A 56430-nucleotide genomic window follows, 5' to 3' on the forward strand; every position below is an offset into this window, starting at 1 on the left:
CCAGAATCAGCGGCTCGATCGTCGGAAACGACACGCAGGCGCCGGCGCAGCGGCGTCGCTGACCAAGGAGACTTCGATGACCGCATCGGCTGCCGTACTCGCCATCCTGGCTGCGCTGTTTCTCGGCGCGATGATTCCCGGCCCGAGCTTCGTGCTGGTGGCCCGCAATTCGATCGGGCTGTCGCGTCGCGACGGGCTTGCCACCGCGCTCGGCATGGGCATCGGCGGCATCGTGTTCGGCGGCGTCGCGCTGGCCGGGCTCTACACGCTGCTGCAGGCTGTCGAATGGCTGTACGTGGGCCTCAAGATCGCGGGCGGCGCTTACCTGATCTACATGGCGTCGAAGATCTGGCGCGGCGCCGACCGGCCGATCGCGATGGACGATCCGCAGGCGATGGCCGGCGGCAGCGCGCGCAAGTCGTTCCTGACCGGCCTCACGACCCAGCTCAGCAACCCGAAGACGGCGATCTGGTACGGCAGCATCTTCGCGGCGCTGCTTCCGCAGCATCCGCCGCTGTGGTGCTACCTCGTGCTGCCGCCGCTCGTGTTCGCGGTCGAATTCGGCTGGTACACGCTCGTCGCGCTGTGCTTCTCGACGCGCCGGCCGCGTGAACTCTACCTGCGCGCGAAGAAGTGGGTCGACCGCATCGCGGCCGGCGCGATCACGCTGCTCGGGCTGCGGCTGATCCTGAATGCGCCGAAAGCGGGGATCTGAGCGCTGTCATTCCCGATCCGTATCGGCGCCGGCCGCCGGCACGAACCCGCCGCGCCGCTCGCCCGGGCGCGCGTCGGCGTCTCGCGAACGCATGGCTTCCCGATGGCGCGGCCGCATGCGGGCCGCCTCCGGGCATGTTTCCCACCCCCGCCGGGCATGTTTCCCACCCCTCGTCGTCGCCCGTCGAGCCTTGCGCGACGGGGGTTCGCGTGGGTCGCACGGCGCGCCGGGCGCCGCCGCTTCCCCGATTCTGGCGGCCGACGGCCCGACGACGTGTAAACTGCTGCCTTTTTTGACGGTTTGCAGCATGGTGCACGCATCTCCGCGCCCGGCGTTGAGCGGTCCGACGCTCGTCCGGCTGCTCGCGCGCCTGGCCGATGCCGACGTCGCGGAATCCCGGCAAACGTTGTCCGACCGGCTGAGCCAGTGGCTCGGCTGGACCGACGCGATCACGCTGTCGTCCGCGCTGAATGCGAGCCCGCCGGGCGTCGCGGCCGGCGTGCGCGGCTACGACGCGGAGCGCGACTGCGCCCGCGTGCGCCACGACCTCGCGCAGGCGATCACGGCCACCCGGCCGCGGGCGCGGCGCCGGCCGGGCGACCTGCCGCCGCCGGCTGCCGACACGGCCGATTTCGCGGACTTTCGCCAGCGTTATCTGACCCTGCAGCAGGACATGGAAACGGCGATCGGCCAGTTGCGCGGCCGCCTGCGGGTCGCGCTCGCCGCGCGCTCGTCCGGGATGGCGCGGCTCGCGACGCTCGACACGATCATGGAGCGCGTGCTCGGCGCGCGCGAGCGCAGCCTGCTGTCGGCCGTGCCCGCGCTGCTCGGCACGCGCTTCGCGCGGCTGCGCGACGCGGAGCGGCAGGCGCTGGCCGAGGCCGAATCCGCGGCCGCGACGGCCGCTGCCGCCGATACGCCTGCCGCCGAAGGCACGGTGGCCGACACCCCGACCGTCGCGGCGCTCGTGCCCGGCGCATGGCTCGATACGTTTCGCGACGAGATGCAAAGCATCCTGCTTGCCGAACTCGAAGTCCGGTTTCAAACGGTAGACGGGCTGCTCGCGGCCCTTCGCACCTGCTAATCAACACGCTATGTCCAGAATTCGCCTTGATCTCGTTGTCTTCGTCGCCGGTCTGCTCGCAGTGGGCTGGATCGGTGCCGGCTATGTCGCGTCGAACCCGCTGGCGGCGGCCGTCACGCTGCTGATCGGCGCGTGCTACGTCGCCGGCGCATGGGAGCTGCTGCGCTACCGGCAGGCGACCGCCACGCTGTCGCGCGCGGTTGGCGGCCTGACCGAGCCGCCCGCGAAGCTCGACACGTGGCTCGATACGCTGCATCCGGGCCTGCGCGGCGCGGTGCGCGCACGGGTCGAAGGCGCGCGCGTCGCGCTGCCGGGCCCGGCGCTCACGCCTTACCTCGTCGGCCTGCTGGTGCTGCTCGGCATGCTCGGCACGCTGCTCGGGATGGTCGTCACGCTGAAGGGCACGGGCGCCGCGCTCGAGAGCGCGACCGATCTCGATGCGATCCGCGCGTCGCTGATCGCGCCGGTGAAGGGGCTCGGGTTCGCGTTCGGCACGTCGATCGCCGGTGTCGCGACGTCCGCGATGCTCGGCCTGCTGTCGGCGCTCGTGCGCCGCGAGCGGATCGATGCGGCCCAGCAGCTCGACGCGAAGATCGCGACGACGCTGCGCGTGCATTCTTCCGCGCACCAGCGCGACGAATCGTTCCGGCTGCTGCAGCGCCAGGCCGACGTGATGCCGGCGCTGGTCGACCGGCTGCAGACGATGATGACGACGCTCGAGGCGCGCAGCGTCGCGTTGCACGATCGCCAGCTCGACAGTCAGCAGGCGTTTTTCGATCGGACCGAGCGGGCGTACGCGGGCCTTGCGTCGAACGTCGGCGACGCGCTGAAGGAAAGCGCCGCCGAAAGCGCGCGCGTGGCCGGTGTGGCGCTGCAACCGGTCGTCGCCGCGACGATGACGGGGCTCGCGCAGGAGATGGCCGCGCTGCGCGACACCGTGACGGGCGCGGTGCAGCGTCAGCTCGACGGGCTGACGGACGGCTTCGAGAAGACCACCGCCAACGTGACGGCCGTGTGGAACCGCGCGCTCGACGAACAGCGCCGCGCGGGCGACGCCGTCGCGCAGCAGTTGCAGACGACGCTCGGCCAGTTCACCGAGACGTTCGCGCAGCGTTCGTCGGATCTGCTCGACGGCGTCGCGACGCGCCTCGAATCGACCGAAGGCCGCCTGTCGGACGCGTGGCGCGATGCGCTCTCGCGCCAGGAGCAGGTCGGCGAGACGCTGGCCGGCCAGCATGCGCGCGCGCTGGGCGAAGCCGCCGCGACGTTCGAACGCCATTCGACCGCGACGCTCGCCGCGATGCGCGAATCGCACGCCGGTTTGCAGACGCAACTGGCGGCCCGCGACGAAGAACGCTTGTCGGCGTGGAACGATTCGCTCGCCGCGATGGCTGCGAAGCTCGGCGAAGAATGGCAGCGCGCGGGCGTGCATAGCGCCGGCCGCCAGCAGGAAATCTGCGATGCCCTCGCGCAAACGACGCGCGACCTTACCGCCCAGGCGTCGACGTTCGAACAACGCTCGAACGAATTGCTGTCGACGATTCGCGAATCGCACACCGGCCTGCAATCGCAACTGGCGGCACGCGACGAAGAACGTCTGGCGGCGTGGAACGACTCGCTGGCCGCGATGGCCGCGAAGCTCGGCGAAGAATGGCAGCGTGCAGGCGTGCACAGCGCCGGCCGTCAGCAGGAAATCTGCGATGCATTAGCGCAAACGACGCGCGATCTCGCCGCACAGGCGTCGATGTTCGAACAACGCGCGAACGATCTGCTGTCGACGATTCGCGATTCGCACGTCGGTTTGCAATCGCAGCTGGCTGCGCGCGACGAAGAGCGTCTGTCGGCATGGAACGGTTCGCTGACCGCGATGGCTGCGAAGCTCGGCGAAGAATGGCAGCGCGCGGGCGTGCACAGCGCCGGCCGCCAGCAGGAAATCTGCGACGCATTGGCGCAAACGACGCGCGATCTGGCAGCACAGGCGTCGACGTTCGAACAGCGCTCGAACGATCTGCTGACGACGATCCGCGAGTCGCACGCCGGCCTGCAATCGCAACTGGCCGCACGCGACGAGGCCCGCCTGTCCGCCTGGAACGATTCGCTCGCGGCGATGGCGGCCGCGCTGCGCGACGAATGGGCGCAGACGAGCGCGCAGGCCGCCGCGCGCCAGCAGGACATCTGCGACACGCTGGCCCGCACCGCGAACGACATCACCGCGCAGGCGCAGGTTCACGCGAGCGACACGATCAACGAAATCGCGCGTCTCGTGCAGGCCGCGTCGGAGGCGCCGAAGGCTGCGGCCGACGTCGTCGCCGAGCTGCGCCAGCGCCTGTCCGACAGCATGGTGCGCGACACCGCGACGCTGGAGGAACACAGCCGCCTGCTCGCGACGCTGGAGACGCTGCTCGGCGCGGTCAACCACGCGTCGACCGAACAGCGCGCCGCGATCGACGCGCTCGTCAGCACGTCGGCCGATCTGCTCGACCGCGTCGGCGCCCGCTTCAACGACACCGTCGACACCGAGACGCGCAAGCTCGATTCGGTGGCCGCGCAGGTCACGGCCGGCGCCGTCGAAGTGGCGAGCCTCGGCGACGCGTTCGGGATGGCCGTGCAGGTGTTCGGCGAATCGAACGACAAGTTGCTGATCCATCTGCAGCGCATCGAGGCCGCGCTCGAGAAATCGCTCGCGCGCAGCGACGAACAGCTCGAGTACTACGTCGCGCAGGCGCGCGAAGTGATCGACCTGAGCGTGATGTCGCAGAAGCAGATCGTCGAAGACCTGCAGCAGCTCGCCGGCCGGCGGGCGCCCGTCGGAGCGTAACGCATGCACGACGAAATCGACGGCGGCGCGCAATCGGCGCCGGTGTGGCCCGCGTTCGCCGACCTGATGTCGGTGCTGCTCGGCGCGTTCGTGCTGATCCTCGTCGGCGTGATCGGCATGCAGCTTCAGCTCACGTCGAAGCTCGAGGAAGCGGTGCGTGCGCGCCAGCTCGAGGCGCAGCAGCGCAAGTCGCTCGAACAGGCGCTCGCCGGGCCGCTCGCGGCCGGCCGCGTGACGCTCGTGAACGGGCGCATCGGGATCAGCGGCAGCGTGCTGTTCGCGCTGAACTCCGACCAGTTGCAGCCCGCGGGCCGCGACCTGCTGAAGACGCTGGCCAGCCCGCTGGCCACGTACCTGAAGACGCGCGACGAGATCCTGATGATCAGCGGCTTCGCGGACGACCAGCAGGTGCACGCCGGCAACCGCCTGTTCGCGGACAACTGGGAACTGTCGGCCAAGCGCGCGTTGACGGTCACGCGCGCGCTGATCGATGCCGGCGTGCCTGCGTCGTCGGTGTTCGCGGCCGCGTTCGGTTCCGAACAGCCGGTCAGCTCGAATGCGGACGATGAAGGCCGCGCGAAGAACCGCCGCGTGGAAATCGCGCCGGTGCCGCGCAAATCGGCGTCGAACGGAGGAAAGGCAAAGTGACGGGCGACGCGACGCACGTGCGCGCGACGCTCGACGCATGGCGCGAGCAGGGCGCCGATCGGCTCGATCCCGTGCGCTTTCACCGGATCGACGCGCTCGAACGGCGCGCGGCCGTACTCGACGGCGCCGCACGCGCGCTGCTCGACGCGCGGCTGGCGACGCTGATCGAAGGCTTCGCGGAGGTGGTCGCGCGCGCCGATGACGCCGATACCACGCGCGACACGGTGGAAGTCACGGCGCGCGCGCCCGCGCCCGCGCGCGGCGCGCTTGCCGCGCTCGTCGAAGGGCTCGCGCGCGATGCGCAGGCCGATCGGCGCGGGCTCGATCCCGAACTGGTCGACTACTTCCGCACGATGTGGTCGAAAGTCCGCACGGAACAGCAATACCGCCAGTCGCTCGACCAGGTGCCGCGCAACGCGGGGCCGCTCAATTCGAACAGCCTCGTGCACCGCTCGCTCGCGACGATGCGCGAGCTGTCGCCGGACTATCTGCAGCAGTTCCTGTCGTACGTCGATGCGCTCGCATGGCTGGAGGATCTCGCCGGCGGCGGCGCGCAGCCCGAGAAGGAAGCGCCGCGCGCGAAGGCGGCCCGGCCCGCGAAGAAGGCGACGCGCGCGAAGGCGCGATAACGCCACGCCGTGCGTTCAGGCGTGCGGGTTGCCGAGCGCCGGCGCCGGATCGTCGATCGCCGCGCGCAGCGCGTGCAATGCTTCGACGAGCGCCGACGCGAACGGCGAATGTGCGGCGATGCCCGTCGCGTCGAGCCGGCTCCCGAGGATCGGCAGCGCGATCGATGCGGGCTCGACGATGCGCGCCGACATCACCGACAGCGTTTCGCGCAGCGCGGCGTCCGCATGCGTCGCACGCGGCGACGCGTTCAACACGGCCACGGGCTTGTACACGACGGCTCGCATCCCACGACCCAGTCCAGCGCGTTCTTCATCACGCCGGTTACGCCGTGCGCGTATTCCGGGCTGGCGATCAGCACGCCGCCGGCCGTGTTCAGGCGGTCGATCAGATCGCGCACCGCGGCGGGCGTCGGGTATTCGGCATCGGGATTGAACAGCGGGAATTCGCCGAGACGATCGAAGCGTGCGATGTGCATGTCGCGCGGGGCGACGAGCGCGGCCGCATCGAGGAGTGCCGCGTTGTACGACTGCGCGCGGAGGCTGCCGCACAGCGCGACGATGTCGAGTGGGCGGGTGACATCGGTTCGGGGATCGATGGTCATCGAACGGCGTTTCGATTGGCGGGTTGAGCTGGCGCGTCGCGCGGGTTCGACGGATTATCGCATCGGCGTGCGGGCCGCATCGCTCATCCCGGCCGCACGCGCGAATTCACCGATTCCCCACCCGCTCCCCAGCAACAGCCGCCGCGTATGCAGCGCACCGTGCACGTCGTCGGCAACGGTTTCGCCGAGATAACGCAGCGCACGGCCTTCGACATCGACGAAGCCATGCCGGTAATCCTGCGCGAGCGCCGTCCACAACCGCGCGGCGCCGACCGACTGGCGCGCGCCGCTGATCAGGCACAGGCCAGCGTCGAGTCCCCAGCGGTACAGCGTCGTCGTGAGACCCTGGCGTTGTGCCGAGCCCCGCAGCCGCGTATGCGGTGCGCGCAGGTAGCGGTCGGCGCGACGCGGGAGTTCGGGCAGGCGGTTGAACACCGTATAACCGGCGAGCTGGCGCGCGGCCGGATCCTCGACATACAGGAAGTATTCGCCGTCCGCTTCGCGATGGCGGACGATCAGGCCCGAGCGGCCGAGTGCGACGGCCGGCAGCCCGTGCAGGCGATGGCCCGGCTGGTGGAGGCGTTCATAAAGGGTGTCGAGTTCGTCGTCGATGTCGTGCTGGGAATGCTGTACGTCGATACGCATGGCAAAAGCCGCCCGTCCCGGGCGGTTCGGGAAAGAGGTTCATCGCAAAAGGGAACGGAAGCGGGTGCGGCCCCCGGGCTCGGCGAAGCGAGCCGGGGCCGCGAATCAGCTGGGGATGTGCTGGAAACCGGCGGCGATCGCGGCGAGGCCCGCGATGCAGAGTGCGAACAGGATCAGGACTTTGTGGATCACGCCTCTTTCCTCATGAATGCGCGGCGCCGGCGGGCGGCGTCGCGGAGACGGTGAGCGGCGGGCACGGCCCGCACGGCCGTCGTGCGGGACGACGGTCGGGTGTCCGGCGACGGATCGGACGCGGACGGCCAGCACCATACGCGACGCGTCGGAGGCAGGCAATCGGACTGACGGAGAAAGGCGACGAAAAGCGGAGAATCGCGGTGTTTCGCGACAATTGGCCGCATGGGGCGGGTTGAAACGCCAGGAGGTCCACGCGCAAGCGCATCGTCAAATGCTGGAGGGCGTGCTTGGAAAGGTGTCGTTGCGGGTGCGACGCTCGCGACAGGCAAGTCGACACCCACGTGAGGACTGGAGCGGCATGGATGACCGCTCCGCTCGCTCCGTCACACTACCTTCCGAGCGCCGAACGTCTGCCTGATCCGCGCGAACAAGCCGTGCTGCGCGATCCATTCGGCATACGCGCGATAGTCGGGATCGCGCATCAGGTGACGCTCTTCCGTCTTCGCACGCGTGTAGTAAATCAGGTTGACCGCGACGAGCCCCGCGCAGTGCATGAGCCCGATCTGCCAGCCCAGCGGCTCGACGAACGGCACCGACACCATCCAGTACGACAGGTTCTTCGTGATGTAGGCCGGATGCTTCGTGAGGCGATACGGGCCCGACGTGATGATCCCGCGGTGGGTGAGGTTCGAGAACCGCAGCCCGAACGAGATCGTGCACAGCGCGTAGGTCAGCAGCAGCAGGATGATCGTCGCGCCCCAGATCACGCGCAGCGTCGGCGCCGACAGCAGCCAGTTGTCCCAGAACACCGAGCCTTCGTAGCGGATGTAGTTGTTCGAGATCAGCGACCAGAACGGCTGATAGCAGATCAGCGCGGCCACCCAGCCGAGCGTCGTCGGCTCGACGGTGCGCACGTGGCTGTCGAGGATGCGGAACGTGCACAGGTAGCCGACGGTGCCGAACATCAGGTCCATCGTGAACGACAGGTCGTACATGAACACGAAGGTCGCGATCGTCATCGGCGCATGCATCGCGTTCGCGAGCGACGCGCTCAGATGATCGGCGTCCTTCGACAGGTAGACGGTCATCAGCGGCAGGAAGAACGCCTTCACGCCCCAGCCGGCCAGCATCTCGCGCACCGGCTTCCAGCTCGTGGGCTGCTCGCGGCGGAACAGGAAGCGGCCCCACAGCAGGTACGCGTCGTCCGTCTCGCGCTGGTGGCGGTCCATCCACGCGAAGTAGAACGGCGCGGCGACGATCACGTACGGCGCGAGCGAGCGCAGCAGCGACCAGAACGGCAGGTAGAACGCGCCGTGGTATTCGGGCAGCAGCCAGTAGAGGAGGCCGATGCCCGCATAGATCGACGTCAGCGCGCCGAGCCGTGTCGCCACGCGCGCGATGCCGAGCGACCGGACGGCCTGCCGCGACAGCCCCGCGCTCGGGCGCAGGTAGACACGCGAGATGAAGAGTTCGTGCAGCGCGATCGTGCCGATGATCGCGAGGCTCGCGATGACCGCGCGGGTGGCCGCGTCGAGGGCCGGGTGGTCGCGCGTGATCCACAGCGCGAAGAGTCCGGCCGTGATGCCGAGCAGGCCGGCGCGCAAGGGCGTGGCGGAGCGGGGTGGGCGGTCCGGGGCAGCGACGACGCCGTCGAGCGTGGAATTCATGATCGGATCCTCGTGGGGATGAGGGCCGGCGCCCCCGCTTGGCGGGTGGCGCCGGCCGTCGGCCGGGCTGTTTATGGATGCGCGCCCGGCCATTGGCCTGTCGTTCTGATACGTGATGCGTTGAAGCTTACTTCTTGGTGCCGCCGCCCAGCAGACCGCCGAGCAGGTTGGTCACCGGCGACAGCAGGTTGCCGGTGCCGCCTGCGGTGGCGCCGCCCGTGCTGCCGGTCAGGCCGGTCACCACGGAGCCGCTGCCGCTCGGCGTCGTCACGGTGCCGGCCGCGCCGCCGGGGCTGACCGTGCCGGTGGCGCCGGCCGAGCCGGCCGGCGTTCCCAGCGCACCCGTGAGCGTGCCGACCGGGCCGCTCGTCAGCAACCCGCCGAGCGTGCCGGACAGGTTGCCGCCCGGCGTCGTGACGGTGCCGGTGAGGCTCGCGCCGAGCGGCGTCAGCGAGTTGACGAGGTTGGTGACCGGCGCCAGCAGGCCGCCGAGGCCCGCGCCACCGGTGCCGCTGGTGCCTCCGGTCCCGCTCGTTCCGCCCGTGCCGCTGGTGCCGCTCGAACCGATGCCGCCGAGTGCGCCCGTCACCGTCCCGAGCAGGCCGGTGATCGGCGCGAGCGGGCCGCCGCTAGTGCCGCTCGTTCCGCTGGTGCCGCCCGAACCGCTCGAGCTGCCGCCGCCGAGGCCACCCGTCAACGTGCCGAGCAGGCCCGTGATCGGGGCGAGCGGATTGCTGCCGCCCGTGCCGCTGCTGGAACTGCCCGCGTTGTTGGCGTTGACGAGGCCGCCCGTCGACGTCACCGTGTTGCCGAGTTGCCCCACGACGCCGCCGAGGCCCGTGCCGACCGGGTTGTCGGTCGCGCCGCCGACCTTCGTGCCCGCGAGCGCGAGGCCGCTGCCGAGCGTGCCCAGCAGGCCGTTCAGCGGCGTGCCGAGCAGCGTCGCGCCACCGAGCGTCTGCGTGACGCCCGGCGTCGTGGCGCCGCCGGTCAGCGTGTTCGTGATCGGGTTGATCACCTTGCCGAGCTGCGTTTCGAGCTGCTGGACCGGCGAGCTGTTCAGCGCCGTGTTCAGCGCCGATGCGGTCGAATTGACCGCGGTGCCGACCGTGTTGACGAGGCTGCCGACCAGGGTCGTCGCCGGCGCGAGCGGCGACAGCGGGCCGGTGCCGAGGCTCGTCACCGCATTGCCGAGGTTGTTGACCGCACCGCCGGCGCCGGTCAGCAGGCCGGTGGTCGACGTCAGCGTCGGTCCGAGCGGGTTCGCCGACACGCCGATCGAACCGAGGCCGGCCGCGACGCCGTTGCCGAGCGATTGCACGCCGCTGCCGAGGCTGCCGACAGCGTTGCCGATGCTGGTGGCCGTGGTCGGGTTCGTGCCGGGAATCTGCACGCCGCCGATCTGAGCGCCGCCGTTCACGACCGTCGTGCCGAGCGCCGTCACGAGGTTGCCGGATTTCTGCAGGACATTGCCCAGGGGGGTGACGCTGGTGCCGGAGGTGCCCGAGGTACCCGACGTGCCCGAAGTACCGGAGGTGCCCGACGTACCCGAGGTGCCGGAAGTACCCGAGGTACCGGAGGTGCCGGAAGTACCCGAGGTACCGGAGGTGCCCGAGGTGCCGGAAGTGCCCGAGGTGCCCGACGTCCCGGAAGTACCCGAGGTGCCGGAAGTACCCGAGGTGCCGGAAGTACCCGAGGTGCCGGAAGTGCCCGAGGTGCCGGAAGTGCCCGAGGTGCCGGAAGTGCCCGAGGTGCCGGAAGTACCGGAAGTACCGGAAGTACCGGAAGTACCGGAAGTACCGGAAGTACCGGAAGTACCGGAAGTACCGGAAGTACCGGAAGTACCGGAAGTACCGGAAGTACCGGAAGTACCGGAAGTACCGGAAGTACCGGAAGTACCGGAAGTACCGGAAGTACCGGAAGTGCCGGAAGTGCCGGAAGTACCGGAAGTACCGGAAGTGCCGGAAGTGCCGGAAGTACCGGAGGTGCCGGAGGTGCCGGAAGTGCCGGAAGTACCGGAGGTGCCGGAGGTGCCCGAGGTGCCGGAAGTGCCCGAGGTACCGGAAGTGCCGGAGGTGCCCGAGGTGCCCGAGGAAGTACCGGAAGTACCCGAAGTACCAGAGGTGCCCGACGTGCCCGAGGTGCCCGACGTACCGGAAGTGCCCGAAGTGCCCGAAGTGCCCGAAGTGCCCGAAGTGCCCGAAGTGCCCGAGGTGCTGCCCGACGTGCTGCCGGACGTACCGGATGTCCCCGACGTCCCCGACGAACCGCTGCCCGACGTACCCGAAGTCCCCGAACTACCGCCCGTCCCCGACGTGCTCGGCTTGATCGTCGGCGGGGTGGTCGGTCCATCGACCGAGCCGCAGCCGTACAGCGCGAGGAGTGACGAGACGGCCATCGTTACCGTCGTCTTCTTGAAGAAAGTGTGCATGTTGGCCTCGACATTGGAAGTGTGTCCCAGCCTTCACTGCAAATTCCGCGCCATGATAGGTTTCACGAAACGGTGTCGCGATTTGTTGCGGAAATCGGGAATATCGATGCGATTTAAACGGAGGAATGGCGGTTTCGCGCGGCAGGCGCGCGCGGTGCGTGAACGTCCCGGCTGCGATGTTCCCGTAAGGCGCCGTAACGCGCGGCCGGATGTTACGTAGCGTTCGGCCGTCCGCGACGCGAACGGCCGCGAACCGAGCGCCGCATCTTTGACGAAACCCCGCCGCGCGCATGAACATGGCAGGACATCTCTCGGCTGCCGGCGACGCCGAAGCGGCCCCGACCCAACCAGGACACGGACATGAGCGAACAGGACAGGGAATACGGCAAGGCGCGGCGGATCGACGTGATGGGCGAGGCGTTCGTCGAGCGCGCGATGCGCGACCTCGACGGATTCTCGCGTCCGCTGCAGGACTGGCTGAACGAACATGCGTGGGGCAGCACGTGGCAACGGGGCGGGATCGACCTGAAGACGCGCAGCCTGTGCACGTGCGCGATGCTGGCGGCGCTCGGCCGCGGCACGGAGCTGAAGGGGCATATTCGCGGCGCGCTCAACAATGGCGCGAGCCTCGTCGAGATCCGCGAGGTCTTGCTGCACAGCGCGCTGTACGCCGGCGCGCCGGCCGCGGTCGAGGCATTCCGCAGCGCGCGCGAGGTGCTCTCGGATCTCGGCTTGTCGATCCCCGACGACGAAGCCTGATTCCGCCGCGGCGCCGGCTGCCCGGCGCGGAATCGGGCCCCGCGTCGTTGCCGCGATCTACGCGATGCGTACTGGCTGCGCGGCGACGTCGACCGGCGCGGCGGCGATTTCGAGCAGCCAGTCGGCCGTCGCTTCGGGAATCGTGACCGGCAGCATGTGACCGCCCTCGACGACCTTCAGCCGCACGCGCGCCGATTTCTTCGCGAGCGCGTCGCCGTGCTCGCGCCAGTTCAGGATCGGATCGGCGCGCCCGTACAGCACGTCGACCGGCAGCGCGAGCTCCGCATAGCGCCGCTCCATCGCGGGCAGGTCGACGGGCGCCGACAGCAGGTCCGTCGCCGTCGCGTAGAACACGTGCGGGCGCATCCCGAGCAGGCCGCCGCCCTTGACCGGGAAGTCGCGCGGCACGTCCTCCGGCGCGAACACCTGACGCACGGCCTTGCGGCCCGTCAGGATCGTCAGCGGGATCGCGAAGGTCCACGACACGAAACGGCGCACGAGCGGCGACGGCAGCATCAGCGGCTTGAACGGCGCGGGCGGTTCGGTCTGCTCGTGCGACAGCGGCGCGATCAGCGCGAGCCGGCTCACGCGGTCCGCATGGTTGAGGCCGACCGCGAGCGCAATCGCGCCGCCGAGCGAGTGGCCGACCAGCACCGGCTTGTCGAGCTTCAGCGCGTCGATGAACGCGGCGACCGTGCGGGCCTGCGCGAACACGTTCGCCTGCGAGGCCGCGCCGCGCAGCGAGCGGCCTGCGCCGGGTCGGTCGAGCAGGATCACGCGATGCCGCTGCGCGAGCCGCGTGAGCGGCAGGTACGCGAAATTGCGCCATTGCCCCGCCAGCCCGTGGACGAACACGATCGGCGGCCCGTTACCGTATTCGACGTAGTGGATGCGGTCGCCGTCGATATCGACGATGCGCCCTTCGGGCGGAAACGCGCGCGTCACGCGACGGGCCACGTAACCGGAAAACAGCGCGAGCGCGGCGAGTACCGCGACGACGCCGAGCAGCACGTTCTGGATCAGATGGAGCACAGGAGTCATGTCGGCCTCAGCGGGTTTCGAGTGCGGGTTCGGCAGCCGGCGCGGTGGCGGCCGGGCCGGTTTTGGCGCGGCGCTCGAAATGCATCGCGGAATCGGCGAGCGCGCTGAACTTCAGCGACGCGAGATCGAGCACGTAGTTCTGGTGGAATTTCCACGGCTTGCGGTGCCCCTGCTTCGGCAGGATGCCGGCCGCGCGCTGGATGTAACCCGAACTCAGGTTGACGGCCGGCACGTCGCCGAGATCGCCGGCGCCGAGCCGCGGCACGCACGTGTCGTACCCGTTTGCGCGCATGTGATTGAGCAGCCGGCACACGTAGCGCGCGATCAGCTCGGCTTTCAGCGTCCACGACGCATTCGTGTAGCCGAACGACGACGCGAGGTTCGGCACGTCGCTGTACATCATCCCCTTGTACGACACCGTCTCCGGCAAATCGACCGCGCGGCCGTCGACCGTGACCCGCGCGCCGCCGAGCATCTTCACCTTCAGCCCGGTCGCGGTGACGATCACGTCCGCGTCGAGCTGCTGGCCGCTCTTCAACTTGAGGCCGGTCGGCGTGAAGCGCTCGATCTCGTCGGTGACGATCGATGCACGGCCCGCGCGAATCGCCTTGAACAGATCGCCGTTCGGCACGAGGCACACGCGCTGGTCCCACGGCATGTAGCGCGGCGTCAGGTGCTTCGCGACGTCGAAGTCTGGGCCGAGCTGCCTGCTGGCCGCGCGGATGATGAATTGCTTCGTCCGGTCGGGCTTGCGGCGCGACACGTTGTACAGGTACATCGTCAGCAGGACGTTCTTCACGCGTACCAGCCGGTGCGCGAGCCGCGACGGCAGCACGCGGCGCAGCGCGTTCGCGATCTTGTCGCGCGCGGGCAGCGACACGATGTAGGTCGGCGAGCGCTGCAGCATCGTCACGTGCCGCGCATCGGCCGCCATCGACGGCACGAGCGTGACGGCCGTCGCGCCGCTGCCGATCACGACCACGCGCCGGTTCGCGTACGACAGATCCTTCGGCCAGTGCTGCGGATGCACGAGCTGGCCCTCGAACGTGTCCATGCCTGCCCAGTCGGGCAGGTAGCCGGCGTCGTAGTCGTAGTAGCCGCTGCACATGAACAGGAAGCGGCAGGTGTAGACCAGCGTGTCGGTCGCGCCGTTTTGCGTGCGTTCGATGCGTACCGTCCAGCGCGCGCGGTTCGAATCCCAGTCGGCCGCGACGACCTTCTGACCGAAGCGGATCGTCTCGTCGATGCCGTAGGTGCGCGCGGTGTCGCGGATGTAGTCGAGGATCGTCTGCCCGTCGGAGATCGCTTTGTCGCTGTGCCACGGCCGGAAGCTGTAGCCGAGCGTGAACATGTCGGAATCCGAACGAACGCCCGGATAGCGGAACAGGTCCCAGGTGCCGCCGATCGCGTCGCGCGCCTCGACGATCGCCACGCTCGCGTGCGGGCAGCGCTGCTTCAGGTGATACGCGGCGCCGATGCCGGACAGGCCGGCGCCGACGATCAGCACGTCGAGGTCGTTGCCATCACCATGGTCGCGGCGAGCGCTGGAGGCGGGCGGCGCGTCGCGCCGGTCGGTCGTCGTCGAGCTCATGCGGGGTCCTTCGTCGGCGTGGTGGGGTGTGCGGCCGGGGCGTGGGCGCGTTCTCCCACGGGGACTTCCTTCGGGCGGAGGTTGCGTGCGCGGGCGCGGCGCACGTGGCGCAGCATCAGCCACTGGTAACTGGCGCCGAGCAGCCGCGCGATCCTGTCGAGCCGGCGCGCGTCGGCGCCGACCAGCACGCGGCGCGCATTGCGCTCGACGCCCGCGAGGATCTGCCGCGCGGCCTCGTCCGCCGTCGTCGCGTTGATCAGGCGGTTGGCCTGGCGGCGATGGGTCGCTTCGTCCTGCCCCGTCAGTGCGTGGATGCTGGTATCGACGCGGCCCGCGTCGACGATGTTCGTCGCGACGCCGCCCGGATGCACGCAGGTCGCGCTCACCGGCGCGCCGTCGAGTTCGAGTTCCATCCGCAGCGCCTCGGTGAAGCCGCGCACCGCGAACTTGGTCGCGTTGTACGCGCTTTGCGTCGGCATCGCGACGAGCCCGAACAGGCTCGACGTGTTGACCACGTGGCCGTCGCCCGACGCGCGCAGGTGCGGCAGGAACGCCTGCGTGCCGTGCACGACGCCCCAGAAGTTGATGCCGACGATCCATTCGAGATCGGCGATGCGCGCGGTTTCGGCGCTGGCGGCCAGCGACACGCCCGCATTGTTGAAGATCAGGTTGACCTTGCCGTGTTCGGCGCGGACGAAATCGGCCCACGCGAACACTGCGTCGCGGTCGGCGACGTCGAGCCGGCGCGTGCTCACGCGTACGCCGTGCCACGTACACGCGGCCGCCGTGCCGGCGAGACCGGCATCGTTGACGTCGGCGAGCGCGACTTCGCAGCCGCGCCGTGCGAGCTCGACCGCGAGGCTGCGGCCCATGCCCGAACCGGCGCCCGTGATCGCGGCGACCTTGCCGGAAAACCCCTTCATCCGTCGTTCCTCCCGTTCCGCTTGCGCTGCATCGGCGGCGCGTCTATTGTGGTGTTTGTCGTCACCACTTTAGTTTTCGGGTGTCCTGATGTCAAATAGCGGAATGGAGAAAGCACTCGAAACGGAAAAAAGAGGCCGGTCGTATGGCGGCGTGGCGCCCGAGGTACGGGCCGCCGAGCGGCGCGACGCGTTGATCCGCGCGGCGACGCGCGTGTTCGGCACGGTGGGTTTTCGCAAGGCGACCGTGCGGTCGATCTGCCAGGAAGCGAAGCTGAACGATCGCTATTTCTATGCGGCGTTCGACAGCACCGAGGATCTGTTGCGCTGCACCTATCTGCATCACGCGCAGCAGTTGCATGACGCCGTCGCGGAGGCGGTCGCCGCGCGCGGCGGCGAGTTGCGCGAACGCATCGACGCGGGGCTCGCCGCGTTCTTCGCGTTTCTGCGCGACCCGTGCGCGGCGCGGGTGTTGCTGCTCGAGGTGATGGGCGTGAGTGCGGATACCGACATGATGTATCAGCGCATGCTGATCGACTTCGGCAAGCTGATCATGGCGATCGGCGTGCCGCGCGAGCCCGTGACGCCGGCGGAGCGCACCGAGCAGCGGCTGATCGGGCTGGCGCTGGTGGGGGCGATGACGAACGTCGGCGCCGCATGGCTGCTCACCGAATATCGCGATCCGGAGGCGCAGGTGGTCGCGAGTTGCAGGAAGGTGCTGTTGGGTACGTTGGGGGAGGCGGGCCGGTAAGGACGTCGGGAGCGGTCGACTATCCCATCTCGGGCGAGACTGAATTCAGACTATAATCAGTCTCATCCGGTGTCTGGCAAAGGACGCGTTCCATGAAATTCTCGACTCAAGTCAAGCCGATCAGCTATCTCAAGAGCCACGCGGCCGAGATCGTCAAGGACATCTCGGAGAGCCGCGAGCCGATGCTCATCACCCAGAACGGCGAGGCGAAGCTCGTGGTCATGGACGTCAAGTCGTATGAGGAGCATGAAGAGACACTCGCGCTGCTGAAGCTGCTTGCGCTGGGCAATCGCGAGATCGACCAGGGGCACTTTCGTCCCGTCGAGGAGGTCTTTGCCGACCTCGACAAGGACGACGATCAATGACGTTACGCGTTGTCGTTCTTCGCTCCGCGGAAGAAGATTTGAAGGCGTTGAAGCGTTATCTTCTGTCGAACTTCGGCTCGGAAACCTGGCAAGTCAGCTATCGCCAGATCAAGGACGCCATCGCGTCGATCCGTGCTTTTCCGGCTCAGGGCAGGATTCCCGACGAGCTGGCGCATATCGACCTCAGTCAGTATCGCGAAGTCGTTGCGGGAATGAATCGCATCATTTACGACGTGCGCGACGACACGATCCATGTGCATATCGTGTGCGATACGCGCCGGGATCTGAAGTCGTTGCTGATGAGACGGCTCATGCAGGCGTATTGAGCGCCGACCTTCGCGTTTCTTCATTTTTCCGCTAGTTCGAACGCGAGCGCCTCGTCGTGGGCGCGACCGGCGTTTGCCCGAGCCGCGCCTTCATCGCATCGATGAACGCCCGCACCTTCGGCGACGGCAGCCGCGTGGACGGATACACCGCATGGATCCCGGCCGGCGCGGTGCGCCAACCCGGCAGCAGCCGCACGAGCCGACCGGCTGCGACGTCGTCCGCGGTCGAGAAATCCGTCAGTAGCCCGAAACCGCCGCCCGCGAGCACGATCGCGCGGCAGGCGGTCGCGGTGTTCGACACCACCGGCGCGACGCAGCGCACCGACGCGTGGCCGCCGCGCGCGTCGTCGAGTTCGAGCGTATGCGGGCGCGGCAGCGACGACAACATCACGAACGGCAGCGCGGCGAGCGCCTCCGGATCGCGGGGCAGCCCGTGTCGCGCGACGAACGCCGGGCTCGCGACCAGCCATTTCTCGTAGGTGCCGAGCTGCACCGCGCGATGGTTCGAATCGGCGAGGCGGCCGATGCGGATCGCGACGTCGAGGTTGTCCGCGACGAGATCGACGACGCGGTCGTTCGCGACGAGTTCGACGGCGAGCGCCGGATGCCGGTCGCGCAGCGCGACGACGGCCGGCGCGACGACCAGCGCGCCATAGTCGATCGGCACGCTCACGCGCAGCGTGCCGCGCAGCGGCCCGGCGTCGGACGACACCGCGTCGAGCGCGGCTTCGGTGGCGCGCACGATGTCGCGGCACGCGTCGTAGAACACGCGCCCGGCATCGGTTACGCTCAGCCGCCGCGTCGTGCGTACCAGCAGGTTCGCGCCGACCTCCGATTCGAGGCGCTGCATGTGCGTGCTGACGACCGTCTTCGCGAGGCCGAGCCGCTCGGCCGCGGCCGTCAGTGAGCCGGCCTCGACCACCGCGACGAAGATCGCCAGCCGGTTCAGGTTCACGTCGCGCAGATCGGCCATCGTCGATTGTCCTATGGAAGCGGATAATGTTTCCTCGATTATCCGTCTTCTGGCGACGAACGGCGAGCGCTACGCTGGAGCCGTTCGTCGCCGATCCCCGGCGGCGCGAGCTTCCGGAGTGTTTCCATGTCTGTCGCCAGCAAGCCTGCTTCGCCGATCCGCGTTTATTCGTTCCTGTTGTCCGGGCACGCGCACCGTGTCCGGCTGTTTCTGTCGCTGCTCGGGCTGCCGTCCAGGACCATCGACGTCGATCTCGCGGCCGGCGCGCAGCGCGAACCGGCGTTTCTCGCGCTCAATCCGCTCGGGCAGGTGCCGGTGATCGACGACGACGGCACCGTGATCGCCGACTCGAACGCGATCCTCGTGTACCTCGCGAAGCGCTACGGCGACGCGCACTGGCTGCCCGACGATCCGGTCGGCGCGGCCGTCGTGCAGCGCTGGCTGTCGTACGCGGCCGGCCCGATCGCATCCGGGCCGGCCGCCGCACGGCTCGTGACCGTGTTCGGTGCACAGCTCGACCCGGAAGCGGCCAAGCGCACGGCCGCGAAGGTGCTCGACGTGATCGATCGCGAGCTGGCCGGCAAGCCGTTCGCGGCCGGCGCGCAGCCGACGATCGCAGACATCGCCGCGTACACGTACATCGCGCACGCACCGGAAGGCGGTGTGTCGCTCGAACCGTATCCGCACGTGCGTGCGTGGCTGGCGCGTATCGAGGCGTTGCCGGGCTTCGTCGCGATGCCGACGACGCGCGCGGGCCTGCTCGCCGCTTGACGCTCACGGCCACCGCGCCTGTTCAGGAGGACGCAATGAATGCGCCGAGCACCGTCGTACCGGGCTGGGAACTCGACACCGCGCCGTTTCACGCGGGCGAGCTTGCCGTGCAGCAGCGCGCAGGCGTGACGGACGCGGCGGGCGCGGCCGGCCGGCGCGGCATCCGGCGTTTCATGCCGGAGCAGCACCGGGCTTTTTTCGCGCAACTGCCGTTCTTCGTGCTCGGCGGCGTGGATGCGCATGGCCGGCCATGGGCGACGCTGCGGGCCGGTGCGCCGGGTTTCGTCACGTCGCCGGACGCCCGCACGCTGCGCATCGCGGCGCGCGCGCTGCCGGGCGACCCGCTGGCCGGCACGTGGCAGGCGGGCGCGCCGTTCGGCGGGCTCGGGATCGAATTCGATACGCGGCGGCGCAATCGCGTGAACGGCGTCGTGCGCGCGGCGGACGGCGATGCGCTGACGATCGCGGTCGAGCAGAGCTTCGGCAATTGCGCGAAGTACATCCAGGGCCGCAAGCCGACCTTCGTCGCGCGGGACGTCGACGCATCCGTCGCGCCCGACGTGTCCGACGCGCTGAGCGACGCGGACCGCGCACTGCTCGCGCAGGCCGATACGTTCTTCGTCGCGAGTGCGAACACGTCGGCCGACGCGGGCGCGGCGCGCGGCGCGGACGTGTCGCATCGCGGCGGAATGCCGGGCTTCGTGCGCGTCGACGATGCCCGCACGCTGACGACGCCCGATTTCAGCGGCAACCGGTTCTTCAATACGCTCGGCAACCTGCAGCACGATCCGCGCGCGGGGCTGCTGTTCGTCGATTTCGACAGCGGCGATGTGCTGTATGTCGCCGCGCACGCGGAGATCGTGTGGGACGGGCCGGTCGTCGCGTCGTTCGACGGCGCGCAGCGCGTCGTGCGTTTCCATGTGCGGGAAGTGCGGCGCGTGCGGACAGTGCTGCCGTTCCGGTGGTCGGCGGTCGAGCGCGCGCCGCAATTCGCGGCGATGGCAGCATCGTCGGGCGGCGCGGCGGCAACGGCCGGACCCGTGCCGTCCGCGGCCGCGCCGGCATCGGCGCCCGCATGGCGGCCGCTGCGCATCGCGAAGATCGTCGACGAAGCGCGTGCGATCCGGTCGTTCCATTTCGAACCGGCGGATGGCGGCGCATTGCCTGCGTACGAAGCCGGTCAACACCTGACGCTGCGCATCGCGCTGCCGGACAGCGACGCGCCGTCGATTCGCAGCTACACGCTGTCCGATGCACCGGGCGGCGCGCATTACCGGATCACCGTGAAGCGCGAGGGGCGTGTATCGGCGTGGCTGCACGACCATGCGCGGGCGGGCATGACACTCGACGCGCAGATGCCGCGCGGCCGCTTCGCGTTCGATCTCGCGAGCCCGCGCCCGGCCGTGCTCGTGTCGGCCGGCATCGGCATCACGCCGATGGTCGCGATGCTGCGCCGGGCGCTGGCCGACGACACGCCGTCGCGTCGTGTCGTGTTCGTGCACGGCGCACGCGAAGCAGCCGAGCGGCCGTTTGCCGCCGAACTGGCGCGCATCGCGGCCGCCGATGCGCGCCTGTCGATTCACTGGTTCGACAGTCGTCCTGAAGAAGGGACGGCAGCGCGGGCAGGCCGCATCGACATCGCGCAACTGAAGCGGATCCTGTCGTTCGACGACTACGACTTCTACCTGTGCGGGCCGTCGGCGTTCATGCGCGACCTGTACGACGGGCTGCGCGCGCTGAACGTGCCGGACGAGCGTATCCGTTTCGAGGCGTTCGGGCCGTCGAGCGTCTCGCGCAGTGCGACCCGCTCGGCTGCCGCGCCCACGGCGGCCAGCGTGCCGGTCGTGTTCCGGCGCACGGGGCGCGAAGCCGCATGGACACCCGCCGACGGCACGCTGCTCGAATTCGCGGAAGGGCAGCGCGTGGCCGTGCCGTCCGAATGCCGCTCTGGTTCGTGCGGCACGTGCGCGACGCGTGTGCTGTCCGGCGCGGTCGACTACGAGCAGACGCCCGATGCGCCGGTCGCGCCCGGCTGCGCGCTGCTGTGCGTCGCGCGGCCCGTGCAAGGGGCCACGGAGCCGCTCGTGCTCGACCGCTGACGCGCGTGCGGCATGCGGCCGCAGCTGGCCTGCTGCGCGAAAAGCGCGCGCAACTGCTTCTTTTTTCGGATGCCGTCCGGCTCGGCGATAGCGTCAACCGATTCGATAAAGGAGCCCAGCATGAAACTGCTCGGCATGGCGCGCCTGGTCCTGTGGAGTTTCTTCGGCGTGCGCAACAGCTAGGCGCACGCGACCGATCTCGCGAACGCCAACTTCACGCTGCTGCCGTTCGTGGCGATCCTGCTCGCGCTGCCGGTCGGCGCGGTCATTTACGGCGTCGTGCATCTGGTCGTCGATCCGACCTGACGATGCAGGGGTTCTGAGCGAACGGCCGATGCACCGGTAGCGGGCCGCTATTTTCGCTCCGGTTCCACGCGTTCTGCCCGGCGCACCATGACGCCGGGGTCGGAGGCCGGCGCGCACGATGCGGATCGTGAGCGCATCGTTGCCGTTGTGGTTATCGTTGCCGCTGCCGCTGCCGCTGCCGCTGCCGCTGCCGCTGCCGCTGCCGCTGCCGCTGCCGCGCCGCCCGCGCCGCCCGCGCCGCCCGCGCCGCCCGCGCCGCTTGCTCCCGTTCCCGCCTTCTCCGTTTCCCGATCCGCCCGATTCCGCGGCCCTTCGCCCCGCCCGGGGTAAAATGCGCGCCACGCCGCGATGTCGCGCGCCGGGCAGGCCGCCGTTCCGATGAACGGCCGGCGCGCATGCCCGCCGCCTGCACCGGGGCGTTCGAAGCGTCCCCCGCATGACACGACCGCGCGAGGCAGCCGGCCGCACGACAGGCACCCGACGAACCCGTTGGCCGCTGCGTCGTTTCCGGCGCGTCCTCCGAATCCGATGTCCCATCCTGCGTTGTTCCGACCGGTCGGCCCGCTGGCATGCCGCATGGTCCGGTTCGTCCGATGAATATCGTGTCGACGCACGCGTGCGGTGACGAGCGCGGCAGCGTCCGCGGGCGTACGCTTCGCAGCTTCCAACGGGTTTCGACAGGGTCGAGTGGCGAGTTTTCCTTCCAGAACGATGACGGTGAATAGAACAACAGCGGCGCCCGCACGGCGGCGGCGCGCGAAGGTCGGGCTCGGTGTCGGCCTCGGCGTCACGCTTTTCGCGGCGCAGGCCGCGGCGGCACCGGGCGACACGCCCGCACCGGGCGCAGACGCGACCGGCAACGCGACGCTGCCCGCGATCACGGTGAGCGGCGAGCGCAGCCACCCGCTGCGGGCGCGCGAAGCGTCGGTCGCGGGGCTCGACGACGCGCCGCTGCGCGACACGCCGGCGTCGGTGAACGTCGTCACGCGCGCGCTGATCGACGATCAGCAGGCGAAGCGCTTGAGCGACGTCGTGCGCAACGATGCATCGGTCGTCAACGACTATGCGCCGGTCGGCTATTTCGAAGGCTTCGCGATTCGCGGCTTTCCGGTCGATCTCGCGAGCGCGATCCGGATCGACGGACTGACGGTGTCCGGCGAGCAGAACGTGCCGCTCGAGAACAAGGAGCGCGTCGAGATCCTGAAAGGGCTGGCGGGCATCGACAGCGGCGTCGTCGCGCCGGGCGGCGTGATCAACTTCGTGACCAAGCGCTCGGCGAACGTCGCGAGCGTGACGGGCGGCGTCGACAGCCGCGGCTCGACGTCGGCGGCCGTCGATCTCGGCCGCCGCTTCGGCCCCGACCATCAGTTCGGGTTCCGGATCAATGCGGCGAAGGAGAACATGCACTCCTATATCGACGGCACGAACGGGCGGCGCACGTTCGGCTCGATCGCCGCCGACTGGGACATCAGTCCGCGCGCGAGCCTGCAGCTCAATGCCGAATTCCAGCAGTGGATCCAGCGTTCCGCGCCCGGCTACCAGTTGCTCGGCGGCACCGTCGTGCCGTCGGTCAAGACGACGTCGAAGGCGCTCGGCACGCAGCCGTGGGCGAAACCGGTGACGACCGATGCGCTGAACCTGAACGCGCGTTTCGACTATCAATTCAACGACGACTGGAAGGCCTACGTCGCCGCCGGGCGCAGTCGCACGATGATCGACGACAATAGCGCGTTCGCATACGGCTGCTCGTATGCGGCAAGCTGCGCGGCCGGCGCGACGTCGCCGTTCTTCTTCGGCGCGAACGGCGACTACGACGTGTACGATTTCCGCAGCCCCGGCGAATACCGGCGCAACGACGATCTGCGCGCGGTCACGACGGGCAAGTTCGCGACGGGGCCGCTGCGGCACGAGCTGACGCTCGGCGTGAGCGTGCAGCGCCGCGTCGTGCACATGGCCGACGCCGTGTACGACTACGTGGGCAGCGAGAACGTCTACGGGCCCGACCTGACCTTCTCGCCGTCGCCGAATTCGCCCGGGCCGTCGTATCCGCGCCTCGACGCGTGGCAGTACGGCGTGTTCGGGCTTGACCGCATCAGCATCGGCGAACACTGGCAGGTGCTCGCGGGCGGCAAGGAAGTGCTGCTGCGCCAGCGCAGCTGGAGCAGCGCCGACGGCGACACGACGCATACCGACCGCTCGGTGTTCCTGCCGCAGGTCGCGCTCGTCTACAAGCCGGTGAACGTGCTGTCGCTGTATGCGTCGTACAGCAAGGCGCTGTCGCTCGGCGACCAGGCGCCCGTGCGCGCGACTAACGCGTATGCGTTCCTGCCGCCCGTCGAATCGCACCAGTTCGAGGTCGGCGCGAAATACGACTGGCTCGACCGATTGAGCCTCACGGCCGCCGTATTCTCGATCAGCAAGCCGTTCCAGTTCGCCGACCCGGACGCGTCGGGCACCACCTACACGTTCGTGCAGCGCGGCACGCAGCGGCACCAGGGAATCGAGCTCGGCGCGGCCGGTCGCGTGACCGAGCGGCTGGGGTTGACGGCCAGCGTCGCGGCGATCCGCGCCCGCGCGGTCGATTCGGGCTCGCCGGCCTACGAAGGGCACCAGATCATCAACGTGCCCGCGCTGCGCGCGTCGCTGTATGCGGACTACGCGGTGCCGGGCGTCGCGGGCCTGAACGTGCTCGGCGGCGTGGAATACAGCGCGGCGCGCAACGCGAACGAGGAAGGCACCGCGCGCGTACCGTCGTGGTTCGTGTTCAATCTTGGCGCGCGTTATACGACGAAGATCGGCGGCCATCGCACGGTGTTGCGCGTGTCGGTGGACAATCTGTTCAACAAATTCTACTGGCGCGACGCAGGCGAGCAGCAGGGCGATGCGTACCTGTTCCCGGGTGCGCCGCGCACCGCGCGCGTGTCGTTGACCTATGATTTCTGACCGACCGGAATCGGCTGCGTGACGCGCGGCCCCGGCAGCCCATCAGGAGAGCACAGACGATGTCCCCACTCGAAATCGCCGGCGTGATCGTCAGCGCGCTCGCGATCTGGCTGACCGCGAAACGGCGCATGCTGTGCTGGCCGGTCGGCCTCGCATCGGTCGCGCTGTACGGCTGGATCTTCTTCGACGCGAAGCTGTATTCCGACATGCTGCTGCAGGGCGCGTTCGCGGTGCTGCAGGTGTACGGCTGGCAGCGCTGGCTCGCGCAGCGCGCGAGCGAGGCCGCCGGCGGTGCCGACGGCGAGGCGGCGCCAGCCGGCGATGTCGCGCCCGTGACCGGCGTGCGGCCACGGCAGATGCTGCCCGACCTGATCGCGGCCGTCGTCGGCAGCGCGCTGCTCGGCGGGATGATGGCGCGCTGGACCGATGCGGCGCTGCCGTTCGTCGATGCGTCGCTGACCGCGTTCAGCCTCGTCGCGCAATACTGGACCGCACGGCGCTACATCGCGTCGTGGGGGCTGTGGATCGTCGTGAACGTCGTGTACGTCGGGATGTTCGTGTTCAAGGAACTGTATCTGACGGCCGGACTCTATGCGCTGTTCATCGGGCTGGCCGTCGTCGGCTGGCGCGACTGGAGCCGGACGGCCACCGCATTGCGCGCGGCCGCCGCCGGCCCGCTCGCATCGGGCGGCGGCGCGCGCTGATTCAACTACGGAGCAACGCCGTTCATGTCATTCCCCCTCGAGCCGGACGGCCCCCTGTCGCGCGACGTCGCGCCGCCGCAATTCGGCGTGGACGGCGAGCAGGCCGAACGCGACTGGCCGCTGATGACGCACGATGAAGTGGCGGCCGTGCTCGCGCGGATCGACGGCGCGGGCGAGCCGGTGCGGCTGACGTGGCACAGCCCGCGGCAGTTCGCGGCGGCCGTGCTGGTGCGGATGGCGGACGGGCGCGGGTTGTTCGTCAAGCGTCATCACGCGAGCCTGCGCGATGTCGCGGGGCTCGAGGAAGAGCATCGCTTCATCGCGCATCTGCGCGCACGCGGCGTTCCGGTGGTGGACGTGCTGGCCGATCGCAACGGTGCGACCGCGTTTGCGTCCGGCGAATGGACGTACGAGGTGCACGTGCTCGCGCCCGGCGTCGATCCGTATCGCGGCGTGATGTCGTGGCAGCCGTTCACGCATCCTTCGCATGCGTATGCGGCCGGCCGCGCGCTCGCCGAACTGCATCGCGCGTCGGCCGGCTACGATGCGCCCGCGCGGCCCGTGCGCACGCTGCTGTCGAGCTTTCGCGTGCTGTCGTCCGCCGATCTGGCGGGCGCGCTCGAACGCTGGGTCGACGCGCAGCCGCTGCTCGTGCGCGCGCTCGGCTCGCGCGACTGGCGTGGCGACGTGGCCGACGCGATCGGCCCGTATCACGCCCGCCTCGTGCCGCTGCTGCCCGCGTTGCCGCCGCTGTGGACGCACGGCGACTGGCACGCGTCGAACCTGCTGTGGACCGATGCGGGGCCCGGTGCGCAGGTCCGGACCGTGCTCGATTTCGGCTTGTCGGACCGCACCTGCGCGGTGATGGACCTCGCGCTCGCGATCGAGCGCAATACGGTCGACTGGATGGCGCCGGCCGATGCGCGGCGCATCGAATACGACCAGATCGATGCGCTGCTCGACGGCTACGAATCGCTCGAACCGTTGAGCGACGACGCGTATGCGGCGCTGGTCGCGCTGTTGCCGATCGTGCATACGGAGTTCGCGCTGTCGGAAGTCGCGTATTTCGGTTGCATCATCGATGCGCCGGCGATCGTCGACATCGCGTACGACGGCTACCTGATCGGGCACGCGCGCTGGTTCGGCGAGCGCGACGGGCGGCAACTGCTCGACTGGCTCGTGCAGCGGCGGCGCGCGAAGCAAGGGCTTGCCTGATTCTGGGGAATAGGCGGATAGCCTCTCGGCGGTTGGCGTGTCGCAGCGAAGGCTGCGTGGCACGATCGTCCGCGCCGGGCGCCGCCCCGGCATCAACCGGGGATTGAACACCTTGAAGCCGCTCCAGGGTCAAGCGGTTTGATGCGGGCGCACCGGCATGCCGGCGCGCCCGTTCCGGTCAAAGCTGCGCGAGCGCCTGGTCGAGATCGGCGAGCAGGTCGTCGATATGCTCGATGCCGATCGACAGCCGCACCGTTTCTTCCTTCACGCCGGCCTTCGCGAGTTCGGCCGGCGACAGCTGACGGTGCGTGGTCGATGCCGGGTGCGTCGCGAGCGACTTCGTATCGCCGATGTTGACGAGCCGCGTGAACAGCTTCAGCGCATCCTGGAACTTCGCGCCGCCGTCGCGACCGCCCTTCACGCCGAACGTCAGGATGCCCGGCGCGCGACCCGACAGGTAGCGCGCGACGAGCGGATGATCGGGGTGATCGGGCAGGCCCGCATAGTTCACCCATTCGACGTGCTCGTGGCGCGCGAGATGCTGAGCGATCTTCAGCGCGTTGTCACTGATTCGCTCGACACGCAGTGCGAGCGTCTCGATCCCCTGCAGGATCTGGAACGCGTTGAACGGCGAGATCGCCGCGCCCATGTTGCGCAGCGGCACCACGCGGGCGCGGCCGATATAGGCGGCCGCTCCGAACGCGTCGGTATAGACGACACCGTGATAGCTGACGTCCGGCTCGTTCAGCCGCTTGAAGCGGTCCGCATGTTCGGCCCACGGGAACTTGCCCGAATCGACGATCGCGCCGCCGAGGCTCGTGCCGTGCCCGCCGAGATACTTCGTCAGCGAATGCACGACGATGTCCGCGCCGTGTTCGAACGGGCGCAGCAGATACGGCGACGGCACCGTGTTGTCGACGATCAGCGGGATGCCGTGGCGATGCGCGATCTCGGCGAGCGCGGCGATGTCGGTGACGTTGCCGAGCGGGTTGCCGACCGATTCCGCGAAGATCGCCTTCGTGCGCGAATCGATCAGCGGTGCGAACGATGCGGGATCGCGCGGATCGGCGAAGCGCGTGGTGATCCCGTATTGCGGCAGCGTATGCGCGAACAGGTTGTAGGTGCCGCCATACAGCGAACTCGCGGACACGATGTTGTCGCCGGCTTCGGCGATCGTCTGGATCGCGTACGTGACGGCGGATTGCCCCGACGCGAGCGCGAGCGCGCCGATGCCGCCCTCGAGCGCGGCGATCCGCTGCTCGAGCACGTCCGTCGTCGGGTTCATGATCCGCGTGTAGATGTTGCCCTGGACCTTCAGGTCGAACAGGTCGGCGCCGTGCTGCGTGTCGTCGAATGCGTACGCAACGGTCTGGTAGATCGGGACGGCGACCGCGCGCGTGGTCGGATCGGGACGATAACCGCCGTGCACGGCGATGGTTTCGAGGCGCCAGTTCGGATTGGCCTGATCGGTCATGGGTGCTCCGTTTGTTGTTGTGAAGGTCGAGGGTCCTGCCGTCCGGCGATTATAGGAGCACGTGTACGGCTGCTCTTAGAACGAATGGTGTGTTGCTTATCGCGGCGCGGCGCATAGAATGCCTTTTTCCGCAGACGAAAGGTGTGCGATGGATCAGGATCGGTGGAACCAGGTGGATGCGTATTTCTCGGCGACGCTCGTGCCGTCCGACGCCGCGCTCGACGCCGCGCTGGCGGCGAGCGACGCGGCCGGGCTGCCCGCGATCAACGTCGCGCCGAACCAGGGCAAGCTGTTGCAGTTGCTCGCGACGATCCGCGGTGCGCGGCGGATCCTCGAAGTCGGCACGCTCGGCGGCTACAGTACGATCTGGCTGGCGCGCGCGTTGCCGCCGGGCGGCTCGCTCGTGACGCTCGAGCTGAACCCGGCACACGCGAAGGTCGCGACGCAGAACATCGCGCGTGCGGGGTTCGCGGCGGTCGTGTCGGTGGTGGTCGGCAGCGCGAAGGAGAGCCTCGCGCGGCTCGTCGACGCCGGCGAGGCGCCGTTCGATTTCATCTTCATCGATGCGGACAAGGACAACAACGCCGTTTATCTCGACGCGGCGCTGAAGTTGTCGCGGCCCGGCACGGTGATCGTCGTCGACAACGTCGTGCGGAACGGGCGCGTGGCCGATCCCGGCAATCGCGAGCCGGACGTGGTCGGCGTGCGCGACGGATTCGCGCGCCTCGCGGCCGAGCCGGCGCTCATGACGACCGCCGTGCAGACGGTCGGGCAGAAGGGCTGGGACGGATTCTCGATCTCGATCGTCGGCGCCGCGTGACGTGACGCGTCAGTGCGGGCTGTCGGCCGCATCGGCCCGGCGATACAGGCGCGGCCATTGAGCCTGGAACAGACCGTTGCAGGTGCCGTGCGTCGCGAGGTCGTCGAGCACGAAGCGCCGGCCGTCGAACACCCACGACGCGGTCGAGCCGCAATCGCCGGCGCTGCGCAACCGGACCGTGCTCGACAGCGTCGCGCTGGCGGAATCGTAGCCGGCGTCGGTCAGCTCGTTCGCGAACGACGCCGAATCGAGGCCCGCGCTCGCGTTCTCGCCGAAATTCATCGCGGCCGGCATGTACGGAGCGCTGCGGCGCACGCGATACCACAGGTCGGTGTGGTTATACAGGCTGCTGGTCTGGCACGGAATCGCGACGAGCGCCTCGTCGGACGAAATCGCGACGGCTCTCGACGCTTTCCTGCGGTCGCTCGCCGACATTTCGTCTTCGACATCGGCCGCACATTGCTTCACGTCGGCGCCGAATTTCGCGAGGACCGCGTCGACGAGCGGACGCTGTTCGGCGGTCGACAGGGTCGAGGCGGCCGGCGGCGCGGGCGTGACCGCGGGCGGCAGTGCGGGCGCGGCCGGCACCGACGACGCAGGCCGGGTGCCGGGGCGCAACAGCGCCGTGACCGTGCCGACGCGGCCCTGCGTGTCGTCGATCAGCAGCAGCGCGGCATTCAATCCCGCCAACGGCGTCCGCGCGGTGTGCGCCGACGCCGGATCGCCAAAGCTCAGCAGTTGTGCATTGCGCGCCGCGGCGAGCCACGCGGCCACCGTGGCCGGATCGTTGGTCCGGACCCGGAACGGGTGCGCTTCGTCGTCGGCCGTATCGCCGAAAGCATGCCATTGCGCCGGCATCGCATCGAACGGCCGGCCATCGACGCGTGCGGTGCGCAAGTCGATCGGCGCCGATGCGTAGAGGTCGAGCGACGGTTGCGCGTCCGGGCCTGCATCGCGCGTCACGCGCAGGATGAGGGTGGGACGTGCATCGTCGATATCGTCGGCGTGACTTTCCGCGATACAGCGATTGCCGTTGTCGCAGACGACCGACCAGCTCTTGAAATCGCGCTCGACCGGCGGCCGCGCGAGCGGGCGAGCCTGCGCGGCGAGCGGGGAAGTGGCGAGGAGGGCGGCGAGGGCGAGCGAAAGGCGGTGCGACATGACGGTTCGTATCGGCAGTGAACGGGCGGGCGGAAGACGTCGGACTGCAAGCGCATCGTCAGCAAGCGGTGCACGTCGAGTGCAGCCGCGCACGACGCGGTGCGCTGTGCCGAATGAGACCACGAGTATACCGCCGCACCGGGGCTGCGTTCGGCGAGACGACGCGTAGCGTGCGGGCACGCGGGTTGCTCGCCGGCAGCCGGCGGGCGCGTGCAGATGCGGAAACGGCGATGCCCGCAGGCATCGCACCGTTTGTCTTTCATCGACCGTCGACCACGTCGCGCAGGAACGTATCGAGCATCGCCACATCGCCCCACGGCCGCTTGTATTCGCGATCGTGTTCGGCATCGGCGAGCATCGTCTCGACGAGCGCATGGATCGCGGGCCGACGTGGCCCGTATTCGCTTTCGCTCGCGCTCATCTTCAACGCGAGCAACGCATCGAGCTCCCCACGCACCGCCGGCTCGTGCACCGTGCCTTCGACGAGATCCGCGAAGCGCATCGGCGGCATGCCGAGTCCCATGTCGATCCAGCGCACCGCGAGCAGCGGTCGCAGCACGTACAGGTACTTCTTGTAACGCACCGTGTCGCCTTGCAGGTAGCCGCGAAAGTTCTTCTTCGCCATCGCGAGGTAGTGATGGCGCCCGCGCACCGGCGAGAAGAACGCCGACGCCAGCGACCTCAGCCGCGGCGCCCAGCGCGCGTCTTCTCGATACACGACAGGCGAGTCGAGCCATTCGAGCAGCGTCGGGTTCGATCGGCGCAGCAGTTGTAGCGTCTTGCGCAGCTCCCAGCCGCTGACGTCGAGCTCGTCGTCGAGCGGCCGCTCGATCACGTCGCGTTGCGGTTCGACACTAAGGTACCAGTCGCGCCGGTGCACGTACACGAAGCGCACGTCGTAATCGCTGTCCGGCGAGGCGAAGCCCCAGCCGCGGCTGCCCGATTCGCATGCGAACAGCACGCTCACGTCGTGGCGGCGCTCGACTTCCGCGAGTTCCGCCATAACGCGCGCACGCACGGCCGGGTCGACCGGATGTGCGCTGCGCACGGTTGTCATTGCCTTATCCGTTTTCATTCTTGTTGTTTCCTTTTCGTTGCGTGCGGCCGCCGGCCATCGGCCGCGCGCCGCGCTATCCTTTCACGCACACCACCTGGCGCAGCGTATGCACCACTTCGACGAGGCTGCGCTGGGCCGCCATCACCGCGTCGATATCCTTGTAGGCCATCGGGATTTCGTCGACGACGCCCGCGTCCTTCCGGCATTCGACGCCCTGCGTCGCCTTCGCCTGATCGTCGGCCGTGAAGCGGCGCTTCGCTTCGGTGCGGCTCATCGTCCGGCCCGCGCCGTGGCTACACGAGCAGAAGCTTTCCGGGTTGCCGAGCCCGCGCACGATGAAGCTCTTCGCGCCCATCGAGCCCGGAATGATCCCGAGCTGGCCCTTCTGCGCGGACACCGCGCCCTTGCGCGTCACGAGCACGTCTTCGCCGAAGTGGCGTTCGCGCTGCACGTAGTTGTGATGGCAGTTCACCGCGTGCTCGTCGAGCGCGAACGGCTTCGTGATCACGCCGCGCGCCGCGCCGATCACCGCGTCCATCATCGCCTGTCGGTTGCGCCGCGCGTAGTCCTGCGCCCAGCCGACCGCTTCGACGTAGTCGTCGAAGTGCCGGCTGCCTTCGGTGAAATACGCGAGATTGCGGTCCGGCAGGTTCGCGATGTGCTGCCGCATGTCGGCCTGCGCGAGTTCGATGAACAGGCTGCCGATCGCGTTGCCGACGCCGCGCGAGCCGCTGTGCAGCATGAACCACACGTGGTCCGCTTCATCGACGCATACTTCGATGAAGTGATTGCCGGTGCCGAGCGTGCCGAGATGCGCGTAGTGGTTCGTCTTTTCCAGCTTCGGATACTTGTCGACGATCCGCTGGAAGCCCGGTTGCAGCGACTTCCATGCGTCGGTCACGGCGGCCGGCGTGCGATCGCCCCACGCGCCCGGGTCGCGGCGGCCCGGCGCGCGGCCGTGCGGCACCGCGCGCTCGATCGCGCTGCGCAACCCGACAAGCGAGTCCGGCAGATCGGACGCCGTCAGCGTCGTGCGCGCCGCCATCATCCCGCAACCGATGTCGACGCCGACCGCGGCCGGAATGATCGCGCCTTTCGTCGGAATTACGCTGCCGATCGTCGAACCCTTGCCGAGGTGCACGTCCGGCATCACCGCGACGTGGCCGAAGATGAACGGCATCCGCGCGGTGTTGCGCAGTTGCGCGCGCGCTTCGTCCTCGACGGCGACGCCTTGCGTCCACATCTTCACCGGCTTGCCGTTCGCCAGTTCCATCACCTGATAATCCGTTTCAGTCATTTGCTTCACCATTCATTCATTTGCGCGGCGCGGCACACGTGCGCCGCACCGTTTCATGCCCTAAGCGCCCTTGATGCTGACGAGTCCGTTCAGCACCTGGTCGAGACCGCCGAACACCGAGATGCGGTCGATCCGTTCCGCGACGCGCTCGAGCGTTTCCAGCTCCTTGAGCCGCAGCGCGGTCGGGTTTTCTTCCATCACCTTCGCGGTGTTCAGCAGCGAACGCGTGGCCGCCGTTTCCTCGCGGCGGCGAATCACGTTCGCCTGCGCGGATTTCTCCGCTTCGACCACCTGCGCGAGGATCGTCTTCATGTCGCCCGGCAGCACGATATCCTTCACCCCGACGCTGCGCACGTCCACGCCCGAGTTTTCGAGGCGCGCACGCACCTGTGCGATCACGACCTCGTCGATCGACTGCTTGTCTTCCAGCAGCTCGTCGAGCGAGCGCGTACCGACGGCCGCACGCAGTGCGAACTGCAGCTCGCGATACAGGTGCTCGACCGGTTTCTGCAACTGGCCGAACGCATGCAGCACGTCCGCATAGCGCCACGTCGCCGACAAGTTCAGCCGCAGCGCGACCTTGTCGCGCGTCAGGATTTCCTGACCGCCGACTTCGAGCGCCTGCACGCGCAGGTCGACCGGTTCGACCGCGACGTTGCGGTTGAAGCGCCAGAACCCCGACGTACCCGCGTCCAGCAACCGCTCGATCTTGCCGTCGATCTTCAGTACACCGACGTGGTACGCCGGCACTTGCACCAGCAGCACGCCCGTCAGGCCCGTCACGCCGCGCGCACGCAGCGACGGCTGCGCGATGCGCTTCACGAGCGCGGCGGGCAGCATGCTGTCCTGCGCGAGATCGATGCGCTCCAGCCGATGCGCGGTCAGGCCGCGCCAGTACAGCCGGCGCGTGCCCGGCGCCAGGATTTCGACGAGCACGTCGTCTTCATAGCGCAAGCCGGCTTCGTCGTCGGCCAGATCCATCGCGACGAAATACCGCGCGAGCACGTCCTGTGCGTCGTGCCGCAGGTAATCGGCCAGCGCTTCGTCGGCGAGCGGCGCGTCGAGACGCGCGGTCTGCACCGACAGGCGCTTGAACGGATCGAAGGCCTTGAACACGCCCGGTTCCAGCACCTTCACGAAATCGCCCTCGCTCATCAGCAGCGCGCGTTCGTTCTTCTTCACTACATGACGCTTCCACATATTCTTGTCCTTTTCTTCAATGGCCGCCGGGTGACGCGCATCGTTCGGATCGTGATGCGACGCAATCGGGCAGGCGGCGCGCTGGCCGGCGTCGACGTGCATGGCGACGCCTCCTGCATTGCGTCGTCGTGCGCATTCGCGCGGGCCGTGCGGCCGCCCGGCCGATCGCGCGGAACCGCAATCGGTCCGACGCGCGGCGGGCCTCGCGGCCCGCACCGGCGGGTACTGCTTTTCATACGAGACCGTCCTTGCGGACAGCGTTCGAGCGGGATTCGAACCCGCCACCGGCCGGCTTTCGCCGGCTGCTCGACCTGAATGAGCTTCCGAACAATGGGCGCCCCGGGATTCGAACCCGGGCGAAGCATCCTGGCGCGCGCCCCTTTGCCTTCGTCTGTCCATGGCGGCATGCGCTGCCGCGACGAACGAGGTTCGGCGGCGGCGCACCAGCAGGGCGTGTGAACCCTGGCTCGTGGGCCAGCGGGACATCCGGCGCCTTTATTTAGCGAGGAGCGTGCCAGCGGCGTCGCGGGCCTGCGCAAAATTTCTCAGGTGATTGAAATTAAAGGGAAATTGTTTGCCTCTCGCGGCCGGGTACCGATGCTTGCCGCATCGTGTCGTCATGAATATCCGATACAATTGGATCACTTCTTATCCTATGAGATAAACATGCGCAAAACCGTCGCAATCGGCTTTCTCGGCACGGTGCTCGATCAGGGCGGTCGTGCGCCGCGCCGCCACCGCAAATGGCGGCCGACGATCTCGTTGTGCGAGCAGCCCGACCTGCCGATCGACCGACTCGAGTTGCTGCATCCGCTGAGCTACACGCGCCTTGCCAACCAGGTTCGGGACGATCTCGCGCGCCTGTCGCCGCACACCGACGTGCGGCTCACGCCGGTCACGATCCACGATCCGCGGGATTTCGAGGAGGTCTATGCGACGCTGCACGACTACGCACGCGCGTATCCGTTCGACCTCGAACACGAGGATTACCTGATCCACATCACGACTGGCACGCACGTCGCGCAGATCTGCTGGTTCCTGCTGGCGGAAGCGCGCTACCTGCCCGCCCGCCTCGTGCAGACGGGGCCGCCGCAGCGAACCGACGAGGGGCCGAGCGGGCCGGGGACGATCTCGGTGATCGATCTCGACCTGTCCCGCTACAACCGGATCGCGCAGCGCTTCACGCGCGAGCGCGACGAAACGGTGTCGTTCCTGAAGGCCGGCATCGCGACGCGCAACGCGCGCTTCAATGCGCTGATCGAGCAACTCGAGCGCGTGGCCGTGCGTTCGCGCGCGCCGATGCTGCTGGTCGGGCCGACGGGGGCCGGCAAGTCGTTTCTCGCGAAGCGCGTGTACGAGCTGAAGCGCGGCCGCCATCGGCTCGCGGGGCCGTTCATCGAGATCAACTGCGCGACGCTGCGCGGCGACGCGGCGATGTCGACGCTGTTCGGTCACGTGAAGGGCGCGTTCACGGGGGCGCAGTCGGCGCGCGCGGGGCTGCTGCGCGCGGCGGAAGGCGGGCTGCTGTTTCTCGACGAGATCGGCGAACTCGGGCTCGACGAACAGGCGATGCTGCTGAAGGCGATCGAGGAGAAGCGTTTCCTGCCGGTCGGCGCGGACGTCGAGGCGACCAGTGATTTCGAGCTGATCGCGGGCACGCACCGCGACCTGCGGCAGATGGTGGCGGCCGGTACGTTCCGCGAGGATCTCTATGCGCGGATCAACCTGTGGACTTACGAATTGCCGGGGCTCGCCGAGCGCCGCGAGGACATCGAGCCGAATCTCGAATTCGAGCTCGACCGTTTCGGCCGCGAGCAGGGCGAGCAGGTGCGTTTCAACGTGGAGGCGAAGCGGCGCTATCTTGCGTTCGCGGCATCGCCGCGCGCGACGTGGGCCGGCAATTTCCGCGAACTGTCGGCCTCGGTCACGCGGATGGCAACGCTGGCCGAGGCGGGGCGGATCACCGAGGCGCTCGCCGGGCAGGAAGTCGAGCGGCTGACGCGCACGTGGTCGTCGTCGGGCGGCGCGGGGGCATCCGATTCGTGCGTCGACGCGGTGTTCGGTGCGCGTGCGGCGGAACTCGACCTGTTCGACCGTGCGCAGCTCGAACGCGTGCTCGACGTGTGCCGTACGTCGGCGAGCCTGTCGGATGCCGGCCGCACGCTGTTCGCGGTGTCGCGGCAGAACAAGAAGCAGCCGAATGATGCGGACCGGTTGCGCAAGTATCTCGCGCGGTTCGGGCTCGATTGGGACGGCGTGCGGCGCTCGCTCGATGGCTTGTGATGACGAGAGGGGTGCGCGTGATGCTCGTGCCGCGTTGGGCGGTTGCACCGCACGATTCCGGTATGCGTATGCGGTGGACACGCTGCCCGCCGCCGGCTGACGCAATCGCCGCACGCGCGCTCACGCGCGGCAGATCGCGATGATCTCCGCGCTGGTCGCCTCGTCGAACGGTGCATGCTGCCAGTCGCCGCGCCAGTCGGCCGACGCGAAACCGGCCGCCGCCACGCGCGCCTGCAATTCGACGTGCGCGATGAAACGCAGCCGGCTCGTATTCGTCAGCACCGTATCGTCGCGGCGGAAGCAGTAGTGCGTGTCGAACGTCACGATCGCGCCGTCGATCGCCCGCACCGCGTGATGGAGATCGACGATGCCGAATGCGTGCGATTCGACGCTGCGTGCCGACTGCGCGGGCGTCCATGCTCGCCATGGTTCGGTGCGCGGGTTGCGGGTGTCGAACAGGAAGCGGCCGCCGTCGGCGAGCACGTGTCGCACGCCGCGCAGCGTCGCGTCGATGTCGTCGTCGCTCAGCAAGCACTGGAACGCATGCCCGGTCATCACGACCGCATCGAAGGGCGCACCGGGCGGCAGGCCGTCGAGCCCGCAAGCGAACCAGCGCACGGCGTCGGCGCCCGGCTGGCGTCGCGCGTAATCGATCATCGCCGGTGCGGGATCGATCGCGACGACGTCATGCCCGGCCGCCGCGAGCCGTCGTGCGAACGTGCCGGTGCCGCAGCCGAGATCGAGGATGCGTTGCGGCGCGGCGCCGATCGCGGCGGCGTAGAACGCGAAGTCCCGATCGCCCGCGTTGAACAGGTCGTACACCGCGACGAGGCGCGGGTCGGTGTAGAGCAGGTCGGCGCCGGCGCGCGTCATGCGGCCGCGCGCATCAGCGCTGCTGCACGGCCACGCGCAGCCCGAGCGCGATGAAGATCGAGCCGATGATCTTGCCCTGCCAGCGCGTGAGCCACGTGAGCCGCTTCACGATGCGGCCGAGCGGGCGGATCGAGCATGCGAGCAGCGTCGTGTAGAGCGAGCTCAGCACAACGAAGATCAGCCCGAGCACCGCGAACTGCACGAACGTCGAGCCGCGCTCCGGATGCACGAACTGCGGCATGAACGCGAGAAAGAACAGCGCGGTTTTCGGATTCAGCACTTCGGCGGGAATCGCCTGCAGGTACGCCTTGAGCGGCGTCACGGGCGACACCTGCGGCAGCGACGGATCGGCAGCCTTCTCGAGCAGCGCGCGCACGCCGAGATAGATCAGGTACGCGGCGCCGGCCAGTTTCACGACGTTGAATGCGAGCGCCGACGTCATCAGCAGCGCGGACAGCCCGACGGCCGCGAACAGCGTATGCACGAAGTCGCCGCTCGCAACGCCGAGGCCGGTCAGGATGCCGGTCTTGCGCCCGCCCTGCACGGTGCGGCTCAGCACGAGCAGCACGGCGGGCCCGGGGATCAGGAACAGGCCCAGAACGACGGCCGTGAAGGTGGTCAGCGTGGTCAGATCGAACATGGCGGCTCCGGCAGGTTGGCGCAGCGGCAGGGGATCGGCGCATTGTATTCGGTTCGGCGCACGGCCGCAGACGCCTCGTCGAACGGCACGGCCGCGCCGGCACCTTTCTGGTATAAGCACGAAAGGACGCGCCGGCGTCCGGCCTTTTCCACAGCCCGTCGTTCCATGCGCGACCTTCCACCGATTACCGATCCCGCCGCGGACGCCGACGTCTATCACGTGCCGCGTCCGCTCGTGGTGTTCGGCGGCTCGGTCGTCGAACCCGAATGGCGGCTGGAGCGGCACAGCCATCGTCAGGCGCAACTGCTCTACACGCTGAGCGGCGTCGTCTATTGCGAGATCGACGGCGGCGTGTGGAGCGCGCCGCCGCAGTGCACGGTGTGGATTCCGGGCGACGTCCCGCATGCGGCGCGCGGCTCGGCCGGCGCGACCTTCTACGCGGTACTGGTCGAACCCGACGCGGCGCTCGACCTGCCCACGCGCTGCTGCACGCTGGCCACGTCGCCGCTGTTGCGCGAGCTGCTGCTGAAGGCGGCCAGCTTCCCGAACCTGTACGACGTCGACGGGCCGCAAGGGCGGCTGGTGGCGACCTTGCTCGACGAACTCGTCGCGGCGCCGGTCGAGGACTTGTACCTGCCGATGCCGGCCGACCGCCGGCTGCGCAAGCTGATCGACCATCTGCTCGACGATCCGGCCGACAAGTCGCCGCTGCCCGAACTCGCCCGGCGCGCGGGCATCAGCGAGCGCAGCCTGACGCGCCTCGCGACGAAGGAACTCGGGATGAGCCTCGGCGACTGGCGCCGGCGACTGCACGTCGCGCTGTCGCTGCGGATGCTGACGACCGGCCGCCGCGTGCACCAGATCGCGATCGATCTCGGCTACGAGAGCGCGAGCAGCTTCGTCACGATGTTCCGCAAGGCGACCGGCAAGTCGCCGACGCAATTCCTGACCGACCGGCAACGCTGAACGGCCGGAGTGCGCGCCCGCGCACCGTTTGGCCGGATTGAAAAATCAGTTGGCCGGGATGAGAAATGACGCATCGGGTGTCGATCCATAAAATGAGAATCGTTCTCATCTGGAGGTCGACATGCAAATCGTCACGACTGAATTCCCGTTCGTCTGGCTGCGTTACAGCGGCTCGATCCACACCGATCCCACCCGCCTGATTGCCGAACTCGACGCGCTGCTGGCGCGCCGCGAACGCTTCGTTCTTCTGACCGACGATGCGCCGTCCAGCGACGATCGCGCCGACAACGATCACGAGATACGCAAGCAGCTCGCGAAGTGGAGCAAGGCCAACCGCGCGCTGTCGCGCGAATGGATTCCCGGGATGATCGCGATCGAGCCCAATGCGGCGCGGCGCGTGGCGCTCAATGCCTTTTCGGGCGCCTTCGAGAAGGTCTGGGGGTATCCGCTGAATGCGGCGGCGAGCCGCGACGACGCGCTGGCGCTCGCGCAACGGCTGCTCGCCGAACCGGCGCGCCGCGTCGCGGCGGCGAACGCCTGACCGACGGCCGCGCGGGTCGCGCGGCTTGCGTCGACATCGACATCGACACGCACGCACGGGGCGCGAACGCGCGCCGCGGCATATCGCCGCGATGCGCATCTTCACGCGCATCGTCGAAATGAACAGCTTTACGCGCGCGGCGCAGGCGCTCGGCATTTCGCGCGCCACCGCGACGCGCACCGTGCAGGAGCTCGAAGCGGCGCTCGGCATGCCGTTGCTGGTGCGCACGACGCGCGCGTTGCGGGCGACGCCCGAAGGCGACGCGTACTACCGGCGCTGCGTCAGCATCACGGCGGACGTCGACGAGCTCGAAGCCAGCATCCGCGGCGCCGCGCTGCATCCGAGCGGGCCACTGCGCGTCGAATTGCCGGCGTCGGTGGCGGGCGCGATCGTGTTGCCGGCGCTCGGCGAATTTCACGCACGGCATCCCGATCTCGAGCTGATGCTCGCCGTGGCCGGGCGCGCGGTCGATCGCATCGGCGACGCGATCGATTGCAGCATCCGGCTCGGTACGTTGCCCGATTCGTCGCTCGTCGCGCGCCGGCTCGGCTCGCTCGAGCGCGTGACATGCGCGAGCCCCGCGTATCTCGACCGCTTCGGCGTGCCGCGCACGCCCGACGAGCTGGGCGCGCATCGCGCGGTAGGCGGGTCGCACGTGTCCGGCCACCGTCCGGCCGAACTCGAGTTCGTGGTGGACGACGCGGTGCGCAAGGTGCGGCTCGACGGCATCGTCGGCGTGGACGACGAGCAGGCGTATCTCGCATGCGGCGTGCACGGCCTCGGGCTGATCCAGCCGACGCGTGTCGCCGCGCAGCCGCTGATCGAGGCGGGGCGGTTGCGGGAAGTGCTGCCGGGCTGGCAGCCCGATGCGCTGGCCGTGTCGGCCGTCTACGTGAAGCGCCCGCATGTGTCGCCCGGCGTGCGCGCGTTCGTCGACTGGATCGCCGAGCGTTTCGTGCAGGCCGGGTATGAGCAGGAAGGGCTGGCGGCGGCGGGGGCGGTGGGGTGGCGGCCGGCGCTGCCGGGTGCAGCCGCTACCGGCGATCGCTACGGCGGACTGGTAGCGGTGGCCTGAAAGCGGAATGCCGACGGCAAGCCCTCAAGCGGTTGCGAGGCGGAACGCGCCGGCCATCCGATCCTGTTCCCGAGCCGACAGCGCGAGTCGTGTCGCGAGCGTTCTCCATTGACTGACGACACCGCGAAAATCGTCGATGATCTCGTCGGCATCGTTCAGACGAAGCCGAAAGAATTCGCACACTTCACGGGCAAGTTCGAGATTCAGTGCGTTGTCGGCTTCCGTGATATTGAGCTTGAGGCCGTCGGCGATCGCGACCGGATTCATGTCATAAGCTGCGGAGAGCCGCCAGCCCTCACCCGGCGCGAGAATGAATCCGTGATTGCGAAGATGGTCGTCGGTATTCGACACGAAAAGATTGAAGACGATCCGCGCCCAAAGTTCGCGCAGGTCGGCATTCGGTTGCGCACCATGTTGCATGAGGACTTCCGCCAGTTCGAGATAGCTGACGCCGGTGGACGCATCGTCGCCATCGACGTGACCGGTCATGGTCATCGCCGAGGCAAAGTGCAGGCGCCGTCCATCGGCCGTCCGGTCGAAGCGACGGACCAGGAAGCAGTGATGGTCGCTGGCGAACTTTCGTGCCTCGGCCTGGGCGACATTCAGGCCGCAGCCGACCGCGAGCGCATTGACGACCATTTCCCAACCCCCTACGTCGTAATCGTCTCTTGCGCTGGGGAACTTCGCGATATACAGACGTCCGTGATCGTCGGCCACGCTTGCTTTCGGTCGTGCACCGCCGAGCGAGCCGCCAGGTGCGATGAGCATCGAAAGCCAGTCGCGGCCATCCGGGGCGATGTTGTCGACATCCTCTTCCAGCGCTCGACTGACGCGTTCCAATTCACGGATTTCCGCGAATGGCGGCGCGGCGAGATCAACGCGATCGTCGAGAAAATCTCCTTCGTCGTTGAGCTTGTAGCGCAATGCGCCGACGCGATAGAGATCATGGACGCCCAGCAGGTAGTCCGATTCACGGAGTCGAGTGCCTTTCGGTCGAAGGCCTGCACGAATGTCCCGCTCCAGCCGGCGGTCCATCAGCATGCGCCCCCACCGATCGGGGCTGGAGTCGGCGAACGCGCCGAACGAGTCTCGCGGCGGCGGCGGATACTGCGGTCCTTCGAAGAGGCCGATGCCGGGATCGAGTTGAACTTGAGCGAATTCGGGGGAGCGCAAGGCGGTTGCGTCGTACTGGAATTCGAAACGTTCGCTTGCCCGCGTCTGCCGGCCGTGCAGAAGGCCGAGTTTCCGCGGACCGGGCAGGCCGCTCCAGTCTGCGTAAACAGAGATGGTCGTCATTTCTCGCGAGATTTCCGCTGGTGTTTGGTCGGAGGCTTCAACAGCGCGGCCAGTTCCGCGGCCGTCGTACCGCGATGGTGCTCGGGTTCCTCGATGCTGGATGCCGTTCCCGGCACTTCCCTGGCTGTGGTCGTGGTTGCACGATCGCCACGAACGGGTATGCGGGGCGACTCGGCGGACGATAGCGGGACCACTCGTTTCGTGGATCGCGGTTTGACGAGACGTGCGTCTTGAAGCTGGCGGCCGAACGAGTCCGCTGCGGCCAGTTTTTCCAGATCGCCCTGGAGGCCCAGCACTTGCATGACGGAAAGATAGGCACCCATCGTGACTCCCGGACCACCTCCCTCCAGCGAGCGAAGCGTCATCGGCGACATTCCCGCGCGTTCGGCGACCTGCTTGGCCGTCAGCTTCCGGCGTAAGCGGGCGAGCTTGAGCCGCTCGCCGAATTCGACGAGCAGGCGGCTGGATGCGGGCAGGAGAGGGGCGGTTTTCTTTGCCATGATGGCGCTAATATTTCGATGCTTCAGGGGCGATAAGGATAAAATAATAGCACTTTGGTGCGGCATACCAAGATCTTTTCACTACGGAGGGGCGTTGGATGATGTAAATATTTTGGCTATTTATTGCATAATTTACCAAAATATTATCCTTTCATGCTTAGGATGCCGCCCGTTCGGCCACCCATCGTGAGTCGGAAAGCTGTACGATCACTCCCGGCATCACTTGCCAATGCTGGCGCGCAGCGCGTGTAACCGACACCCTACGTCGCCTTGAGGCGCCCCAATTCCTCAGCCAGAAAATCGACGAACGCGCGAATCCGCGTCGACATCTGGTGGCGCTGCGCATACACCGCGTAGATATCGGCGCTCGGCGTTTCATGACCGGGCAGCACGACAACCAGCCGCCCGTCGGCGAGATAGTCGCGCAGGTCCCATTCCGCGCGCATCAGGATCCCGTGCCCGTCGAGCGCCCACTTCACCGCGATCTCGCCGTCGTTCGTCGTCAGGTTGCCGTTGATCCGCACGGCTTCCGTATGGCTGGCCGCGCCGCGCCGGCTCGTCAGGCGCCACACGCCGTAACCTTCGTCGCCCTGCCGGATGCCGATGCAGTTGTGCCGCGTCAGGTCGTGCGGCGTGCCGGGCGTCCCGTGCCGCGCGAGATACGCCGGTGCCGCGCACAGCAGCCGGCGGTTCGGCGCGAGCCGCCGCGCGACGACGCGCGTGTCGGGCGGTTCGCCGAAGCGGATGCACACGTCGAACGCGTCGTCGGTGAGCGGCGGCGGCATCACCGACAACTGCAGCTGCACCGATACCTCCGGATAGCGCGCGACGAAGCGCGAGATCGCCGGGCCGACGTGGCTGCGCCCGAAACCGAGCGTCGCATTGACGCGCAACAGGCCTTTCGGCCGCTGCTTCGCGCTGCCGAGCAGCTCGCCGAGTTCGTCCATCTGGTCGAGGATCCGGCGCGCGTAGTCGAGGTACACGTCGCCTTCGGGCGTCAGCATCATCCGGCGCGTCGTGCGATTGACCAGCGTCACGCCCGCGCGTCGCTCCATCTGCGTGAGCCGCTTGCTGACAGCCGCCGCGGTCAGTCCGAGTTCGCGCGCGGCCGCGCTCAGGCTGCCCGAGGCGGCCAGCGTCGAGAAAAAGCCGAGATCGGCCGGCTGGACGGTATCCGTCATGACGGGATTCATGAATTTAAGTTAAAGATGCTTTGAGTATAGCCACGGTTTCTGCACTTCTGGTTCGGTAAAGTGCGTTCACGCTCACGATCAATCGAGGATGTCCGCATGAAGACCTACCGTATCGCAACGATTCCCGGCGACGGCATCGGCAAGGAAGTGGTGCCGGCCGGCAAGCAGGTGCTGGAAGCGCTGGCCCGCGGCAGCGACCGCTTTGCGTTCGAGTTCGAGGATTTCGACTGGGGCGCCGACTACTACCGCCGGCACGGCGCGATGATGCCGGCCGACGGCCTCGACGCGCTGCGCGGCAAGGACGCGATCCTGTTCGGCTCCGCGGGCGACCCGGGCGTACCCGACCACGTGACGCTGTGGGGGCTGCGCCTGAAGATCTGCCAAGGCTTCGACCAGTACGCGAACGTGCGCCCGACGCGCATCCTGCCGGGCATCGACGCGCCGCTGAAGCGCTGCGGGCCGGACGACCTGAACTGGGTGATCGTCCGCGAGAACTCCGAAGGCGAATACGCGGGCGTCGGCGGCCGCGTGCACCAGGGCCATCCGATCGAGGCCGCGACCGACGTGTCGATCCTCACGCGCGCCGGCGTCGAACGCATCATGCGTTTCGCGTTCCGACTTGCGCAGTCGCGGCCCCGCAAGCTGCTGACCGTGATCACGAAGAGCAACGCGCAGCGTCACGCAATGGTGATGTGGGACGAGATCGCGAAGCAGGTCTCGCACGAATTTCCCGACGTGACGTGGGACAAGGAACTCGTCGATGCGGCGACCGCGCGCATGGTCAACCGCCCGGCGTCGCTCGACACGATCGTCGCCACCAATCTGCACGCGGACATCCTCAGCGATCTCGCCGCCGCGCTCGCGGGTAGTCTCGGCATCGCGCCGACCGGCAACATCGATCCCGAGCGCCGCTATCCGTCGATGTTCGAGCCGATCCACGGCTCCGCATTCGACATCATGGGCAAGGGGCTCGCGAATCCGGTCGGCACGTTCTGGTCGGTCGTGATGCTGCTCGAACATCTCGGCGAGGCGGATGCCGCCGCGCGCGTGATGCAGGCGATCGAGGCCGTGACGGCCGACCCGTCGCTGCACACGCGCGACCTCGGCGGCAGCGCGACGACCGCGCAAGTGACGGCGGCCGTCTGCGCGCGCGTCGCGAACGCGGCGGTCGTGGCCTGACAGCGGCGAAGCGGTGACGCGGTGACGGTCGCGTGTGTGCGCGGCCGAGTGCCGCTCGCTCGCTTCACTCACGGATTTTCAGCCCGCGACTCGCGCATGCGACGCGAGCCGGGCGCCGGCCGGCGCTCGAGGTCCACCGACCGACGGCGCAGGCCCGACCTCGAAGGAGGAGACACATGCAGGCGGATCTGGAAACCCGCGTCGCACGGAAGCTGATGTGGCGCATCATTCCGTTCGTGATGCTGCTTTATTTCGTCAGCTTTCTCGATCGCGTCAACGTCGGCTTCGCGGCGATGACGATGAACAAGGCGATCGGCCTGTCGCCGACCGCGTTCGGGTTCGGCGGCGGCCTGTTCTTCATCGGCTACTTTCTGTTCGAAGTGCCAAGCAACCTGATTCTCCATCGCGTCGGCGCGCGCATCTGGATCGCGCGCGTGATGATCACGTGGGGCATCGTGTCGGCCGTATCCGCGTTTGCTGCCGGGCCGACCAGCTTCTACGTGCTGCGCTTCCTGCTCGGCATGGCCGAAGCCGGCTTCTTCCCCGGCATCATCCTGTACCTGAGCCTGTGCTTCCCCGCGAAGCAGCGCGCGGTGGCCGCCGCGTGGTTCATGGCGGCCGCGCCGATCTCGACCGCGATCGGTTCGCCGCTGTCGGGCGCGATCATGCAGATGCCGCCGATGTTCGGCCTCGCCGACTGGCAGATGCTGTACATCGTCGAAGCGTTGCCGGCGGTCGTGCTCGGCTTCGTCGTGCTCAGGTGCATGACCGATTCGCCGTCGAAGGCCGCGTGGCTGCAGGCGGACGAGCGCGACTGGCTGATCGCGAAGCTGAAAGCCGAAGCCGACGTACGCCACACGCATGCCGGGCACACGGCCGGCGCGTGGCAGGCGCTGCGCGATCCGCGCGTGCTGGCGCTTGCGCTGATCTACTTCGGCACGTCGGCGGGGCTGTATACGCTCGGCCTGTGGGCGCCGCTGATGGTCAGGCAGTTCGGCTTCACCGCGCTGCAGACGGGCTTGCTCACCGGCATCCCGAGCATCGCCGCCGTCGTCGCGATGATCGTCTGGGCGCGGCATTCGGATCGCACCGGAGAGCGTACATGGCACGTCGTGATTCCGTGTGTGCTCGCGTGCATCGGCTTCGTGTTCGCGGGGCAGGCGAGTACCGCGCTGCTGACCGTGCTCGCGCTGGTCGTCGTCAACATCGGGATCAGTGCCGCGAAGGCGCCGTTGTGGGCGATGCCGAGCGCGTTCCTGTCCGGCGCCGGCGCGGCCGCGGGGATCGCGATGATCAACTCGATCGGCAATCTCGGCGGGTTCGTCGGACCGTTCGCGATCGGCTGGCTGAAGCACGCGACGGGCGGGTATGCGGCGGGGCTCTACGTGGTCGCAGGGACGCTCGCGGTGTCGGCGGTGGTTACGCTGATGTTGAGCCGGAAGGCGGCGCACGAGCAGGTCGTGCCGGGCGTGCAGCAGCATCATTAAGAGCGGCGCGCATCCGCGGTCATGCATCCGGACGTCCATGTGATGCGCTGACGGCCGCGTGCGACCGAAGCAGCCGCGTCAATGCGCGGGCAGCACCGCGCGTCGAGCAATCTCCGTCGCGCACACGTCAGGCGACGCGTTCGACGTATCGATCACGCAATCGCTGAACGCGCGCGACGCAGTTGGCAGTGCTCGCAGCAGTTGCGACGTTTGCAGGCGGGGGCCTTGCCGGCCTCGCAGGCCAAAATGCGATGGCCGGCGCGACGGCCGCGCAGAACGAGGCGCTGAACAATACCGCCGACCACTGGGGCAAGAATGAGAGCGAGGCGCAGCGCGAGCAAGACGAACTACATAAGCAGCAGAGTAAGGAGAAAACCCAACTCGGCGAGAGTTCGATCGTCGATGAAGGGAATGGCGTCAGCGTCCTCAGTCCTAATCCGCTGGCGTTTGGTGGGGTTACTATTGATGAAGCGCGAGCCGGACATATTTTTCCGCGATTCGGAGGGGCATATCAGTGATACTCCAGCGAATCGCCAGCTTCTTGAGAGTATTGCAAACGACCCGTCGGCTGTCTTGGGGGCCGACAAGTATGGGACTTCGTGGGCTGGAAAGTTAAATCCGGATGGCACTCAGACTTGGGTAGATATCCGAGGTGGTAAAGTTGGTTATGGCGGGATTAACCAAACGCCGAAGCCATTTAATCCGCAAACTGGACTGGCCTCATCGACGAAGCCGGGTAAGGGAAAATGAACGATTCGTTGACGACAGCAGAAGCCTTTCGTGCAATGTTGATCTTCTTGGATCGCTACTACGAGAGATGCGGTTGCCAGAGCGAAGATATCGCGATCCTGTTGAGCGGTATGTCTCAGACTCTTTGGGCCGATGGAAGCACAAATGATCCGGCTCAATGGCATGACTGGCTAGCCGCTGTTGAGGCTGCAAAAGACAAGGAAGCCGGATAGGAGTGCGCCTGTTATTGCCCGAAAACAGTAGAGACACGAACCCGGCCATGCGCCGGGTTTGTGCTTTATGGCGTCGGCGAGCGTGCCGGCGCTGTCGTTTGATTTGTGCTCCGTCCGTCGTCGGACCGTTGCCGAACTGTTCAAGCAGCTCGGCCGGAATCGACGGCAGAACTGCCGGCTGGGCTTTCGGTTTGCGAGGCATACACGCTCCTTGGGAGCATGTTATGCCGGGGGTGTCAGGATTTCCGTGTTCAAGGCGGGTGGAGTAATTACACGGAAGGCCGAACGAATCGATCTGCGTAAAGGATAGCGAATTGGTTCATGGCCGTCTTCCAGTCATGAGCAGCGCTTCCCCAATTCGCGGTGATGTTGCGCAAGGCCAGCCAGATGAGTTTGGTGGCGGCCTCGTCGGTCGGGAAGTGACCACGGGTCTTGATGATCTTGCGCAGTTGCGAGTTGATATTTTCAATCGCGTTTGTCGTGTAGATGATCTTGCGCACACCCGGCGGAAACGCAAAGAACGGGATCACGCGATCCCAGGCGTTGCGCCACGCGCTACTGACGGTCGGGAATTTCTGACCCCACGGACCATCCGCAAACGCATCGAGTTCGGCCTGAGCGGCTTCCGCGCTGGGAGCGGCGTAGATCGGTTTGATCGCGGCGGCCAATCCGCGGCGGTCTTTCCAACTGGCGTAATCGAGGCTGTTGCGGATTAGATGGACGATGCAGGTTTGCAGCGTCGTGGCCGGAAACACTACCGCCAGCGCTTCGGGCATGCCCTTAAGACCATCAGTGACCGCGATCAGGATGTCGTGAACGCCGCGCGTCTTCAGATCGTTGAACACCTTCATCCAGAATTTGGCACCCTCGGTATTCTCGATCCACAGGCCCAGGATCTCCCGGGTGCCGTCGGGCAGCACGCCCAGCGCCAGGTACACCGCCTTGTTGCGTACGACGGCGTCTTCACGAATCTTGACCCGCAGTGCGTCGAAAAACACGACCGGATACATCGGCTCGAGCGGTCGGGCCTGCCAGGCCGTCACTTCGGCCATGACCTCGTCGGTCACGGAGCTGATGAAGTCGGGCGAGACCTCGGTACCGTACTGTTCCAGCAGAAAGCCCTGGATCTCGCGTACGGTCATGCCTCGGGCATACATGGCGACGATCTTGTCGTCGAAGCCGGTGAAGCGCCGTTCGTGCTTGGGAATCAGGATGGGTTCGAAGCTGCCGTCGCGGTCACGCGGCACCTCGATGCGGATCGGCCCGTCTTCGGTCAGAACCGTCTTGGCCCCTTTGCCGTTGCGCTGATTCGTGACGTTGGCCGGCTTGGCAGCTCCGGCAGGGTAGCCGAGATGATGGTTCATCTCGCCGCCCAACGCACGCTCGATTAGCGCCTTCTTGAGCGCCAGCGTCGCGGCATTGATGGCTTCAGCCGTCATCGGACCGTTGCCGAACTGTTCAAGCAGCTCGGCCGGAATCGCCGGCAGAACTGCCGGCTGGGCTTTCGGTTTGCGAGGCATACACTCTCCTTGGGAGCATGTTATGCCTTAAACACAAAATTCCTGACAGGCCCGTTATGCCTTAAACACAAAATTCCTGACAGGCCCGTTCGTCCGGAATCACGCGGATCAACAACATCGCCCTGGAAAATTCCCTCGATAACCCGCCCTAAAGAAATCCCCCCCACCGCCGTTACCCTTCTTCGGTAGCTCAAAAAAAGTATTACCAGAGCCGTACCACCAAACCACACGACCAGATAACCGAGGGGGCGCCCGGCCGTCGAAGCCGTGCGCAGTATCAGACGATGGGATGCACCGATTCGATGGGGCGCGCAGGCACCGGGGCTGGCGCGCGCTGTGCCTTGCCGCGGCATGCCTGCTGCTGCACTCGATTCTCACCGCTGCGTGCGCGTTCCCGCACGACCACACCTCCACGCTCGTACCCGTCGTGCCGAATATCCGGCAACCGACGCCCCTCTCATCGTCCTTCCCCAACACATCACCCCAAGCATCCACCGTCGCTCGAGGAGGCCCACGCACCACACCAGAAAAGTAACGCGATTCGAATCTAGACCACTAAAAAAAACGCATCAAAAAATCGAGGATTGAATTGAACAAGCATTCCCTTTGTCTGCTGGCAGCCGCCGCGATCTCGGTATTCGTCGTCGCCGGTTGCGGCGGCGGTGACGGCTCGTCGAACGCAACCAGCGGCACGCCCGCAAACACCGGCGGCGCCAACAACGCAGCCAGCACACCGGCCGTCGCGTCCACACCGCTCGCAGCACCTCCCGCAAGCGCCCCCGTCGCCTCGTCGCAGCCGGTGACGGCAGGCGAAGCACTACCCAGCCTGACGACCCCGCAAGCCGGCTCGACGGCCGCAACGGCAACCGGCCCGGTCGGGATCTGGTCGGCATCCGGCAACCTCGGCTACTCGACCATCGCCCTGGTCGATCCGCGCAACAACGTGACCGCGCTCAATCTGCTGGGATCGTTCGTGATGTCCGAGGATTTCTCGAGTCTGACGGTCAATGGCGCGACGTGGTCGCTCGGTTCGGGCGTCAACTTCGGCACCGGCGGGCTGATCACCAAAATCGACTCCGGCTCCGGCGCATACAGCCCGCAGCAGACGTTGTCCGGCACGATCAGCCGCAACGGTACGGCGTCGAATTTCACGTGGAGCTACAACGCCGCGAACGCACTGAGCGTCACGCAGGACAGCGTCACGGGCACGTGGGCGACCACCAACGCGTCCTTCTCGATCGCATCGGGCGGCACGGTCACCGGTACGCTGAGCGGTTGCAACCTGAGCGGCACGCTGCAGCTTTCCACGCCCGGCTCGAACCAGAACATGTACGACATGACGCTGGCAGCCTCGGCATCGTCGGGCTGCACGCTGCCGGCGGGCGTTCCGCTGTCGGGCAGCGCCGCGATCATGTTCGTGCCGATCAAGGGGACCAACGGCTTCCAGCGATCGATCCTGTACGTGCTGCGCGCAGCTGATTACAGCTTCGTCGCCTACGGTCAGGTCATCAAGCAATAAACGCACGGTCTGCTCGCACGCGGCTTTTTCACACGCCGCGTGCGGCGGCCTGACGAAAACGTTCCGTCAACAACGAAAGCCACTCATCCAATGAAGAACTCATTCAAAGCCACCGTATTCGGTTGCGGCCTGCTCGTGACGCTGCTGTCCGGCTGCACCACGTTGCCGAACACGGACATGAAGCCCGAAGCGCGTCAGAAGCTGCATTCGATCGCGATGCTCGACGTCATCGAGCCGAAGCGTGTCGCGGTCGTCAATTTCGGCGGCGCGGCGGCCGGGTTCGGGCTGATCGGCGCGCTCGCGCAAGGCGCCGTGAACGCAAGCCATACGAGCACCTACACGGACCACGTGGCGGCCGGCAAGATCGTCTTCGCACCGGACATCGTGGACGGCGTGACGGGCCGCCTCACCGGCAACGGCTATCAGGTCGTGAAACTGAACGGCCAGAAGACGAAGCTCGCCGATGACGGCAAGTCGGACGACTACTCCGCGATCCAGACCGACGCGGATGCGATCATGAACGTCTGGTTCACGTCGTTCGGCTATATCTCGCCGCCTCAGCAGCTTGACTACATTCCGTGGGTCGTCATCCGCGCGCGCATTCTCGACGCGAAGACGAAGCAGGACCTCTATTACAAGACGTTCGCGTGCGGCTACGACATCAAGGCGAACAGCGTCCACATCGACAGCGATTTCGCTTACACGTACGGCAGCTTCAGCGATCTCGAGAAGAATTTCGACAAGTCGGTGGAAGGGATCAAGTCGTGCGAGAAGTCGGTCGCGGACATGATCGGTCAGGATCTGGCACGTACGCCGGCGCCTGCCACTGCTGCCACGACGATGACGACGACCGCGGCTACTGCGACCACCACGGCCACCGCGACCACCACAGCCACGGCATCGAAATAACCTTGACGCGCCTGCAGGATCGTCGCGATACGCGTTGCGGATCCGGCAGTGCTTGAAGAAAAAAGCGGGAAGGGGAAGTACTGCACGCAGCCGGGCGGTTGTCGCGCCGCCCGGCCGCTCGCGAAAGCGACTGGCTTACTTGTCGCTATCGCCCTTGATCTGCGGCAGCGCAGACGTTTCGCCCGGCGTCAGCAGCCCGACTTGCGAATACACGCGCAGCTTGTCGCGCGTATCGGTGATGTCGAGGTTGCGCATCGTCAGCTGGCCGATCCGGTCGCGCGGCGAGAACGTCGACGCCACCTTCTCCATCGACAGGCGTTCCGGCTGATACGTGAGGTTCGGCGACTTCGTGCTCAGGATCGAGTAGTCGTTGCCGCGGCGCAGTTCGATCTTCACTTCGCCGGTGATCGCGCGTGCGACCCAGCGTTGCGCGGTTTCGCGCAGCATGATCGCCTGCGGGTCGAACCAGCGGCCCTGATACAGCAGGCGGCCGAGGCGGCGACCGTTTTCGCGGTACTGCTCGATCGTGTCTTCGTTGTGGATGCCGGTGACGAGGCGCTCGTACGCGATGTACAGCAGCGCGAGGCCCGGGGCTTCGTAGATGCCGCGGCTCTTCGCCTCGATGATGCGGTTCTCGATCTGGTCGCTCATGCCGAGGCCGTGGCGGCCGCCGATGCGGTTCGCTTCCAGCAGCAGCTCGACCTGATCCTTGAACTCGACGCCGTTCAGCGCGACCGGCTGGCCGGCTTCGAAGCGCACCGTCACTTCCTCGGCGGCGATTTTCACGTCGTCGCGCCAGAACGCGACGCCCATGATCGGGTTCACGATCTTGATGCCGCTTTCGAGGCTTTCCAGGTCCTTCGCCTCGTGCGTCGCGCCGAGCAGGTTCGAGTCGGTCGAATACGCCTTCTCGGCCGACATCTTGTACGCGAAGCCGGCCTGGTTCATGAATTCGGACATTTCGGCGCGGCCGCCGAGCTCGTCGATGAACGTCTGGTCGAGCCACGGCTTGTAGATCTTCAGATCCGGGTTCACGAGCAGGCCGTAGCGGTAGAAGCGCTCGATGTCGTTGCCCTTGTACGTGCTGCCGTCGCCCCAGATGTTGACGCCGTCTTCCTTCATCGCGGCGACGAGCATCGTGCCCGTCACGGCGCGGCCGATCGGCGTCGTGTTGAAGTACGTGACGCCGGCGGTCGTGATGTGGAACGCGCCGCTTTGCAGCGCCGCGATGCCTTCGGCGACGAGCTGCGCGCGGCAGTCGATCAGGCGGGCGCCGGCTGCGCCGTATTCGATCGCGCGTTTCGGGATCGCGTCGTAATCGTCTTCGTCGGGCTGGCCGAGGTTCGCCGTGTATGCGTACGGGACGGCGCCCTTCAGTTTCATCCAGTGCAGCGCGGCGCTGGTGTCCAGGCCGCCGGAGAAGGCGATACCGACCTTCTGGCCGGTCGGGAGGCTTTCGAGAATCGTGCTCATAGGAATTACCGTGGATTGAAGCCGGTGGGATCGTATTTCGCGGAATATGCGAGTATCGGCTGTCCGGGAAGTTGGGGCAAGGGCTGATTTTGGTGCGGAACCGGCGTCGCGCCTGTCGCGGCGGGCCTGACGGGCGGTTAACCGGGTGGAGAGCCGCGTGCCGGATGGCGTCGTATCGCCGCCCAAACACGTGCGGACGAGTCGGGCGCCGGCGGGATTTTCGGGGCCGGATCGGCCATCAACCCGGCTCGCAGTCGCCCGCGCGGCGCCTTGCCGCACAGAAAGATATATGAAAGACGTACGCGTGAAGCCGGGGCTTCAGATATTCCACGACCGCGCGGTATCGAGCAGCCGCTCGCGCAACTGGTCGACTTCGCCGGCCAGCTTGGCGGTGATCGACACGTAGCCGGACAACTGGGGCGGCGGCGCATCGTGCAGCGGGTCGACCGGCCGGCGTCGCGGGGCAAGCCGGCTCGGCGTGCCGAACTTGAGCGCGCGGCTTGCGGCGATCAGCGTGTCGCGGATGCGCCGGTTCAAGGTCTTCATCTCGACGCGCATGTATTCGCGGGCCGCCACGTCGTCGCGGGCCGGCAGCGCGCTCGACAGGATCTCCAGATAACCGATGCACAGGCGCAGGCTGCGCTGGATCGCCTCGAGCTGCGCCATCGACGTCTCGCATTCCTTCGCCACCGACGGCATCAGCGAGCGCAACTGCACGAGCAGCGCGCTCAGCGCGGCCATTTCCTTCAGGTGCGCGTCGTCGCTCACGTCGCGGTCGCCCGCGAGCCGCGCATGCACGGCCGCGCACGCGCGCAGCGCGTCGGCAAGCTTGTAGCGCCACGAATAGGTCGCGTAGAGCGGCAGCGCGAACGAGAACGCCAGCGCGATCGCGATGCCGGCCAGCACGTTCACCGCGCGCCACAGGCCGTCGACGATCTCGTTGTCGCCGTGCCCGGCGACGATCACCATCGTGATCGCCGACAGCAGCGCGATGTAGCCGGCCTTGCCGATCGCGTGATACGCGCAGACACCGCACCCGACGGCCATCAGCAGGTAGATCGCGAACGGCGCGTGCAGAAACGAGTAGAGGAGGATCAGGCCGAGCCCCGCCAGCGCGCCGATCGATGTGCCGAGCGCACGCTCGGCCGCCTTCTTGCGGATGTTGCCGTGGTGCTGCAGCCCGCCGACGACGATCAGCACGGTGATCGTCGACCATTCGCCATGCGGCACGTTCAGCCCGGTGGACAGCGCGATCGACACGAGAATCGCGAGCGCGACGCGCGCCGCATGGATCAGCTTCGCATGCCGGTAGCGGCGATACGGGTCGAGCAGCGGGCGAAGCGCGTGGCGTATGAGCGGTGGCAGTCGGGTCGGGAGCGGGGCGGTCATGGCGGAGCGGAGAGTGGCCGGAATGCGCACGGCGGCCCGCGCGGGCTGGCGCCGCGCCGCATGCGCAGCTGACGTAACGCTAGCCGAACGCGTGCGGGCTGTCCACGGCGCGGCAGAGTGGCCGCATCAGATCACGCGGCCGGTCGTATCAAGGCGCATCAAGGCGCATCGCGGCGCCTCACGCGTCGGCCCCGCTCGATTGCGCGTCCAGCACGCGGTTGCGGCCGCCGGACTTCGCGCGGTACAGCGCTTCGTCGGCGCGCCGCAGCAGCGTCGCGGCGTTCGTCCGGCCGTCGGCGGCGGTGGCCGTGCCGATGCTGGCCGTGACGCGCCCGTACGGGCTTTTCACGTGTTCGATGTCGAGCCCCGCGATCGCGCGCCGGATGCCTTCGGCGACGGTTGCCGCGCCCGGCGCGTCGGTGTCGGGCAGCGTGACGACGAATTCCTCGCCGCCGTAGCGCGCGACGTGATCGCTGTCGCGGCGCAGGCAGCGCGACAGCGAGTGCGCGACCTGGCGCAGCACATCGTCGCCGGCGGGGTGGCCGTAGTAGTCGTTGAACGCCTTGAAGTGATCGACGTCGACGAACAGCACGGACAGCGGGCGGCCGCTGCGCGACGCGCGCTGCGCCTCCTTCGCGAGCACCGTGTCGAACGTGCCGCGGTTGTCGAGACCCGTCAGCGAATCGGTGTGGGCGAGCCGGTACAGCTTCGATTCGGCGTCCTGCCGGCGCTTCAGCTCGCGCGACAGCGCGAGCGAGCCCCACGCGATGAACGCCGTGAACAGGCCCATCAGCACGACGGTCCAGATCGCGCGGTGGCGCCACGACGCGTAGATGTCGATCTCGGCGGGCGCGACGTCGACGATCAGCGGCAGCCCGGCGAGATGCTTGTAGACATAGATGCGCCGCACGCCGTCGATGGCGCCGACACCGGTCAGCTCGCCGTCGCGGCTGCGCTGCGCGTCGATGAACAGCGGCGAGTCGTGGAGGTCGAGGCCGACCACCCGCGTGTCGTACGGCAGGCGCGACACGAGCGCGCCGTTGTCCTCGACGATGGCCGCGCTGCCGTGCCGGCCGACCGCGAGGCCGTCGAGCAGCGCGCGGAAGTAGTCGATGCTGAGCGTGCCGACGACGACGCCGCCGAACGTGCCGTCGGGCCGGTCGATCCGGCGGCTCAGCGCGATCGTCAGCGCGCCGCCGCGCAGCCGCGACGCGTACGGCCGGCTGATGTAGAGATTGGGGACGTGCCGGTCGCGATGCACGGCGAAATAGTCGCGGTCGGCGAAATTGCCTTGCCGTGCGGGCGATGCGCTGGAATCGATCGCGATATTGCCGTGCGCATCCATCACGAAAATCGAGCCGAGATATGCGCCGGTCGCCGCGCGATCGAACAGCAGCCGGTGGCGCTGGCGCGGCGGCAATGTCATCAGTTCCGGATCGGCCACGCCGTCGACGACGTTTTGCAGCGACAAATCGTAGAGTTCGATATTGCGCGCGATATCGCGTTCGATCAGCAGCATCAGGTTGCGCGCATTTTCGACCGCATGGTCATACGCGTCGCGCCGTGCCTCGATTAATAGCGACGTGGAAAGTCCCCAACTGAACATCAGCAGGACGATGCCCGCCACGAGTACGCCGCGGGGCGACAGAATGCGTGCCACGATCGACGCGGTATGGCGGCGCAGCGTGGCGGGCAGCGGGAATGACTTCATCCTCGGGAGTCGGGGGCGGCGGTTACTCGCGTCGTTGGCGGTGCCGTGCGCTGATTATTTCGAATTAAACGTCATTATCCCGCGAATTTCTGAATTTCGTGTGCGCATGCAAAACATGCATGCGGAGACGGCGATTCGAAACGGTTACGCATCATTACCGCATTGCGCGCGGGCGATTTGATTTGAATCAATGAGCAGTGTCGGTCTTTTTGTCTGATTAATGGCGCGTCGATCGGTCGATTTTGCGTATTGACGCTGTATTTGGCGGATCGGGACAGGATCAGGTGCTGACGGGAAGAAATGAAAAATCGAATGACCCGTACGGAATCGGGGCTTTAACGACGGCGAGCGGCAGGGGCCGCGCCCGATGCGGCCAACCCGCTGATTCCGCGAAATCTCGGGCATGGCGGCGGGCGGGGCGACCTCAGCTGTCCCCCCTGTCGAATCAGGTAGAATCCGCGCTTCGCCGCAGGCGCCCGCCGCGCAACGCGTATCGGGGCCGCATCGAATGCATCGCAGGACGCGCTCCGCGCTCCGATTCCGCATGCGCCGGCTCCGGATGCCGGCCCGCTCAACGTTCGTGTCGTTTATGTCCGCCATTCCGAATTCCGACCCACCCGGTTCGTCCGCGAACCCACCCAAGCTTCATCGCGCGCTGAAGGCGCGCCACCTGACGATGATCGCCATCGGCGGCTCGATCGGCACGGGCCTGTTCGTCGCATCCGGCGCGTCGATCTCGCAGGCCGGCCCCGGCGGCGCGATGGTCGCGTACATGCTGATCGGCCTGATGGTCTACTTCCTGATGACGAGCCTCGGCGAGATGGCCGCGTTCATGCCGGTGTCGGGCTCGTTCGCGACCTACGGCGCGAAATACGTGGACGAAGGCTTCGGCTTCGCGCTCGGCTGGAACTACTGGTACAACTGGGCGGTGACGATCGCGGTGGAACTCGTGGCCGCGCAGCTCGTGATGCACTACTGGTTTCCGGACGTGCCGGGCGTGTGGTGGAGCGCGGCGTTCCTCGCCGTGATGTTCCTGCTCAACGCGCTCACCGTGCGCGGTTTCGGCGAAGCCGAATACTGGTTCGCGCTGATCAAGGTAGTCACCGTGGTCGCATTCATCGGCGTCGGGCTGCTGATGATCTTCGGCATTCTGAAGGGCGCGCCGGCCAACGGCTGGGGCAACCTGACGATCGGCGACGCACCGTTCGCGGGCGGCCTGCCGGCGCTGATGGGCGTCGCGATGATCGCGGGCTTCTCGTTCCAGGGCACCGAGCTGATCGGTGTCGCGGCCGGCGAATCGGAGCACCCGCGCACGACGATCCCGCGCGCGGTGAAGCAGATCTTCTGGCGCATCCTGCTGTTCTACGTGTTCGCGATCTTCGTGATCGGCGTGCTGATTCCGTATACCGACCCGAACCTGCTGAAGACGGACGTGACCGACATCGGCGTGAGCCCGTTTACGCTCGTGTTCCGCCACGCGGGCCTCGCCTTCGCGGCCGGCGTGATGAACGCGGTGATCCTGACGGCCGTGCTGTCGGCCGGCAACTCGGGCATGTACGCGTCGACGCGGATGCTCTACAACCTCGCCACCGAAGGCCGCGCGCCGAAGGTGTTCGCGAAGCTGTCGCCCGGCGGCGTGCCGCGCAATGCGCTGTATGCGACCACCGCCGTCGGCGCGCTGTGCTTCTTCACGTCGCTGTACGGCGA

The 56430-nt window shown here is 67.7% G+C and carries 48 protein-coding genes, 1 tRNA gene and 2 pseudogenes (1 of these 51 only partly in view); 27 read left to right on the forward strand and 24 right to left on the reverse strand.

Annotated elements, in window-relative coordinates; all coding sequences use genetic code 11:
* Positions 1 to 76: 76 nt before the first annotated feature.
* From CFB46_RS22220 to CFB46_RS22240, 5 genes are all read left to right on the forward strand, one after another.
* Positions 77 to 715 (forward strand): LysE family translocator, encoded by a 639-nt coding sequence (locus CFB46_RS22220; protein ID WP_027782366.1) that lies wholly within the window; start codon positions 77 to 79, stop codon positions 713 to 715.
* Positions 716 to 1022: 307 nt separating this feature from the next.
* The gene (locus CFB46_RS22225) at positions 1023 to 1799 is read left to right on the forward strand and encodes a DUF3348 domain-containing protein (RefSeq protein WP_089501303.1); all 777 of its coding nucleotides are present in this window, start codon (positions 1023 to 1025) and stop codon (positions 1797 to 1799) included.
* 10 nt (positions 1800 to 1809) lie between these two features.
* Complete coding sequence (locus CFB46_RS22230) at positions 1810 to 4617, forward strand: DUF802 domain-containing protein (protein WP_089501304.1); 2808 nt, start codon at positions 1810 to 1812, stop codon at positions 4615 to 4617.
* 3 nt (positions 4618 to 4620) lie between these two features.
* Positions 4621 to 5265 carry an OmpA family protein gene (locus tag CFB46_RS22235; RefSeq protein ID WP_027782369.1) on the forward strand — a complete coding sequence of 215 codons (645 nt, stop codon included), beginning with the start codon at positions 4621 to 4623 and terminating at the stop codon, positions 5263 to 5265.
* A complete protein-coding gene (locus tag CFB46_RS22240) occupies positions 5262 to 5894 on the forward strand; it encodes a DUF2894 domain-containing protein (RefSeq protein ID WP_089501305.1) in 633 nt (210 codons plus the stop codon). Before CFB46_RS22235 ends, CFB46_RS22240 begins: the two co-directional genes overlap by 4 nt.
* A 15-nt stretch (positions 5895 to 5909) precedes the next feature.
* Here the strand turns inward: CFB46_RS22240 and CFB46_RS22245 are convergent.
* From CFB46_RS22245 to CFB46_RS36550, 5 genes and pseudogenes are all read right to left on the reverse strand, one after another.
* Positions 5910 to 6496, reverse strand: a pseudogene (locus CFB46_RS22245) (NADPH-dependent FMN reductase).
* A gap of 54 nt (positions 6497 to 6550) precedes the next feature.
* A complete protein-coding gene (locus tag CFB46_RS22250; RefSeq protein ID WP_089501306.1) occupies positions 6551 to 7141 on the reverse strand; it encodes a histone acetyltransferase in 591 nt (196 codons plus the stop codon).
* Between the two features lie 105 nt (positions 7142 to 7246).
* Entirely contained in the window at positions 7247 to 7471 is a 225-nt protein-coding gene (locus CFB46_RS35410) for a hypothetical protein (RefSeq protein WP_143751648.1), read from the reverse strand.
* A 248-nt stretch (positions 7472 to 7719) separates the two neighbouring features.
* On the reverse strand, positions 7720 to 9003 hold the full coding sequence (locus CFB46_RS22255) for an isoprenylcysteine carboxylmethyltransferase family protein (RefSeq protein WP_089501307.1): 1284 nt from the start codon (positions 9001 to 9003) through the stop codon (positions 7720 to 7722).
* A gap of 127 nt (positions 9004 to 9130) precedes the next feature.
* Positions 9131 to 11434, reverse strand: coding sequence for a collagen-like triple helix repeat-containing protein (locus tag CFB46_RS36550; RefSeq protein WP_089501308.1), 2304 nt, complete (start codon positions 11432 to 11434; stop codon positions 9131 to 9133).
* Positions 11435 to 11794: 360 nt separating this feature from the next.
* On the opposite strand from CFB46_RS36550, the gene CFB46_RS22265 reads away from it, so the two are divergent.
* The gene (locus CFB46_RS22265; RefSeq protein WP_027782376.1) at positions 11795 to 12193 is read left to right on the forward strand and encodes a carboxymuconolactone decarboxylase family protein; all 399 of its coding nucleotides are present in this window, start codon (positions 11795 to 11797) and stop codon (positions 12191 to 12193) included.
* Positions 12194 to 12250: 57 nt separating this feature from the next.
* Here the strand turns inward: CFB46_RS22265 and CFB46_RS22270 are convergent, their stop codons facing one another.
* The 3 genes from CFB46_RS22270 to CFB46_RS22280 are packed head-to-tail and all read right to left on the reverse strand — an operon-like array spanning position 12251 to position 15748.
* Positions 12251 to 13234, reverse strand: coding sequence for an alpha/beta fold hydrolase (locus CFB46_RS22270; RefSeq protein ID WP_027782377.1), 984 nt, complete (start codon positions 13232 to 13234; stop codon positions 12251 to 12253).
* A gap of 7 nt (positions 13235 to 13241) precedes the next feature.
* Positions 13242 to 14825, reverse strand: coding sequence for a flavin-containing monooxygenase (locus CFB46_RS22275; RefSeq protein WP_089501309.1), 1584 nt, complete (start codon positions 14823 to 14825; stop codon positions 13242 to 13244).
* Positions 14822 to 15748 (reverse strand): SDR family NAD(P)-dependent oxidoreductase, encoded by a 927-nt coding sequence (locus CFB46_RS22280; RefSeq protein WP_089501310.1) that lies wholly within the window; start codon positions 15746 to 15748, stop codon positions 14822 to 14824. Before CFB46_RS22280 ends, CFB46_RS22275 begins: the two co-directional genes overlap by 4 nt.
* A gap of 103 nt (positions 15749 to 15851) precedes the next feature.
* Between CFB46_RS22280 and CFB46_RS22285 the strand changes: the two genes are divergently transcribed.
* The 3 genes from CFB46_RS22285 to CFB46_RS22295 all read left to right on the forward strand — a co-directional run bounded on the left by CFB46_RS22285 (position 15852) and on the right by CFB46_RS22295 (position 17187).
* Positions 15852 to 16496: a TetR/AcrR family transcriptional regulator gene (locus CFB46_RS22285; RefSeq protein ID WP_227789618.1), complete on the forward strand. Its 645-nt coding sequence runs from the start codon at positions 15852 to 15854 to the stop codon at positions 16494 to 16496.
* 92 nt (positions 16497 to 16588) lie between these two features.
* Positions 16589 to 16861, forward strand: a complete 273-nt coding sequence (locus tag CFB46_RS22290) for a type II toxin-antitoxin system Phd/YefM family antitoxin (protein WP_027782381.1) — start codon at positions 16589 to 16591, stop codon at positions 16859 to 16861.
* Entirely contained in the window at positions 16858 to 17187 is a 330-nt protein-coding gene (locus CFB46_RS22295; protein WP_089501312.1) for a type II toxin-antitoxin system RelE/ParE family toxin, read from the forward strand. Before CFB46_RS22290 ends, CFB46_RS22295 begins: the two co-directional genes overlap by 4 nt.
* 31 nt (positions 17188 to 17218) lie before the next feature.
* Here the strand turns inward: CFB46_RS22295 and CFB46_RS22300 are convergent, their stop codons facing one another.
* Positions 17219 to 18160: a LysR family transcriptional regulator gene (locus CFB46_RS22300; protein ID WP_027782383.1), complete on the reverse strand. Its 942-nt coding sequence runs from the start codon at positions 18158 to 18160 to the stop codon at positions 17219 to 17221.
* A gap of 126 nt (positions 18161 to 18286) precedes the next feature.
* On the opposite strand from CFB46_RS22300, the gene CFB46_RS22305 reads away from it, so the two are divergent.
* The 6 genes and pseudogenes from CFB46_RS22305 (at position 18287) to CFB46_RS22335 (ending at position 26198) form a co-directional block, all read left to right on the forward strand.
* Positions 18287 to 18931, forward strand: a complete 645-nt coding sequence (locus CFB46_RS22305; protein ID WP_089501313.1) for a glutathione S-transferase family protein — start codon at positions 18287 to 18289, stop codon at positions 18929 to 18931.
* Between the two features lie 35 nt (positions 18932 to 18966).
* Entirely contained in the window at positions 18967 to 21030 is a 2064-nt protein-coding gene (locus CFB46_RS22310; protein ID WP_089501314.1) for a pyridoxamine 5'-phosphate oxidase family protein, read from the forward strand.
* Between the two features lie 120 nt (positions 21031 to 21150).
* Positions 21151 to 21353: pseudogene (locus CFB46_RS36555) on the forward strand (DUF2970 domain-containing protein).
* Positions 21354 to 22047: 694 nt separating this feature from the next.
* Positions 22048 to 24279: a TonB-dependent siderophore receptor gene (locus CFB46_RS22325; RefSeq protein WP_089501315.1), complete on the forward strand. Its 2232-nt coding sequence runs from the start codon at positions 22048 to 22050 to the stop codon at positions 24277 to 24279.
* A gap of 59 nt (positions 24280 to 24338) precedes the next feature.
* Positions 24339 to 24983 carry a nicotinamide riboside transporter PnuC gene (gene pnuC / locus CFB46_RS22330; RefSeq protein ID WP_027782387.1) on the forward strand — a complete coding sequence of 215 codons (645 nt, stop codon included), beginning with the start codon at positions 24339 to 24341 and terminating at the stop codon, positions 24981 to 24983.
* A 24-nt stretch (positions 24984 to 25007) separates the two neighbouring features.
* The gene (locus CFB46_RS22335; protein WP_027782388.1) at positions 25008 to 26198 is read left to right on the forward strand and encodes a phosphotransferase enzyme family protein; all 1191 of its coding nucleotides are present in this window, start codon (positions 25008 to 25010) and stop codon (positions 26196 to 26198) included.
* Between the two features lie 178 nt (positions 26199 to 26376).
* On the opposite strand, the gene CFB46_RS22340 is transcribed toward CFB46_RS22335, so the two are convergent.
* Positions 26377 to 27672: an O-acetylhomoserine aminocarboxypropyltransferase/cysteine synthase family protein gene (locus CFB46_RS22340; protein WP_089501316.1), complete on the reverse strand. Its 1296-nt coding sequence runs from the start codon at positions 27670 to 27672 to the stop codon at positions 26377 to 26379.
* Positions 27673 to 27820: 148 nt separating this feature from the next.
* Between CFB46_RS22340 and CFB46_RS22345 the strand changes: the two genes are divergently transcribed.
* Positions 27821 to 28492, forward strand: a complete 672-nt coding sequence (locus CFB46_RS22345) for an O-methyltransferase (protein WP_027782390.1) — start codon at positions 27821 to 27823, stop codon at positions 28490 to 28492.
* A gap of 9 nt (positions 28493 to 28501) precedes the next feature.
* Here the strand turns inward: CFB46_RS22345 and CFB46_RS22350 are convergent, their stop codons facing one another.
* The 5 genes from CFB46_RS22350 to CFB46_RS36020 form a co-directional block, all read right to left on the reverse strand.
* Positions 28502 to 29653 (reverse strand): DUF1176 domain-containing protein, encoded by a 1152-nt coding sequence (locus tag CFB46_RS22350; protein WP_179235102.1) that lies wholly within the window; start codon positions 29651 to 29653, stop codon positions 28502 to 28504.
* A 259-nt stretch (positions 29654 to 29912) separates the two neighbouring features.
* On the reverse strand, positions 29913 to 30728 hold the full coding sequence (locus CFB46_RS22355; RefSeq protein ID WP_089501318.1) for a nucleotidyltransferase domain-containing protein: 816 nt from the start codon (positions 30726 to 30728) through the stop codon (positions 29913 to 29915).
* A 55-nt stretch (positions 30729 to 30783) separates the two neighbouring features.
* Positions 30784 to 32007 (reverse strand): RtcB family protein, encoded by a 1224-nt coding sequence (locus CFB46_RS22360; RefSeq protein ID WP_089502301.1) that lies wholly within the window; start codon positions 32005 to 32007, stop codon positions 30784 to 30786.
* Positions 32008 to 32067: 60 nt separating this feature from the next.
* On the reverse strand, positions 32068 to 33207 hold the full coding sequence (locus CFB46_RS22365) for a slipin family protein (protein ID WP_089502302.1): 1140 nt from the start codon (positions 33205 to 33207) through the stop codon (positions 32068 to 32070).
* Positions 33208 to 33464: 257 nt separating this feature from the next.
* Positions 33465 to 33537: transfer RNA gene (locus tag CFB46_RS36020), tRNA-Phe, on the reverse strand.
* Between the two features lie 336 nt (positions 33538 to 33873).
* Between CFB46_RS36020 and rtcR the strand changes: the two genes are divergently transcribed.
* Positions 33874 to 35490: an RNA repair transcriptional activator RtcR gene (rtcR, locus tag CFB46_RS22370; RefSeq protein ID WP_089501319.1), complete on the forward strand. Its 1617-nt coding sequence runs from the start codon at positions 33874 to 33876 to the stop codon at positions 35488 to 35490.
* Positions 35491 to 35610: 120 nt separating this feature from the next.
* On the opposite strand, the gene CFB46_RS22375 is transcribed toward rtcR, so the two are convergent.
* Entirely contained in the window at positions 35611 to 36363 is a 753-nt protein-coding gene (locus CFB46_RS22375; protein WP_089501320.1) for a class I SAM-dependent methyltransferase, read from the reverse strand.
* Positions 36364 to 36376: 13 nt separating this feature from the next.
* Positions 36377 to 37003: a LysE family translocator gene (locus CFB46_RS22380; protein ID WP_089501321.1), complete on the reverse strand. Its 627-nt coding sequence runs from the start codon at positions 37001 to 37003 to the stop codon at positions 36377 to 36379.
* A 165-nt stretch (positions 37004 to 37168) separates the two neighbouring features.
* Here CFB46_RS22380 and CFB46_RS22385 point away from each other — a divergent pair, with 165 nt between their 5' ends.
* The 3 genes from CFB46_RS22385 to CFB46_RS22395 all read left to right on the forward strand — a co-directional run bounded on the left by CFB46_RS22385 (position 37169) and on the right by CFB46_RS22395 (position 39585).
* Complete coding sequence (locus CFB46_RS22385; RefSeq protein WP_089501322.1) at positions 37169 to 37969, forward strand: AraC family transcriptional regulator; 801 nt, start codon at positions 37169 to 37171, stop codon at positions 37967 to 37969.
* Positions 37970 to 38090: 121 nt separating this feature from the next.
* Positions 38091 to 38510, forward strand: a complete 420-nt coding sequence (locus CFB46_RS22390; RefSeq protein ID WP_089501323.1) for an ATP--cob(I)alamin adenosyltransferase — start codon at positions 38091 to 38093, stop codon at positions 38508 to 38510.
* 91 nt (positions 38511 to 38601) lie between these two features.
* Positions 38602 to 39585 (forward strand): LysR family transcriptional regulator, encoded by a 984-nt coding sequence (locus CFB46_RS22395; protein WP_089501324.1) that lies wholly within the window; start codon positions 38602 to 38604, stop codon positions 39583 to 39585.
* A 24-nt stretch (positions 39586 to 39609) separates the two neighbouring features.
* Here CFB46_RS22395 and CFB46_RS22400 read toward each other — a convergent pair whose 3' ends face one another.
* The 3 genes from CFB46_RS22400 to CFB46_RS22410 form a co-directional block, all read right to left on the reverse strand.
* On the reverse strand, positions 39610 to 40881 hold the full coding sequence (locus CFB46_RS22400; protein WP_089501325.1) for a type II toxin-antitoxin system HipA family toxin: 1272 nt from the start codon (positions 40879 to 40881) through the stop codon (positions 39610 to 39612).
* On the reverse strand, positions 40878 to 41381 hold the full coding sequence (locus tag CFB46_RS22405; protein WP_089501326.1) for a helix-turn-helix domain-containing protein: 504 nt from the start codon (positions 41379 to 41381) through the stop codon (positions 40878 to 40880). Before CFB46_RS22405 ends, CFB46_RS22400 begins: the two co-directional genes overlap by 4 nt.
* 260 nt (positions 41382 to 41641) lie before the next feature.
* Complete coding sequence (locus CFB46_RS22410) at positions 41642 to 42562, reverse strand: LysR substrate-binding domain-containing protein (RefSeq protein ID WP_089501327.1); 921 nt, start codon at positions 42560 to 42562, stop codon at positions 41642 to 41644.
* Positions 42563 to 42670: 108 nt separating this feature from the next.
* On the opposite strand from CFB46_RS22410, the gene CFB46_RS22415 reads away from it, so the two are divergent.
* From CFB46_RS22415 to CFB46_RS22435, 4 genes are all read left to right on the forward strand, one after another.
* Positions 42671 to 43753 carry a tartrate dehydrogenase gene (locus CFB46_RS22415; RefSeq protein ID WP_089501328.1) on the forward strand — a complete coding sequence of 361 codons (1083 nt, stop codon included), beginning with the start codon at positions 42671 to 42673 and terminating at the stop codon, positions 43751 to 43753.
* A 176-nt stretch (positions 43754 to 43929) separates the two neighbouring features.
* Complete coding sequence (locus CFB46_RS22420; protein WP_089501329.1) at positions 43930 to 45240, forward strand: MFS transporter; 1311 nt, start codon at positions 43930 to 43932, stop codon at positions 45238 to 45240.
* A 188-nt stretch (positions 45241 to 45428) separates the two neighbouring features.
* Positions 45429 to 45758 (forward strand): hypothetical protein, encoded by a 330-nt coding sequence (locus CFB46_RS36560; protein ID WP_227789714.1) that lies wholly within the window; start codon positions 45429 to 45431, stop codon positions 45756 to 45758.
* Between the two features lie 228 nt (positions 45759 to 45986).
* Positions 45987 to 46202, forward strand: coding sequence for a hypothetical protein (locus tag CFB46_RS22435; protein ID WP_089501331.1), 216 nt, complete (start codon positions 45987 to 45989; stop codon positions 46200 to 46202).
* Between the two features lie 269 nt (positions 46203 to 46471).
* Here CFB46_RS22435 and CFB46_RS22440 read toward each other — a convergent pair whose 3' ends face one another.
* Positions 46472 to 47722: an IS256 family transposase gene (locus CFB46_RS22440; protein WP_089501043.1), complete on the reverse strand. Its 1251-nt coding sequence runs from the start codon at positions 47720 to 47722 to the stop codon at positions 46472 to 46474.
* A gap of 589 nt (positions 47723 to 48311) precedes the next feature.
* Here CFB46_RS22440 and CFB46_RS22445 point away from each other — a divergent pair.
* A complete protein-coding gene (locus tag CFB46_RS22445; RefSeq protein ID WP_227789706.1) occupies positions 48312 to 49241 on the forward strand; it encodes a hypothetical protein in 930 nt (309 codons plus the stop codon).
* 90 nt (positions 49242 to 49331) lie between these two features.
* Positions 49332 to 50150 carry a hypothetical protein gene (locus CFB46_RS22450; protein WP_089501332.1) on the forward strand — a complete coding sequence of 273 codons (819 nt, stop codon included), beginning with the start codon at positions 49332 to 49334 and terminating at the stop codon, positions 50148 to 50150.
* A gap of 135 nt (positions 50151 to 50285) precedes the next feature.
* Here CFB46_RS22450 and argG read toward each other — a convergent pair whose 3' ends face one another.
* The 3 genes from argG to CFB46_RS22465 all read right to left on the reverse strand — a co-directional run bounded on the left by argG (position 50286) and on the right by CFB46_RS22465 (position 54723).
* A complete protein-coding gene (gene argG, locus CFB46_RS22455) occupies positions 50286 to 51623 on the reverse strand; it encodes an argininosuccinate synthase (protein WP_006759320.1) in 1338 nt (445 codons plus the stop codon).
* Positions 51624 to 51941: 318 nt separating this feature from the next.
* Positions 51942 to 53012 carry an FUSC family protein gene (locus CFB46_RS22460; protein WP_089501333.1) on the reverse strand — a complete coding sequence of 357 codons (1071 nt, stop codon included), beginning with the start codon at positions 53010 to 53012 and terminating at the stop codon, positions 51942 to 51944.
* A gap of 178 nt (positions 53013 to 53190) precedes the next feature.
* Complete coding sequence (locus CFB46_RS22465; protein WP_027782408.1) at positions 53191 to 54723, reverse strand: sensor domain-containing diguanylate cyclase; 1533 nt, start codon at positions 54721 to 54723, stop codon at positions 53191 to 53193.
* Positions 54724 to 55312: 589 nt separating this feature from the next.
* Here CFB46_RS22465 and CFB46_RS22470 point away from each other — a divergent pair.
* A protein-coding gene (locus CFB46_RS22470; RefSeq protein ID WP_027782409.1) for an amino acid permease crosses the window boundary here: on the forward strand, positions 55313 to 56430 show its 5' portion. Its footprint extends 418 nt past the window's final position; 1118 of the gene's 1536 nt are visible here — the first part of the coding sequence; its start codon is at positions 55313 to 55315; its stop codon lies off the right edge, out of view.

It is taken from the genome of Burkholderia sp. HI2761 (assembly GCF_002223355.1).
Taxonomy (GTDB): Bacteria; Pseudomonadota; Gammaproteobacteria; order Burkholderiales; family Burkholderiaceae; genus Burkholderia.

Excerpts from the sequence above, each read along its gene's own strand:
- CFB46_RS22305 (WP_089501313.1), top strand. The coding sequence starts at position 18,287 with ATGTCTGTCGCCAGCAAGCCTGCTTCGCCGATCCGCGTTTATTCGTTC.
- CFB46_RS22270 (WP_027782377.1), bottom strand. The coding sequence starts at position 13,234 with ATGACTCCTGTGCTCCATCTGATCCAGAACGTGCTGCTCGGCGTCGTC.
- CFB46_RS22380 (WP_089501321.1), bottom strand. The coding sequence starts at position 37,003 with ATGTTCGATCTGACCACGCTGACCACCTTCACGGCCGTCGTTCTGGGC.
- CFB46_RS22290 (WP_027782381.1), top strand. The coding sequence starts at position 16,589 with ATGAAATTCTCGACTCAAGTCAAGCCGATCAGCTATCTCAAGAGCCAC.
- CFB46_RS22450 (WP_089501332.1), top strand. The coding sequence starts at position 49,332 with ATGAAGAACTCATTCAAAGCCACCGTATTCGGTTGCGGCCTGCTCGTG.
- CFB46_RS22265 (WP_027782376.1), top strand. The coding sequence starts at position 11,795 with ATGAGCGAACAGGACAGGGAATACGGCAAGGCGCGGCGGATCGACGTG.
- CFB46_RS22435 (WP_089501331.1), top strand. The coding sequence starts at position 45,987 with ATGAACGATTCGTTGACGACAGCAGAAGCCTTTCGTGCAATGTTGATC.
- CFB46_RS22355 (WP_089501318.1), bottom strand. The coding sequence starts at position 30,728 with ATGAAAACGGATAAGGCAATGACAACCGTGCGCAGCGCACATCCGGTC.
- CFB46_RS22365 (WP_089502302.1), bottom strand. The coding sequence starts at position 33,207 with ATGTGGAAGCGTCATGTAGTGAAGAAGAACGAACGCGCGCTGCTGATG.
- CFB46_RS35410 (WP_143751648.1), bottom strand. The coding sequence starts at position 7,471 with ATGGTGCTGGCCGTCCGCGTCCGATCCGTCGCCGGACACCCGACCGTC.
- CFB46_RS22405 (WP_089501326.1), bottom strand. The coding sequence starts at position 41,381 with ATGGCAAAGAAAACCGCCCCTCTCCTGCCCGCATCCAGCCGCCTGCTC.
- pnuC (WP_027782387.1), top strand. The coding sequence starts at position 24,339 with ATGTCCCCACTCGAAATCGCCGGCGTGATCGTCAGCGCGCTCGCGATC.
- CFB46_RS22300 (WP_027782383.1), bottom strand. The coding sequence starts at position 18,160 with ATGGCCGATCTGCGCGACGTGAACCTGAACCGGCTGGCGATCTTCGTC.
- CFB46_RS22385 (WP_089501322.1), top strand. The coding sequence starts at position 37,169 with ATGCGCGACCTTCCACCGATTACCGATCCCGCCGCGGACGCCGACGTC.
- CFB46_RS22415 (WP_089501328.1), top strand. The coding sequence starts at position 42,671 with ATGAAGACCTACCGTATCGCAACGATTCCCGGCGACGGCATCGGCAAG.
- CFB46_RS22295 (WP_089501312.1), top strand. The coding sequence starts at position 16,858 with ATGACGTTACGCGTTGTCGTTCTTCGCTCCGCGGAAGAAGATTTGAAG.
- CFB46_RS22250 (WP_089501306.1), bottom strand. The coding sequence starts at position 7,141 with ATGCGTATCGACGTACAGCATTCCCAGCACGACATCGACGACGAACTC.
- CFB46_RS22325 (WP_089501315.1), top strand. The coding sequence starts at position 22,048 with ATGACGGTGAATAGAACAACAGCGGCGCCCGCACGGCGGCGGCGCGCG.
- CFB46_RS22360 (WP_089502301.1), bottom strand. The coding sequence starts at position 32,007 with ATGACTGAAACGGATTATCAGGTGATGGAACTGGCGAACGGCAAGCCG.
- CFB46_RS22230 (WP_089501304.1), top strand. The coding sequence starts at position 1,810 with ATGTCCAGAATTCGCCTTGATCTCGTTGTCTTCGTCGCCGGTCTGCTC.
- CFB46_RS22465 (WP_027782408.1), bottom strand. The coding sequence starts at position 54,723 with ATGAAGTCATTCCCGCTGCCCGCCACGCTGCGCCGCCATACCGCGTCG.
- CFB46_RS22345 (WP_027782390.1), top strand. The coding sequence starts at position 27,821 with ATGGATCAGGATCGGTGGAACCAGGTGGATGCGTATTTCTCGGCGACG.
- CFB46_RS36550 (WP_089501308.1), bottom strand. The coding sequence starts at position 11,434 with ATGCACACTTTCTTCAAGAAGACGACGGTAACGATGGCCGTCTCGTCA.
- CFB46_RS22285 (WP_227789618.1), top strand. The coding sequence starts at position 15,852 with ATGGAGAAAGCACTCGAAACGGAAAAAAGAGGCCGGTCGTATGGCGGC.
- CFB46_RS22400 (WP_089501325.1), bottom strand. The coding sequence starts at position 40,881 with ATGACGACCATCTCTGTTTACGCAGACTGGAGCGGCCTGCCCGGTCCG.
- CFB46_RS22440 (WP_089501043.1), bottom strand. The coding sequence starts at position 47,722 with ATGCCTCGCAAACCGAAAGCCCAGCCGGCAGTTCTGCCGGCGATTCCG.
- CFB46_RS22255 (WP_089501307.1), bottom strand. The coding sequence starts at position 9,003 with ATGAATTCCACGCTCGACGGCGTCGTCGCTGCCCCGGACCGCCCACCC.
- CFB46_RS22310 (WP_089501314.1), top strand. The coding sequence starts at position 18,967 with ATGAATGCGCCGAGCACCGTCGTACCGGGCTGGGAACTCGACACCGCG.
- CFB46_RS22235 (WP_027782369.1), top strand. The coding sequence starts at position 4,621 with ATGCACGACGAAATCGACGGCGGCGCGCAATCGGCGCCGGTGTGGCCC.
- CFB46_RS22220 (WP_027782366.1), top strand. The coding sequence starts at position 77 with ATGACCGCATCGGCTGCCGTACTCGCCATCCTGGCTGCGCTGTTTCTC.
- CFB46_RS22410 (WP_089501327.1), bottom strand. The coding sequence starts at position 42,562 with ATGACGGATACCGTCCAGCCGGCCGATCTCGGCTTTTTCTCGACGCTG.
- CFB46_RS22460 (WP_089501333.1), bottom strand. The coding sequence starts at position 53,012 with ATGACCGCCCCGCTCCCGACCCGACTGCCACCGCTCATACGCCACGCG.
- CFB46_RS22335 (WP_027782388.1), top strand. The coding sequence starts at position 25,008 with ATGTCATTCCCCCTCGAGCCGGACGGCCCCCTGTCGCGCGACGTCGCG.
- argG (WP_006759320.1), bottom strand. The coding sequence starts at position 51,623 with ATGAGCACGATTCTCGAAAGCCTCCCGACCGGCCAGAAGGTCGGTATC.
- CFB46_RS22420 (WP_089501329.1), top strand. The coding sequence starts at position 43,930 with ATGCAGGCGGATCTGGAAACCCGCGTCGCACGGAAGCTGATGTGGCGC.
- CFB46_RS22395 (WP_089501324.1), top strand. The coding sequence starts at position 38,602 with ATGCGCATCTTCACGCGCATCGTCGAAATGAACAGCTTTACGCGCGCG.
- CFB46_RS22280 (WP_089501310.1), bottom strand. The coding sequence starts at position 15,748 with ATGAAGGGGTTTTCCGGCAAGGTCGCCGCGATCACGGGCGCCGGTTCG.
- CFB46_RS22275 (WP_089501309.1), bottom strand. The coding sequence starts at position 14,825 with ATGAGCTCGACGACGACCGACCGGCGCGACGCGCCGCCCGCCTCCAGC.
- CFB46_RS22390 (WP_089501323.1), top strand. The coding sequence starts at position 38,091 with ATGCAAATCGTCACGACTGAATTCCCGTTCGTCTGGCTGCGTTACAGC.
- rtcR (WP_089501319.1), top strand. The coding sequence starts at position 33,874 with ATGCGCAAAACCGTCGCAATCGGCTTTCTCGGCACGGTGCTCGATCAG.
- CFB46_RS22350 (WP_179235102.1), bottom strand. The coding sequence starts at position 29,653 with ATGTCGCACCGCCTTTCGCTCGCCCTCGCCGCCCTCCTCGCCACTTCC.
- CFB46_RS22375 (WP_089501320.1), bottom strand. The coding sequence starts at position 36,363 with ATGACGCGCGCCGGCGCCGACCTGCTCTACACCGACCCGCGCCTCGTC.
- CFB46_RS22225 (WP_089501303.1), top strand. The coding sequence starts at position 1,023 with ATGGTGCACGCATCTCCGCGCCCGGCGTTGAGCGGTCCGACGCTCGTC.
- CFB46_RS22340 (WP_089501316.1), bottom strand. The coding sequence starts at position 27,672 with ATGACCGATCAGGCCAATCCGAACTGGCGCCTCGAAACCATCGCCGTG.